The organism is Bradyrhizobium sp. 23AC (assembly GCF_054863025.1).
In genome coordinates this window covers 337,640-393,112 of the sequence record NZ_JAVAYN010000001.1, presented here as the reverse complement: position 1 = coordinate 393,112, position 55,473 = coordinate 337,640, and the positions used below count along the sequence as shown (strand labels likewise).

At 65.4% G+C, this 55,473-nt stretch carries 56 protein-coding genes, 1 tRNA gene and 1 riboswitch (2 of these 58 only partly in view); of the genes, 33 read left to right on the top strand and 24 right to left on the bottom strand.

What is annotated here, in order from left to right; all coding sequences use genetic code 11:
* On the top strand, window positions 1-79 hold the end of the coding sequence (locus RAD10_RS01895; RefSeq protein WP_461616099.1) for an SGNH/GDSL hydrolase family protein. The gene continues 914 nt to the left of window position 1, outside the view; the window shows 79 of its 993 coding nt (coding positions 915-993); the start codon falls outside the window, past its left edge; its stop codon occupies window positions 77-79.
* Between the two features lie 71 nt (window positions 80-150).
* Here the strand turns inward: RAD10_RS01895 and RAD10_RS01890 are convergent, their stop codons facing one another.
* Window positions 151-1,338: an O-succinylhomoserine sulfhydrylase gene (locus RAD10_RS01890; RefSeq protein ID WP_461616569.1), complete on the bottom strand. Its 1,188-nt coding sequence runs from the start codon at window positions 1,336-1,338 to the stop codon at window positions 151-153.
* 74 nt (window positions 1,339-1,412) lie between these two features.
* Window positions 1,413-1,492, bottom strand: a riboswitch (SAM riboswitch).
* 80 nt (window positions 1,493-1,572) lie between these two features.
* Between RAD10_RS01890 and RAD10_RS01885 the strand changes: the two genes are divergently transcribed.
* The 5 genes from RAD10_RS01885 to RAD10_RS01865 all read left to right on the top strand — a co-directional run bounded on the left by RAD10_RS01885 (window position 1,573) and on the right by RAD10_RS01865 (window position 6,132).
* A complete protein-coding gene (locus RAD10_RS01885; RefSeq protein ID WP_461616098.1) occupies window positions 1,573-2,709 on the top strand; it encodes a 2'-deoxycytidine 5'-triphosphate deaminase in 1,137 nt (378 codons plus the stop codon).
* 63 nt (window positions 2,710-2,772) lie between these two features.
* Window positions 2,773-3,105, top strand: coding sequence for a PAS domain S-box protein (locus tag RAD10_RS01880; protein ID WP_461616097.1), 333 nt, complete (start codon window positions 2,773-2,775; stop codon window positions 3,103-3,105).
* Window positions 3,102-3,293 (top strand): PAS domain S-box protein, encoded by a 192-nt coding sequence (locus RAD10_RS01875; protein WP_461616096.1) that lies wholly within the window; start codon window positions 3,102-3,104, stop codon window positions 3,291-3,293. Before RAD10_RS01880 ends, RAD10_RS01875 begins: the two co-directional genes overlap by 4 nt.
* 107 nt (window positions 3,294-3,400) lie before the next feature.
* Window positions 3,401-4,453, top strand: coding sequence for a hypothetical protein (locus RAD10_RS01870; protein WP_461616095.1), 1,053 nt, complete (start codon window positions 3,401-3,403; stop codon window positions 4,451-4,453).
* 233 nt (window positions 4,454-4,686) lie between these two features.
* Window positions 4,687-6,132, top strand: coding sequence for an MATE family efflux transporter (locus RAD10_RS01865; RefSeq protein ID WP_461616094.1), 1,446 nt, complete (start codon window positions 4,687-4,689; stop codon window positions 6,130-6,132).
* On the opposite strand, the gene RAD10_RS01860 is transcribed toward RAD10_RS01865, so the two are convergent.
* The 6 genes from RAD10_RS01860 to RAD10_RS01835 all read right to left on the bottom strand — a co-directional run bounded on the left by RAD10_RS01860 (window position 6,129) and on the right by RAD10_RS01835 (window position 9,764).
* On the bottom strand, window positions 6,129-6,608 hold the full coding sequence (locus RAD10_RS01860; protein ID WP_461616093.1) for a hypothetical protein: 480 nt from the start codon (window positions 6,606-6,608) through the stop codon (window positions 6,129-6,131). The two genes, RAD10_RS01865 and RAD10_RS01860, sit on opposite strands and share 4 nt — an antisense overlap.
* A 129-nt stretch (window positions 6,609-6,737) precedes the next feature.
* Window positions 6,738-7,139 carry an SRPBCC family protein gene (locus RAD10_RS01855; protein ID WP_461616092.1) on the bottom strand — a complete coding sequence of 134 codons (402 nt, stop codon included), beginning with the start codon at window positions 7,137-7,139 and terminating at the stop codon, window positions 6,738-6,740.
* A gap of 160 nt (window positions 7,140-7,299) precedes the next feature.
* A complete protein-coding gene (locus RAD10_RS01850) occupies window positions 7,300-7,659 on the bottom strand; it encodes a VOC family protein (protein ID WP_461616091.1) in 360 nt (119 codons plus the stop codon).
* A 104-nt stretch (window positions 7,660-7,763) separates the two neighbouring features.
* Window positions 7,764-8,123, bottom strand: a complete 360-nt coding sequence (locus RAD10_RS01845; protein WP_461616090.1) for an SdpI family protein — start codon at window positions 8,121-8,123, stop codon at window positions 7,764-7,766.
* A gap of 130 nt (window positions 8,124-8,253) precedes the next feature.
* Entirely contained in the window at window positions 8,254-9,093 is an 840-nt protein-coding gene (locus RAD10_RS01840; RefSeq protein ID WP_461616089.1) for a helix-turn-helix transcriptional regulator, read from the bottom strand.
* Window positions 9,094-9,185: 92 nt separating this feature from the next.
* Window positions 9,186-9,764 (bottom strand): methylated-DNA--[protein]-cysteine S-methyltransferase, encoded by a 579-nt coding sequence (locus tag RAD10_RS01835; RefSeq protein ID WP_461616088.1) that lies wholly within the window; start codon window positions 9,762-9,764, stop codon window positions 9,186-9,188.
* Between the two features lie 175 nt (window positions 9,765-9,939).
* On the opposite strand from RAD10_RS01835, the gene RAD10_RS01830 reads away from it, so the two are divergent.
* From RAD10_RS01830 to RAD10_RS01785, 10 genes are all read left to right on the top strand, one after another.
* Window positions 9,940-10,013, top strand: a tRNA-Gly gene (locus tag RAD10_RS01830).
* A 186-nt stretch (window positions 10,014-10,199) separates the two neighbouring features.
* The gene (locus RAD10_RS01825; RefSeq protein WP_271609651.1) at window positions 10,200-10,781 is read left to right on the top strand and encodes a helix-turn-helix domain-containing protein; all 582 of its coding nucleotides are present in this window, start codon (window positions 10,200-10,202) and stop codon (window positions 10,779-10,781) included.
* 147 nt (window positions 10,782-10,928) lie between these two features.
* Window positions 10,929-12,017 carry a LacI family DNA-binding transcriptional regulator gene (locus RAD10_RS01820; RefSeq protein WP_461616087.1) on the top strand — a complete coding sequence of 363 codons (1,089 nt, stop codon included), beginning with the start codon at window positions 10,929-10,931 and terminating at the stop codon, window positions 12,015-12,017.
* 81 nt (window positions 12,018-12,098) lie between these two features.
* The gene (xylB, locus tag RAD10_RS01815; RefSeq protein WP_461616086.1) at window positions 12,099-13,553 is read left to right on the top strand and encodes a xylulokinase; all 1,455 of its coding nucleotides are present in this window, start codon (window positions 12,099-12,101) and stop codon (window positions 13,551-13,553) included.
* Window positions 13,554-14,876 carry a xylose isomerase gene (gene xylA, locus RAD10_RS01810; RefSeq protein ID WP_461616085.1) on the top strand — a complete coding sequence of 441 codons (1,323 nt, stop codon included), beginning with the start codon at window positions 13,554-13,556 and terminating at the stop codon, window positions 14,874-14,876.
* Between the two features lie 12 nt (window positions 14,877-14,888).
* Window positions 14,889-15,647, top strand: coding sequence for an ATP-binding cassette domain-containing protein (locus tag RAD10_RS01805; RefSeq protein WP_271592814.1), 759 nt, complete (start codon window positions 14,889-14,891; stop codon window positions 15,645-15,647).
* Window positions 15,647-16,729 (top strand): ABC transporter permease, encoded by a 1,083-nt coding sequence (locus RAD10_RS01800; protein WP_461616084.1) that lies wholly within the window; start codon window positions 15,647-15,649, stop codon window positions 16,727-16,729. The genes RAD10_RS01805 and RAD10_RS01800 overlap by 1 nt, the downstream gene beginning before the upstream one ends.
* Window positions 16,730-16,824: 95 nt before the next feature.
* A complete protein-coding gene (locus tag RAD10_RS01795; protein WP_038973213.1) occupies window positions 16,825-17,757 on the top strand; it encodes a sugar-binding protein in 933 nt (310 codons plus the stop codon).
* A 102-nt stretch (window positions 17,758-17,859) separates the two neighbouring features.
* On the top strand, window positions 17,860-18,837 hold the full coding sequence (locus RAD10_RS01790) for an aldo/keto reductase (RefSeq protein WP_461616568.1): 978 nt from the start codon (window positions 17,860-17,862) through the stop codon (window positions 18,835-18,837).
* 3 nt (window positions 18,838-18,840) lie between these two features.
* Complete coding sequence (locus RAD10_RS01785) at window positions 18,841-19,692, top strand: amidohydrolase family protein (protein WP_461616083.1); 852 nt, start codon at window positions 18,841-18,843, stop codon at window positions 19,690-19,692.
* Between the two features lie 74 nt (window positions 19,693-19,766).
* On the opposite strand, the gene RAD10_RS01780 is transcribed toward RAD10_RS01785, so the two are convergent.
* A complete protein-coding gene (locus tag RAD10_RS01780; RefSeq protein WP_165637778.1) occupies window positions 19,767-20,996 on the bottom strand; it encodes an ABC transporter substrate-binding protein in 1,230 nt (409 codons plus the stop codon).
* A 115-nt stretch (window positions 20,997-21,111) separates the two neighbouring features.
* Entirely contained in the window at window positions 21,112-22,038 is a 927-nt protein-coding gene (locus tag RAD10_RS01775) for a class I SAM-dependent DNA methyltransferase (protein ID WP_461616082.1), read from the bottom strand.
* Between the two features lie 172 nt (window positions 22,039-22,210).
* On the opposite strand from RAD10_RS01775, the gene RAD10_RS01770 reads away from it, so the two are divergent.
* From RAD10_RS01770 to RAD10_RS01750, 5 genes are all read left to right on the top strand, one after another.
* Window positions 22,211-23,248 carry a ligase-associated DNA damage response exonuclease gene (locus tag RAD10_RS01770; protein ID WP_461616567.1) on the top strand — a complete coding sequence of 346 codons (1,038 nt, stop codon included), beginning with the start codon at window positions 22,211-22,213 and terminating at the stop codon, window positions 23,246-23,248.
* Window positions 23,245-25,122 (top strand): ATP-dependent DNA ligase, encoded by a 1,878-nt coding sequence (locus RAD10_RS01765; protein WP_461616081.1) that lies wholly within the window; start codon window positions 23,245-23,247, stop codon window positions 25,120-25,122. The genes RAD10_RS01770 and RAD10_RS01765 overlap by 4 nt, the downstream gene beginning before the upstream one ends.
* A gap of 186 nt (window positions 25,123-25,308) precedes the next feature.
* Window positions 25,309-25,614 carry a DUF6460 domain-containing protein gene (locus RAD10_RS01760; protein WP_018320831.1) on the top strand — a complete coding sequence of 102 codons (306 nt, stop codon included), beginning with the start codon at window positions 25,309-25,311 and terminating at the stop codon, window positions 25,612-25,614.
* A gap of 21 nt (window positions 25,615-25,635) precedes the next feature.
* Complete coding sequence (locus RAD10_RS01755) at window positions 25,636-26,370, top strand: MBL fold metallo-hydrolase (RefSeq protein ID WP_461616080.1); 735 nt, start codon at window positions 25,636-25,638, stop codon at window positions 26,368-26,370.
* A 2-nt stretch (window positions 26,371-26,372) separates the two neighbouring features.
* The gene (locus tag RAD10_RS01750) at window positions 26,373-27,698 is read left to right on the top strand and encodes an MATE family efflux transporter (protein ID WP_461616079.1); all 1,326 of its coding nucleotides are present in this window, start codon (window positions 26,373-26,375) and stop codon (window positions 27,696-27,698) included.
* 47 nt (window positions 27,699-27,745) lie between these two features.
* On the opposite strand, the gene RAD10_RS01745 is transcribed toward RAD10_RS01750, so the two are convergent.
* Both RAD10_RS01745 and RAD10_RS01740 read right to left on the bottom strand, forming a co-directional pair.
* Window positions 27,746-28,843, bottom strand: a complete 1,098-nt coding sequence (locus tag RAD10_RS01745; protein ID WP_091965816.1) for a quinone-dependent dihydroorotate dehydrogenase — start codon at window positions 28,841-28,843, stop codon at window positions 27,746-27,748.
* Window positions 28,840-29,184, bottom strand: coding sequence for a DUF952 domain-containing protein (locus RAD10_RS01740; protein WP_018320827.1), 345 nt, complete (start codon window positions 29,182-29,184; stop codon window positions 28,840-28,842). The genes RAD10_RS01745 and RAD10_RS01740 overlap by 4 nt, the downstream gene beginning before the upstream one ends.
* Window positions 29,185-29,492: 308 nt before the next feature.
* Between RAD10_RS01740 and RAD10_RS01735 the strand changes: the two genes are divergently transcribed.
* Window positions 29,493-30,143, top strand: coding sequence for a S24 family peptidase (locus RAD10_RS01735; RefSeq protein WP_461616078.1), 651 nt, complete (start codon window positions 29,493-29,495; stop codon window positions 30,141-30,143).
* A gap of 12 nt (window positions 30,144-30,155) precedes the next feature.
* Here RAD10_RS01735 and RAD10_RS01730 read toward each other — a convergent pair whose 3' ends face one another.
* From RAD10_RS01730 to RAD10_RS01720, 3 genes are read right to left on the bottom strand one after another with little or no spacing between them, the layout of a single operon-like run.
* Entirely contained in the window at window positions 30,156-30,860 is a 705-nt protein-coding gene (locus RAD10_RS01730; protein ID WP_461616077.1) for an aquaporin, read from the bottom strand.
* Window positions 30,861-30,868: 8 nt separating this feature from the next.
* A complete protein-coding gene (locus tag RAD10_RS01725; protein ID WP_461616076.1) occupies window positions 30,869-31,360 on the bottom strand; it encodes a DUF3237 domain-containing protein in 492 nt (163 codons plus the stop codon).
* Window positions 31,361-31,402: 42 nt separating this feature from the next.
* On the bottom strand, window positions 31,403-31,861 hold the full coding sequence (locus tag RAD10_RS01720; RefSeq protein WP_461616075.1) for an ester cyclase: 459 nt from the start codon (window positions 31,859-31,861) through the stop codon (window positions 31,403-31,405).
* A 106-nt stretch (window positions 31,862-31,967) separates the two neighbouring features.
* Here RAD10_RS01720 and RAD10_RS01715 point away from each other — a divergent pair, with 106 nt between their 5' ends.
* Both RAD10_RS01715 and RAD10_RS01710 read left to right on the top strand, forming a co-directional pair.
* Entirely contained in the window at window positions 31,968-32,579 is a 612-nt protein-coding gene (locus RAD10_RS01715) for a TetR/AcrR family transcriptional regulator (RefSeq protein WP_461616074.1), read from the top strand.
* Window positions 32,580-32,685: 106 nt separating this feature from the next.
* The gene (locus tag RAD10_RS01710) at window positions 32,686-33,438 is read left to right on the top strand and encodes a carbonic anhydrase (protein ID WP_461616073.1); all 753 of its coding nucleotides are present in this window, start codon (window positions 32,686-32,688) and stop codon (window positions 33,436-33,438) included.
* A 176-nt stretch (window positions 33,439-33,614) separates the two neighbouring features.
* On the opposite strand, the gene RAD10_RS01705 is transcribed toward RAD10_RS01710, so the two are convergent.
* From RAD10_RS01705 to RAD10_RS01685, 5 genes are all read right to left on the bottom strand, one after another.
* Window positions 33,615-35,258, bottom strand: a complete 1,644-nt coding sequence (locus RAD10_RS01705) for a lysine--tRNA ligase (protein WP_461616566.1) — start codon at window positions 35,256-35,258, stop codon at window positions 33,615-33,617.
* A 183-nt stretch (window positions 35,259-35,441) separates the two neighbouring features.
* The gene (locus RAD10_RS01700; RefSeq protein WP_461616565.1) at window positions 35,442-36,386 is read right to left on the bottom strand and encodes a transporter substrate-binding domain-containing protein; all 945 of its coding nucleotides are present in this window, start codon (window positions 36,384-36,386) and stop codon (window positions 35,442-35,444) included.
* Window positions 36,387-36,639: 253 nt separating this feature from the next.
* Window positions 36,640-37,230, bottom strand: coding sequence for an SCO family protein (locus RAD10_RS01695; RefSeq protein ID WP_461616072.1), 591 nt, complete (start codon window positions 37,228-37,230; stop codon window positions 36,640-36,642).
* A gap of 24 nt (window positions 37,231-37,254) precedes the next feature.
* Complete coding sequence (locus tag RAD10_RS01690; protein ID WP_028140870.1) at window positions 37,255-37,449, bottom strand: hypothetical protein; 195 nt, start codon at window positions 37,447-37,449, stop codon at window positions 37,255-37,257.
* Window positions 37,450-37,723: 274 nt separating this feature from the next.
* The gene (locus RAD10_RS01685) at window positions 37,724-38,194 is read right to left on the bottom strand and encodes a hypothetical protein (protein ID WP_461616071.1); all 471 of its coding nucleotides are present in this window, start codon (window positions 38,192-38,194) and stop codon (window positions 37,724-37,726) included.
* Between the two features lie 279 nt (window positions 38,195-38,473).
* Between RAD10_RS01685 and RAD10_RS01680 the strand changes: the two genes are divergently transcribed.
* From RAD10_RS01680 to RAD10_RS01650, 7 genes are all read left to right on the top strand, one after another.
* On the top strand, window positions 38,474-40,132 hold the full coding sequence (locus tag RAD10_RS01680) for an FAD-binding dehydrogenase (RefSeq protein ID WP_461616070.1): 1,659 nt from the start codon (window positions 38,474-38,476) through the stop codon (window positions 40,130-40,132).
* A 15-nt stretch (window positions 40,133-40,147) separates the two neighbouring features.
* Window positions 40,148-41,053 carry a CE1 family esterase gene (locus RAD10_RS01675; protein ID WP_461616564.1) on the top strand — a complete coding sequence of 302 codons (906 nt, stop codon included), beginning with the start codon at window positions 40,148-40,150 and terminating at the stop codon, window positions 41,051-41,053.
* A gap of 134 nt (window positions 41,054-41,187) precedes the next feature.
* Window positions 41,188-41,538 (top strand): RidA family protein, encoded by a 351-nt coding sequence (locus RAD10_RS01670; RefSeq protein ID WP_018320814.1) that lies wholly within the window; start codon window positions 41,188-41,190, stop codon window positions 41,536-41,538.
* Window positions 41,539-41,694: 156 nt separating this feature from the next.
* Window positions 41,695-42,060 carry a nuclear transport factor 2 family protein gene (locus RAD10_RS01665; protein WP_461616069.1) on the top strand — a complete coding sequence of 122 codons (366 nt, stop codon included), beginning with the start codon at window positions 41,695-41,697 and terminating at the stop codon, window positions 42,058-42,060.
* A gap of 78 nt (window positions 42,061-42,138) precedes the next feature.
* Window positions 42,139-44,724, top strand: coding sequence for a ligase-associated DNA damage response DEXH box helicase (locus RAD10_RS01660; RefSeq protein WP_461616068.1), 2,586 nt, complete (start codon window positions 42,139-42,141; stop codon window positions 44,722-44,724).
* 42 nt (window positions 44,725-44,766) lie between these two features.
* Window positions 44,767-45,438 carry a ligase-associated DNA damage response endonuclease PdeM gene (gene pdeM, locus RAD10_RS01655; protein ID WP_461616067.1) on the top strand — a complete coding sequence of 224 codons (672 nt, stop codon included), beginning with the start codon at window positions 44,767-44,769 and terminating at the stop codon, window positions 45,436-45,438.
* 293 nt (window positions 45,439-45,731) lie between these two features.
* The gene (locus tag RAD10_RS01650) at window positions 45,732-46,163 is read left to right on the top strand and encodes a hypothetical protein (protein WP_038973194.1); all 432 of its coding nucleotides are present in this window, start codon (window positions 45,732-45,734) and stop codon (window positions 46,161-46,163) included.
* Between the two features lie 138 nt (window positions 46,164-46,301).
* Here the strand turns inward: RAD10_RS01650 and RAD10_RS01645 are convergent, their stop codons facing one another.
* Window positions 46,302-47,075: a DUF2865 domain-containing protein gene (locus RAD10_RS01645; protein ID WP_461616066.1), complete on the bottom strand. Its 774-nt coding sequence runs from the start codon at window positions 47,073-47,075 to the stop codon at window positions 46,302-46,304.
* A gap of 251 nt (window positions 47,076-47,326) precedes the next feature.
* Window positions 47,327-47,890, bottom strand: coding sequence for an orotate phosphoribosyltransferase (gene pyrE / locus RAD10_RS01640; protein WP_008136514.1), 564 nt, complete (start codon window positions 47,888-47,890; stop codon window positions 47,327-47,329).
* A 173-nt stretch (window positions 47,891-48,063) separates the two neighbouring features.
* On the opposite strand from pyrE, the gene RAD10_RS01635 reads away from it, so the two are divergent.
* On the top strand, window positions 48,064-48,690 hold the full coding sequence (locus tag RAD10_RS01635; RefSeq protein WP_461616065.1) for a glutathione S-transferase family protein: 627 nt from the start codon (window positions 48,064-48,066) through the stop codon (window positions 48,688-48,690).
* A gap of 120 nt (window positions 48,691-48,810) precedes the next feature.
* On the opposite strand, the gene RAD10_RS01630 is transcribed toward RAD10_RS01635, so the two are convergent.
* The 3 genes from RAD10_RS01630 to RAD10_RS01620 all read right to left on the bottom strand — a co-directional run bounded on the left by RAD10_RS01630 (window position 48,811) and on the right by RAD10_RS01620 (window position 53,995).
* Window positions 48,811-49,446 (bottom strand): LysE family translocator, encoded by a 636-nt coding sequence (locus RAD10_RS01630; RefSeq protein ID WP_461616064.1) that lies wholly within the window; start codon window positions 49,444-49,446, stop codon window positions 48,811-48,813.
* 223 nt (window positions 49,447-49,669) lie between these two features.
* Window positions 49,670-52,732, bottom strand: coding sequence for a DNA polymerase I (polA, locus tag RAD10_RS01625; protein ID WP_461616063.1), 3,063 nt, complete (start codon window positions 52,730-52,732; stop codon window positions 49,670-49,672).
* Window positions 52,733-52,927: 195 nt separating this feature from the next.
* Window positions 52,928-53,995: an acyltransferase family protein gene (locus RAD10_RS01620; RefSeq protein WP_461616062.1), complete on the bottom strand. Its 1,068-nt coding sequence runs from the start codon at window positions 53,993-53,995 to the stop codon at window positions 52,928-52,930.
* A 195-nt stretch (window positions 53,996-54,190) separates the two neighbouring features.
* Here RAD10_RS01620 and RAD10_RS01615 point away from each other — a divergent pair, with 195 nt between their 5' ends.
* Window positions 54,191-55,473: the 5' portion of a UDP-glucose dehydrogenase family protein gene (locus tag RAD10_RS01615; RefSeq protein WP_461616061.1), read on the top strand. Its footprint extends 34 nt past the window's final position; the window shows 1,283 of its 1,317 coding nt (coding positions 1-1,283); it begins with the start codon at window positions 54,191-54,193; its stop codon lies beyond the right edge, outside the window.

Below are 55,473 nucleotides of genomic sequence, written 5' to 3'. Positions count from 1 at the left end.
CGACATCATCCGCTCGGTGGGGCAGATCAAGTTGGGCGTGAACGTGCCGGGAGATGTGCGGACGTATCGGCCGATGTAAAGGCGAATAGGGAATGGCGAGTAGCGAATAGGGATTGATCTATTCGCCACTCACTACTCGCCATTCACCCCTCACGCCTTCTCCAGCGCCGCGGTCAGATCCTCGATCAGATCATCGGCATGCTCCAGCCCAGCCGAGAAGCGAATAAAACCTTCGCTGATGCCGAGCGCGGCGCGGTCCTCCGGCCTCAGGCGCTGATGCGTCGTGGTCGCCGGATGCGTGACGAGGCTCTTGGCGTCGCCGAGATTGTTCGAGATCTTCGCCAGCTTCAATTCGTTGAGCACGCGGAACGCAGCCGCCTTGCCGCCCTTGACCTCGAAGCCGACCAGCGTCGAGCCGCCGCGCATCTGCTTTTTCACCAGCGCTGCCTGCGGATGATCGGCGCGGCCCGGGAAAACCAGCCGCGAGATCTTCGGATGGCTCGCCAGCACGTCGGCGATGCGCGCGGCCGTTTCGGTCTGCGCGCGCACGCGCACGCCCAGCGTCTCCAGGCCCTTGAGCAGGACCCAGGCGTTGAACGGCGAGATCGACGGGCCGGTCTGGCGCATGAAATTGTGGATGTGCTCGGCGATGAAGGCTTCCGACGACAGGATGATGCCGCCGAGGCAGCGGCCCTGGCCGTCGATATGCTTGGTCGCAGAATAGACCACGACGTCGGCCCCGAGCGCGAGCGGGCTCTGCCAGATCGGCGTTGCGAACACGTTGTCGACGACGAGCCGCGCGCCGCCCTTGTGCGCGATCTCGGCAATCCCGGGGATGTCGAGCACGTCGAGCGTCGGGTTGGTCGGGCTCTCCAGGAAGAACGTCTTGGTGTTCGGCCGCACGGCGCGCTGCCATTCATCGAGATTGGCTCCGTCGACCAGCGTGGCCTCGATGCCGTAGCGCGGCAGCAGGTCCTGGACGACGTAGAGGCACGAGCCGAACAGGGCGCGGGAAGCCACCACGTGGTCGCCGGCCCTAAGCGGCGCCAGGATCGCGGTCGTCACCGCGGCCATGCCGGTCGCCGCCGAGCGGGCGGCTTCGGCGCCTTCGAGCTCGATCATGCGGCGCTCGAACATCGCGATGGTGGGATTGGAGTAGCGCGAATAGATGAAGCCCGGATCCTCGCCCTTGAACCGCGCCTCGCATTGCTCCGCGGTGTCGTAGACATAGCCCTGGGTCAGGAACAGCGCCTCCGATGTCTCGCCATATTGCGAGCGCAGGGTGCCGGAATGGACCAGGCGGGTTTCGGGACGGTAGTTGGTGGTCGACTTCGACATAGGTACCTCCGACATGACCGTCTCGTCGAAAACGGTCACAAAAAAACCGGCCTGGATATCTCCACGGGCCGGGATCACAGAGGTCCCCGGCCTGTTTAGCGACTTATTTAACGTGGCTGCAAGCCGGCCGGCTCAAATCACCACGGGATAAGTGATGCTCATATTCCGCAATGCCCTTTCCGTCAAGGCGTCCATCGGATAGCCGTAAAAGACTTGTATTTCCGGCATGTCCGGATGCATCTGACCCCTGACGAGGACCCCCGGTTGACGTTCACGGTTGCGCCCGACGCCAATGGTATCCTGCCCGACCGCATGATCGCGGCGATGGCGAAGGCCGGGCTCATCCTGCCCGCCTATGACTTCGTCGAGAGCCAGATCCAGCCGGCGAGCCTTGATCTGCGTCTCGGCGACATCGCCTATCGCGTCCGCGCCAGCTTCCTGCCGGGTCCCGGCGCCACCGTCGCCGAGCGCATCGACGAATTGAAGCTGCACGAATTCAGCCTCGCCGACGGCGCGGTGCTGGAGACCAACTGCGTCTACATCGTGCCGCTGCTTGAGAGCCTCGCGCTGCCGCCGGAGATCGTCGCGGCGGCGAACCCGAAAAGCTCGACCGGCCGGCTCGACGTCTTCACCCGCGTCATCGCCGACGGCACCCGCCGCTTCGACATGATCGGCGCCGGCTATCACGGCCCGCTCTATGCCGAGATCAGCCCGAAGACGTTTCCGGTGCTGGTCAGCGAGGGCTCGCGTCTCAGCCAGGTGCGCTTCCGCACCGGTGACGCGATCCTCAATGCCGATGAGCTCGATGGCTTGCATGCCGCCGAGCGCCTCGTCGATATCGACGATGCTGATCTCTCCGGCGGCGTCGCCGTCTCCGTCGATCTCTCCGGCGAGAAGGCAAACGGCTTCGTCGGCTACCGCGCCAAGCGCCACACCGGCGTCGTCGACGTCGATCGCCGCTCCGGCTACGCGGTGGAGGATTTCTGGGAGCCGATCTCGGCCCGCCCCGACGGCAGCCTGATCCTCGATCCCGGCGAGTTCTACATCCTGGCGTCGAAGGAAGCCGTGCAGGTGCCACCCGACTACGCCGCGGAGATGGTGCCGTTCGATCCGCTGGTCGGCGAATTCCGCGTGCACTATGCCGGATTCTTCGATCCCGGCTTCGGTTATGCCGGCGCGGGCGGAAAAGGCGCGCGCGCCGTGCTGGAAGTGCGTTCGCGCGAAGTGCCGTTCATCCTCGAGCACGGCCAGATCGTCGGCCGCCTCGTCTACGAGAAGATGCTGGCCCGTCCCGACGCGATGTACGGCCAGCGCATCGGCTCGAACTATCAGGCCCAGGGCCTCAAACTATCGAAGCATTTTCGGGTGTAGCTGCCCATTTTACTGTCATGCCCCGGCTTGACCGGGGCATCCAGTACGCCGCGGCCTGTCGATTTGATCACTGCCGTCTCGGAGTACTGGATCGCCCGATCAAGTCGGGCGATGACACCGAATGTGTGTCGGGATGTGCAATCATTCGGAGTGATGCAAGGTGGTGACATGACCAACGAATCCGAACTCGACGCAAAGATTGTCGAAGACGTCGCGGATGCGCTGATCTATTCGGATCGCTCCGGCACGATCATGCGGTGGAACCGCGCAGCGGCGGCGCTGTTCGGCTTCTCCGCTCCGGAAGCGCTCGGCCAGAATCTCGATCTGATCATTCCCGAACACCTGCGCGCCGCGCACTGGAAGGGCTTGAAGCTGCGCTGGCCAGCGGCCGTATGAAGCTTGCGGGCAGGCCGACACTGACCCGCGCGCTGCACAAGAGCGGGCGCAAGCTCTACATCGAGATGACCTTCGCGCTGGTGCGGGATTCCGGCGGCAATGTTCTGGGATCGGTCGCGATGGCGCGCGATGTCACCGAACGGGTCGAGCGAGAGCGCGCGGCCAAGACGCCACCGCAAACTTCGTGATGCGGAATTGGCGAGCGCCCGCGCAGGGCGCTCTGCACGGGCGTCATGTTGCTTGCCGAAAGCTGCGATGACACACTCGATCGCAACAACGATCGGGAGCGAAACGAATGACCGCCGCAGCTGACGCCGCGCAGGAAGCCCAATGGAAGCGCTGGCGTGCGGTCGCCGACCTCTACCACGCCTATTTCACCGGCCTCATCCTCACCGTCGTCACGCGGCGCGGCACCGCGGATGCCGCCGAGTTCGTCTTCCGCGTGTTCCGGCGTCAGCAGCAGGAGCGCTTCCTGCCCGGGCTTGGGAAGCTGGGAATCGATCATCTGCCGCCGGCGGTGGCGGCCGCGCAATATCACTATCTCTCGAACTGGATCGGCGGCGTGCATGTCGAATACATGTATGAGAGCGACGCCAAGGCCTGGATCCGCTATCCGCCGCCGCGCTGGATCTGGAAGGGCACCGCGATCTGCGGCGTGCCGGGCGAGGTCTCGCGCGCGATGCTGCGGGGATGGCACGCCAACAACGGCGTCGCGCTCGGCGATCTCAGGCTCGGCTTCGTCTGCACCAAGCAGAGCGTCGACGGCCAGGATGGGCTGGAAGGCTATTATTGCCAATACGATCATCCGCTAGAACTCGATCAGCGCCTGGTGTTCGCGCGGCATCTGGAAGCGCCGCTGTTCGACGCGAAGGCTGCGCCGGCTCTGCCGGTCGCGAGCTGGCCAAAGCCGCGACTGGAAAAGGCCTATCGCAACTATGCGATGGAGTATGTGCGCACGGCGGCGCCCGTGATGGTGCAGCTGTTTGGCCCGGAAGACGCCGGCTATCTGCTGCACCTCACCGGCAAGCTGATCGGGATGCAATATTTCGACGAGGTCGCGGCCGCGCTGGCGATGAGCCGCGGCGGCGCGAGCGAATTCGCATCGTTCCTGAGCGCGCTGTTCGCGGCGCAGGATGACGCCGCCGAAATGAAGCAATCCGAAGGCACGTTCGAACTCCGCCAGCAGAGCTGGAAGCTGATGGACGACGTTGCCGATTATCACCCCGCCTGCGCCAGGGTGCTGGAGGGATTGTTCGAAGGCCTGGCTGCGGGATGCGGGCGGCATATCGGCGTGCGCATGCGCGCTGCTGCTGGCGGCCGTCCGCCGCTGGTTTGGGCCGTGGAATAGGCGATGGCGCCGCCGCGCACTTCGCCTCTCCCCGCATGCGGGGAGAGGGAGAACAACAGCCGCAATTTCACGGGCTGAAATGCGCTGCCGCAGGGCACGCCTGCAGCTAGCGCAGGAGCAATCGCTGCGGGCCGTGCTAACAAACCTCTCGCCGCGCCTTCTGCGCGAAGAAAATAATTGGCACACCAACGCATTGCCGCGCCGCAAATGGCGCCCCGTGCCCCGGAGAGGACATGTCCGACATCGCCGAAATCCCGGTCGATGAGCAAGAGCGTCCGCTGCCGCCGCCCCCGCCGCCGGTGCGAAGCGCGCTTGTAGACGGGCCGATCCTGCGCACGCTGCTCTCCCTCGCCTGGCCCAACGTGATCGCGCTCTCGGCCGGCACCTGTACGGTGATCGCGGAGACCTCCTATATCGGCCGGCTCGGCGTCGAGGCGCTGGCGGCGATGGCGCTGGTGTTTCCGACGATCATTCTGACCATGACGATGTCGGGCGGCGCCATGGGTGGTGCGGTGGCTTCCGCCATTGCCCGCGCGCTCGGTGCCGGCGATCGCGAACGCGCCGCCACGCTCGCCGCGCATGCGATCCTGATCGGCATCAGCTTCGGCCTCGTCTTCATGCTGGGCATGCTGATCTTCGGGCCGCGGGTGCTGGAAATGCTCGGCGGCCGCGGCGACGTGCTGACCCACGCTGTCGCCTACACGCAGGTTTTTTTCGGCGGCGCCGTGCTGCCCTGGCTGCTCAACACCATGGCCGGCGTGCTGCGTGGCACCGGCAACATGAAGCTGCCGTCGTTCCTCATCCTCAACTCGGCGGCCTGGCAGATCGTGCTCGGCGGCACGCTCGGCCTCGGGCTCGGGCCGGTGCCGCAGCTCGGCATGCGCGGCGTCGCGGCCGGCGCGCTGATCGCCTATTCCATGAATATCTGCATCATGGGCTGGTACCTGTTCTCCGGCCGCGCCCGGGTTACACCGAAGCTGCGCGGCCTGCGGATTCAGTGGGCGATGTTTTTCGACATCCTGAAGGTCGGCGCCATCGCCTGCTTCTCGCCGCTGCAATCGGTGCTGACGATCTCGATCTTCACCCACATGCTGGCGAAGTTCGGCACCACGATCCTCGCCGGCTACGGCATCGGCGCGCGGCTCGAATTTTTGCTGACCTCGATCGCGTTCTCGTTCGGCATCGCCTGCGTGCCGATGGTGGGGATGGCGATCGGCGCAGGCAACATCGCGCGTGCACGGCGCGTCGCCTGGATCGCCAGTGCTGCCGCCTTCATGGCCGTCGGCGCGCCGGCCTGCGTCGTTGCGATGTTTCCCGATCTCTGGATCAACATCTTCACCGACAGCGCGGCCGTGCGCGCGGCGAGCCATCAATATCTCTCGACGGTCGGACCGTTCTACGCCTTTTTCGGCATTGCCACGACGATGTACTTCTCGTCGCAAGGCGCGGCCAAGGTGATCGGGCCGGTGCTGGCGCAGACGGCGCGGCTGATCTACATCTCGACGGCCGGCTGGTGGCTGTCGACGCACGATGCGACCGCGCAGAGCTTTTTCTGGCTGGCCGCAAGCTCGATGGTCGTGCTCGGCCTGCTCTCATTCTCCAGCGTGGTGCTGACGCGCTGGGGACCGCGCGCGAGCAAGGCTGCGATCAGGCCGGCTCTCTCGGGCGTCGCCGATTAGCGATGCCTGTGGCGGCGATGGCCACCGCCGCCGACATTGGCGAGCCGCATCAGTTGCGGGATCATCGCCATCATGTCGCCGCCTCCGGCGCCGCCGATCATGCCCATGATGTCGCCGCCACCAACGCCGCCATAACCGGCCGGCATGGTGCCGCCGCCCATCGGAGTGTAGCCGCCGTAATTGGGTGCGCCGAAGCCGCCGCCGAGATTGCCGCCGCCCATCATGCCACCAAGCCCTCCGCCGCCATTCTCCATCATGCGGCTCATCATCGGGCCCATGGTCTGCATCATCATGGCGAAGCGGCGCTTGCCCATCTTCGCCTTCATCATCTCCAGCATCGGCGCCATCTGGGTCATCATGTCCTCGCCGCCGGCACCTCCGCCGCCGAAGAACTGCGCCTTCGCCGGCGAGCTCGCGACTGAAAACAGCAGCAGCACGGCGGCCGCCTGGCAAATCACCTTGTCCGCACCTCGCATGGCATGCTCCTCGCGTCTCGTGGCGCCGCCGGGAGAGCGGAGCCAACCGGACGCACGCCGCGATGGTTACGGCTGGCGAGGGCGGAGCTCTGTGAGAAAACTCACAGAGCCGCAGCGCGTGGACCGCCGCTAGGCTGCAGCGGGCGGAAACGCCTTATGTATCGCAACGACGGCGTCCTTGGTCTGGCCCTGGACGTAGGCTTCGAGCTCGTTCGGCAGCATGTCGATGATCCACACCAAGCGGCTTCTCCGCTCGCCGTCGGCGATCACCTGCACCGAGGCGCTGTAATGCTGCAGCCGCTCGTTGTTGATGGCATAGACGAGGCGCTGCCGCGCGTCGTTGCAATCGACCAGCACCTCGCGCGCCACCGAGCCGTTGGCGAAGGTGACGATACGCGCATCGCCGTCGAGCGTGCAGGCAGTGACGAAGCCGGGTGCCAGCCGTTCATGCAGCGCGCCGAAATCGCGCACCGCATCCCAGACGTCGCGCGCCGGGGCGTTGATGGAGATGTCGTTGTGGATGGAGGCCATGGTGTTTCCTCAAAAACAGTTTTGTAGGGTGGGCAAAGGCGCGTAGCGCCGTGCCCACCATTTGGATTGACGGGGACAGTTGGTGGGCACGCTTCCGCCTTCGCTCTTCGAGCTACGTCGGACAAGTCGCTTTGCCCACCCTACGAGATCTCGCTAGCGCTCAGGCACAAACCGCCTCGACATTGTTGCCATCAGGATCGATCAGGAACGCCGCGTAATAGGTCGGGCTGTAATCCTTGCGCGGCCCGGCGCCGCCATTGTCGCGGCCGCCGCTCTTCAGACCTTCGCTGTGGAACGCCTTGACCGCGTCATGATTTCCGGCGCGGAACGCGATGTGCGCGCCGTCGGCCTTACGGCCCTTGTTCAGGTGCAGCCACAGGGCAGGCTCGCCCTTCGGCCCGAAACCCGCATAGCCGTCGCCGCTGGAGCACAGGACGTAACCGAGCGGCGCCAGCACCGCGGTGTAGAAGCGCGTCGCGGCGTCGAGATCGGCAACGCGAAGCCCGATGTGGTCGTACATGGTCGTCTCCATTTGCAAAGCGCGCCGAAGATGGCGCGCGCCGGAGACAACCCTAGTCGGGGTGAGGCGGGCGGCTCTTGGAGAATCTTGCGCTTGGCAGCCGGCTAATTCGCCGGCACCTCCGACTGCCACCGGATCACCCGTTTCAGGTGATAGACGTGAACCCACATGTTCGTTCCGATCACGCTGACTGTTGCGACGATCAGGGCCGTGAGCTTCTGCGGGTCATGAAGGGCGAGGACGAGCAGGAACGCGGACAGGGCGGCCGTGACGCCGAAGCTGAACCAGAGCCCGATGAGGCGTGGTGCAAACCAGGCCGGTTCCCCGTCGGTGCCCCACTGCATCGGAATCCTGCGCGAGGTGATCTGGCGGCCATAATAGACGGCACAGCCGGCGATGAAGGCAAGACCAACGGCAAGCGCGATCAGTGTGGCCGCAATCACATCACTCGGGGCACTGTTCATCTGCCGGGTCGCCGCACTCAAAGAGCGTTGATTCGCTCTTTGGTTGTAATATCGCGCGGCGTGCCGCAAGCCCAGTACGACGCGCCCATCTGGTCAACAGACTATTACCCCACCATGCGGCCGACCTGTCTCAGTTGAGGACGAGGCGTTCGGCGAAGACGCTGCGCTCCCCGCGCGAGGCCTGGCGGAATTTGGTCGGCGATACGCCGGCAGCGCGGTGGAAGGTGCGGACGAAGTTGGAGAGATCGCCGAAGCCGACGTCATAGGCGACATCGGTGACCGCGATGTCGTCATCCGTGAGCAGCCGCGCTGCGTGCCGCAGCCGCGAGCGCACCAGATATTGATGCGGGGTGACGCCGAGCACGCTCGAGAACAGCCGCAGGAAATGGAACGGGCTGAGGCCCGCCTGCTTTGCGGCCTGTTCGAGATCGACCTCGGCATGCGAGTTGTCGTCGATCCAAAGTGCGGCCTCGACCGCGCGGCGGCGGTCGCGCGCGGTGGGGGTGGCCGGCTTGCGCGCCTTGCCCGAAACGACGTCGACAAAACGGCCGGCCAGGATCTGACCGACCTCGTCCAGGCCGATATCGCTGTTGCCATCTGCCGCCGTCTGGGCGAGCTCGCCCAGCACCATCAATTCGGGCAGCGGCGGCGTTGCGCCGACCTGCCAGACCTCGCCCCGCCCGCCGAGGGCATCGACCATATCCGCGCTGAGGAAGAACGACAGGCAGACATCGCCGCTGACATGCTCATGCGTGCAGGTGTATTCCTCGCCGGGCGCGCCGACCAGCATCGAGCCCGCCACCAGTTCGAAGAAACCGGCCCGGCAATGGCAGCCAAAGCTGCCCGAGCGGACATAGGCGATGGAATGCCCGGTGCGGCATTCGGCAAATGGCGTATCGCCCGGTCCCGCGTCGCAGCGAAACTCGGAAACGATCATCGATTGTGACGTCAGCAGTGTGGTGGCATCCATGCCGCCTTATCTAGGCATGAACCGGACAAGTGTGTAGCGGTTGTCCGAGAAGATCATGCCCAAAAAAGCTGAGGTGCGACCATGATCGCGCCTTAGCTAGGCGGGCGGGGCGGAGCAACGGGCAGCAGCACCTCGAACAGCGTCTTGCTGGCGACGGGATGGGCGCCCTCCAGCGCCAGCAGCCGCCGTTTGGAGATCACCCCGCCGTAAGGCGAGAGCCGATCGGTGTAATTGCCGGCCTCCAGCATGCGGTGGCAGGGCACGATCAGCATGTAGGGATTCTTGGCGATCGCCTGTGCCACCGAATGTGCCGCGCCCGAGGCGCCCAGCGCCTTGGCGACCTCGTGATAGGTGCGTGTCTCCCCGCGCGGAATGGAGCAGGCGAACTCATAGACTCGGCGGTTGAAGCCGGGCACGCCGCCGGCATCCAGGCTGACCTCGGAAAAATCGGGATCGTTGCCCTGCAGCAGGCTCACGATGCCGTCGATCGCAAGCTCGGCATTGTCGGAGGGGCGCTGCTCGCGCGCCTCGGGATGGATCGCAAAGATGCGGCGGCGGGTGTCGATCTCCCGCGCCTCCGGCAATTGCACGGCCATCACGCCGGTGTCGCTCCAGATGATGCCGCAGCGCCCGATCGCCGTGTCGAATATCGTATAGCCACGCCCCACCATGCACACGCCCCACTCAGTGCACGTCTCTCCCCAGACACGAGATCATAACACTGCCACAATCCGGCGCACGTGGAATCTTATCAGGACGTTAATAACCGGCCGGCTGGCTGCGCCAAACCGCTTGGCGGGAGGCGCCGTCTCGGCTAATCAGGACGGGCGCGCAAGCCGCGCATAAGCGGGCGTAGTTCAATGGTAGAACGGCAGCTTCCCAAGCTGCATACGAGGGTTCGATTCCCTTCGCCCGCTCCAAGCTCCCCGATTGAATGTCCATTGCGACCGGACTTGCAGGCGCCAATGCATATTCGCGCGGGTCTGAGATTCCAATATATTAGCTGCTCTCGTCCGGTCTAAACTTTCCATTGGCCTAAGCTCCGCCCATCCCCGGGGCGGCCCTTGCGCCGGGCAGCGCTTGGATGAAGGCCAGGATCGCGAAAAATGGACCAGCAGAAACTCGACCGCGCGATCGGTCGCCGCCTGAAGACGCTGAGGACTCAGGCGGGCATGACGTTGAACGAGCTCGCGGCGCGGTCCGGCGTCAGCCGTGCCATGATCGGGCGAGTGGAGCGGGCGCAGAGCAGTGCGACGGCTGCGCTGCTCGGAAGACTCTGCGCGGCGCTCGACGTGTCGCTCAGCGATGTCGTCGCGCTCGCCGAGAAGCCGCCGGAGCGGTTGGTGCGGCTTGCCGACCAGCCGCACTGGCGCGATCCCGACAGCGGCTATCGCCGGCGGCACGCCTCGCCGACGGATGCGGCCAGCGGCATCGAGATCATTGTCGTCGATTTGCCGGCCGGCGCGCGGGTGCCATACAGCCCCTGGGGCCGTAACGCCTTTACCCAGCAGCTGCTGATGCTGGAAGGCGCGATCGCCGTGCACATCGACGCCAAGGCGGTGCGCCTGCGCGAAGGCGACTGCCTGGATTTCGACGTGATGCGCGCGGTGATCTTCGAGAACGAAACCAAGCAGGACGCACGCTACGTCATCATCACGCGGCGCGGCGCCTCCTACGGGAAGATGTGAGATCAGAGCAGGCCTGTCATGGCCTGTCGACAAGTCCATCAATGCTCAGGCCGGTTGCGGGAGCGCTTGGACCTGTTCGCCGACCCAGGAGCTCACCGGCCTCAAAATGAGTTGCGTACCTCAAAACACCTCTGCTAACCTTCAGCGATGGCCGATACCCTCACCGCGACCGCGCTGACGCTGAAGGACATCGCCCGCGAGGCGGGCGTCAGCCTCGCGACCGTGGACCGCGTGCTGCACAACCGCCCTGGGGTGCGGCCGGACACGGTGCGGCGCGTCCAGGCGGCGATCGAGCGCAACGCGTTCCAGCCGCACGTCGCCGCCGCGGAGCTCGCCCGCGGCCGCGCCCGCCGCTTTGCCTTCGTGATGCCGTCGGGGCCGAACCCGTTCATGCAGCAGATCGAGGCCTATCTCGGCGAGATGTCGGCCTGGCTCACGGTTCGCCGCCTCAATGTCGAGATGGTCGCGACCGACGTGTTTGATCCCTCGGTGCTCGCAGGCACGCTGGAGGCGCTGTCGGGCGATTACGACGGCGTCGCTGTAGTGGCGTTGGATCATCCGGGCGTCCGCGCCGCGATCAACGATCTCGTCGATGCCGGCACCAAGGTGGTGACGCTGGTTTCGGACGTGCCGTCCTCGCGCCGCCACCATTATGTCGGCATTGACAACATTGCCGCGGGGCGCACCGCCGGCGCGCTGGTCGGGCGGCTGGCCGGTCAAAAGTCCGGCAAGGTCGCGATCGTCGCGGGCTCGCAGGGCCTGCGCGACCATGCCGAGCGCATCTTCGGCTTCAACCAGGTGATGGCGTCGGAATTCCCAGGGCTCAGCGTGCTGCCGGTGCTGGAAGGGCGCGACGAGGACGATCGTTCGGAACAGGTGCTGGCACGGCTGCTCGGCAAGCATGCTGACATCGTCGGCCTTTATAACGTCGGCGCGGGCACGCAAGGCGTCGCCAAGGCCTTGAATGACAAGGCCTTGAATGACAAGGCCCTGAGTGACAAGGCGTTGAGCGATGCCGGCCGCGACAAGCAGGTCGTGTTCGTCGGTCATGACGTCACCGTGCTGACGCGCCGGCTGCTGCTGCAGGGCGTGATGGATGCCGCGATCTCGCAGAACCCCGGACACGAAGCGCGCGCCGCGGTGCGCGTGCTGCTCGCGCTCGCCCGCGGCGAGCCGATCCTGCGCGAACAGGAGAAGATCAGGATCGACATCGTGATGCGGGACAATCTGCCTTAGCGGCAGTGGATATCGAACGGGCCGTGGCGGAGAGCGTGACGTCAAGATCGCGCCTCGCAAAAGGGCAAAGAGGAGGACGATTTGTATCTCGGACTGGACATCGGCACATCCGGTGTGAAAGCGGTGCTCGTGAGCGAAGCCGGCGCGATCCTCGCGACGGCGGCGCGCGAGCTCGCGCTGTCGCATCCGGCGCCGCTGTGGTCCGAGCAGGATCCCGATTCCTGGGTCGACGCGGCCATCAGTGCGGTCGACGATCTCGCCGCCCGCCATCCACGCGAGGTCACGCGGGTCCGCGGCATCGGCCTGTCGGGCCAGATGCATGGCGCGACGCTGCTCGACGAGGACGGCCGGCCGCTGCGTCCGGCGATCCTCTGGAACGACGGCCGCTCGCAGGCCGAATGCGCCGTGCTGGAGCAGCGTTGCCCGTCGCTGCACGCGATTGCCGGCAATCTCGCGATGCCCGGTTTCACCGCCCCGAAGCTGTTGTGGGTCGCGCGGCATGAGCCAAAAATCTTCGCGCGCGTCGCAAAGGTGCTGCTGCCGAAGGCTTATGTGCGCTATCGCCTGACCGGCGAGATGATCGAGGATATGTCGGATGCGGCCGGCACGCTGTGGCTCGATGTCGGTCTGCGCCGCTGGTCGCCCCTGCTGCTGCATGCCACCGGGCTCGATCTCCACCACATGCCGCGCCTCGTCGAGGGCAGCGAGGCGAGCGCCATGCTCGCGCCGGAACTCGCGCAGCGCTGGGGCATGGCGAAAGATGTCGTTGTCGCCGGGGGCGCCGGCGATAACGCCGCGAGCGCGATCGGGCTCGGCGCGATCGCGCCGGGCGATGCGTTCCTGTCGCTGGGAACGTCCGGCGTGGTGTTCCGCGTCACCGATCGGTTCGCGCCGGCGCCAGCCTCGGCGGTGCATGCGTTCTGCCACGCGCTGCCCGGCCTCTGGCACCAGATGGGCGTGATGCTTTCGGCAGCGGCCTCGCTGGCCTGGCTCGCCGGTGTGATGGAGGCACCGGCCGCAGCGCTGCTGGCGCCGCTCGGCGAGCGCGTCGATGGGCCGAGCCCGATCCAATTCCTGCCCTATCTCGACGGCGAGCGCACGCCGCACAACGATGCCGCAGCCAGCGGCGCCTTCGTCGGCCTGCGCGGTGCGACCGGGCGGACGCAGATCGTGCAGGCCGTGCTCGAAGGCGTCGCCTTTGCCGCGCGCGACAATCTGGCGGCGCTGAGCGCGGCGAGCGGGCCTGTTGCCGAGCTCGATCTCGTCGGCGGCGGCTCGCGCTCGCCGCTGTGGGCGCAGATCTGCGCCGATGTGCTCGGCATTCCCGTCCATCGCATCGAGGAAGGCGAGGTGGGGGCGGCCCTCGGCGCCTCCAGGCTAGGCCGGCTCGCTGTGACCGGCGAGAGACCCGCAGCGGTCTGCACCCGCCCGCGGCGGCTCGCGAGCTTCACGCCCTGCGCATCCGTCACCGAGGCCTATGACGAGGCCTATCGGCGATGGCGCGAGCTTTATCCCGCATTGAAGGAGTGCTCTTAAGTGAACGCGTCAGCCAAATTCTTCGATGCGACTACACCTGTCGCTTTCGCCGGCAAGGATGCGGGACAGGCGCCCGCGTTCCGCTGGTACGACAAGGACCGCCTCGTGCACGGCCGCAGGCTGGAGGATCATCTGCGCTTTGCGGTCTGCTATTGGCATTCGCTGTGCTGGCCGGGCGGTGACCCCTTCGGCGGCGAGACGTTCCTGAGGCCGTGGCACCAGGGCGGTGACGCGATGGCGCAGGCGCGGGCCAAGGCCGACGTCGCCTTCGAGCTGTTCCGCCTGCTCGACGTGCCGTTCTTCACCTTCCACGACGTCGATGCAGCGCCGGAAGGTGGCTCGCTCGCGGAATCCGTCGCCAATCTCAATGCGATTGCCGATCTGTTCGAGGCGAAGATGGCCGCGAGCAAGGTGCGCCTGCTCTGGGGTACCGCCAATCTGTTCACGCACCGCCGCTACATGGCGGGCGCGGCGACCAATCCGGACCCGGACATCTTCACCTATGCCGCCGGCCAGGTCCGCGCCGCGCTGGAGGTGACGCACCGGCTCGGCGGCCAGAACTACGTGCTGTGGGGTGGGCGCGAGGGCTACGAGACGCTGCTCAACACCGATCTCAAGCGCGAGCTCGACCAGCTCGGCCGCTTCATCTCGCTGGTGGTCGAGCACAAGCACAGAATAGGCTTCAAGGGGCCGATCCTGATCGAGCCGAAGCCCAAGGAGCCGACCAAGCATCAATATGATTTCGATGTCGCCACCTGCTACGGCTTCCTTGCGCGCTATGACCTCTTGAAGGACGTCAAGCTCAACATCGAGCAGAACCACGCCATCCTCGCCGGTCACTCCTTCCACCATGAGGTCGCGCTCGCGGAGGCACTCGGCGTGTTCGGCTCGCTCGATATCAACCGCGGCGACGATCTGCTCGGTTGGGACACCGACCAGTTCGCGATGAACGTGCCGGAGCTCGCCCTGGTGTTTCACGAGATCCTGAACCGTGGCGGCTTCACCACGGGCGGGCTCAATTTCGACGCCAAGATCCGGCGGCAGTCGATCGACCCGGACGATCTGATCCACGCCCATGTCGGCTCGATGGATGCCTGCGCGCGCGCGTTCCTTGCCGCCGCCGACATGGTCGATGCCGGCGCCCTCACGGCGCCGCTCACCGAGCGTTACGAGGGATGGGCCGGCACCGAGGGCCGCGCCATTCTCGGTGGCCAACGTTCGCTTGCCGATCTCGCCGACCGCGCGCTCCGTCCCGGCTTCGACCCGCAGCCGCGCTCGGGCCGGCAGGAATATCTGGAATCCCTGGTCAACCGCTATGTCTGAGCGAGGCTGCTGATGGCAAACGCTGACGCGACACCGGTCCTCGAGCTGACCGGCATCGGCAAGGAGTTCGGCGCGATCCGCGCGCTGCATGGCGTCGACATGCAGGTCATGCCGGGCGAGGTGGTCGGCCTGATGGGCGACAACGGTGCCGGCAAGTCGACGCTGGTCAAGATCATCGCCGGCAATTTCCGCCCCAGCCACGGCGAGATCCGCTTCGCCGGCAACGCGGTCCATTTCAGCCGGCCGGTCGATGCCCGTGCCGTCGGCATCGAGGTCGTCTACCAGGACCTCGCGCTGTCGGACAATCTCACGGCGGCGGCCAACGTGTTCCTCGGCCGCGAGCTGAAGCGCAGGTTCGGGCCCATCGCATTGCTCGACCACAAGGCGATGGCGGCGCGCGCGCTGGAATTGTTCGGCGAGCTGCGCTCGGAGACGCGCCCCGACGATCTCGTCAAGCAGATGTCGGGCGGCCAGCGCCAGGCGGTCGCGATCGCGCGGACGCGGCTCTCCAATGCGCGGCTGGTGATGATGGACGAGCCGACCGCCGCGATCTCGGTGCGCCAGGTCGAGCAGGTGCTCGGCTTGATTCACCGGCTGAAGGAGCAGGGCGTCGCAGTGATGCTGATCTCGCACCGTATGCCGGATGTGTTCGCGGTCTGCGATCGCGTGATCGTCATGCGCCGCGGCGAGAAGCGCGCCGACAAGCCGATCCACCAGACCTCGCCAGAGGAAGTCACCGCGCTCATCACCGGCGCGAAGGAGGCGGCGTGATGGCCATGCCCATGGAATCCCCGATCAGCTTCACCAATGTCGGCCGGATCAGATGGTGGCAGCGCGGCATCTTCGCCTCCCAGACCGGCTATGTGCTGCTCGCGCTCGCGGTGCTGCTGGTGATCATGCATTTCGCCAGCCCGTATTTCTTCACCGAAGGCAACATGCAGAACGTGGCGAAGAATTTTTCCTTCATCGCCATCGCGACGCTCGGCGTCACCTTCGTGATCATCACCGGCGGTATCGATCTGTCGGTGGGATCGATGATGTGCTTCTCGGCCATGATCACCTCGATGGTGATGACCGAGCTGTCGGCGCCCGGCTCGCCGGCGGGCGCGCTGTTCGTGCATCTGGCGGCCGACGGCAAGACCGTAATTGCCAACGTGCCGGGCCTGATCCTGCTGGTCTCGATCCTCGCCGGCCTCGGCGTCGCGCTGATCGCGGGGCTCGTCAACGGTTTCTGCATCGCGGTGCTCGGCCTGTCGCCCTTCGTCACCACGCTCGGCATGCTCTCGATCGTGCGCGGGCTCGGCTATGTCGTCTCCAACGGCCGCGGCAGCTTTCCGGGCGGGCCCGATGCCGATCGTTTCTACGCGCTCACGTCGGGCGACGTGCTCGGCGTGCCCGTGCCTTTCATTTATCTCGTGATTCTCGCGCTGACGATGGCCGTGGTCCTGCATCACACCTCGTTCGGCCGCCACGTCTTCGCGCTCGGTGGCAACGAGAAAGCCGCTGAATTGACCGGCATTCCGGTCGTGCGGGTGAAGATCGAGGTCTATGTGATCTGCGCGCTCGCAGCCGGCCTCCAGGGCATAATCATCTCCGGCTGGCTCGGATCGGCGCCCGCCAACATGGCGACGTCCTACGAGCTCAACGTGATCGCGGCGGCCGTCATCGGCGGCGCAAACCTCGCCGGCGGCATCGGCGGTCCGCTCGGGGCCATCGTCGGCTGCGTGCTGCTGGAGGTGATCCGCAACGGCCTCGTGCTGGCGCAGGTCTCCTCCTACTGGCAGCAGACGCTGGTGGGCGTGATCATCATCCTGGCCGTGCTGGTCGACCGCATCCGCTCGCGGATGAGCTGAAGGTGACGTCGTTCCGGGAAAACAACGAAGATGCCGCCTGTCCGCTTCCCGGACGTTTCAAAGAGGACGGGCGCCAGAGAAGGGTGGAGGAGACAATGAGGAAACTTCTTCTTGCCGGCATCGCCGTCGCAATGATGGCGACGCCGGCGTTGGCCGCGAACTACCGCTTCGTCATCGTGCCCAAGGCGATGAACAATCCGTTCTTCGACTTCGCGCGCGACGGCTGCCTGAAGCGCGCCAAGGAGCTCGGCAATATCGAGTGCATCTACAAGGGACCGGTCGAGCATGAGCCGGCGACGCAAGCCCAGATCATCCAGGACTTCGTCACCCAGAAGGTCGACGGCCTCGCCATCTCGGTGGCCGACGTCGCCGCCATGACCAAGTCGATCGAGGCGGCGACGGCCGCCGGCATTCCCGTCATCACCTTCGATGCCGACGCGCCGGGCTCCAAGCGCATCGCCTATATCGGCACCAACAACAAGGAGTTCGGCGTCGCGCTCGGCAAGCAGCTCGTGAAGATGCGCCCCGACGGTGGCAAATACGCCATGGTCTCGGGCGGCCCCGGCGCCAAGAACCTCGCCGAGCGTGTCGACGGCGTGCGCGAGGCGCTGAAGGGCTCGAAGTGGACGGAGGTCGCGGGCTCCCCGACCTTCTGCAACGACGATCCGGCACTCGCGGTCCAGCAGATGACCGACATGCGCACCGCGACACCCGATCTCGCCGCCATCGTGCCCATCGGCGGCTGGCCGATGTTCGCGCCCGAAGGCTTCAAGGCCTTCGCCAGCAGGAACAAGAAGGACATCGATTCCGGCAAGTTCACGCTGGTCGTCGCCGATACGCTGAAGATGCAGCTCGAGCTGCTGCGTGACGGCTACGCCAACGCGCTGGTCGGCCAGCGTCCGTTCGAGATGGGCGAGAAGGCGATGGACACGCTGCTCGCCATCAAGAAGGGCGAGAAGGTGCCGGAGATCGTCTACACCGGCCTCGATCTCGTCACCAAGGACAACGTCGCGCAGATGTTGAAGTAGGAGCGTCCGCCAGCCCCGCGCTCCTGCGTGCCTCCCCCGCTTGCGATTTTTGCAAGCGGGGGAGATGATCTGGACTGTTGGAATGAAGACAAGGCAATGGGAATGAAACGGTCGCGGCTAGGCTCGCTCGACGTCACTTCAATCGGTCTCGGTTCCGCCCCGCTCGGCGGATTGTTCAGCCCGGTCAGTGATGCCGATGCGGAAGCGACGATCGCGCGCGCCTGGTCGCTCGGGGTGCGATTCTTCGATACGGCGCCGCTCTACGGCTTCGGCCTCGCAGAACGGCGGCTTGGTGCTTTCCTGCGGCAACAGAAGCGCGAATCCTACGTGATCTCGACCAAGGTCGGTCGCCTGCTGCGCGCCCCTGATGGCGGCACCGCCGAGGACGAACACTACAAGGGCACGCCGCGCGAGCGGCCGGTGTTCGATTTCAGCCATGACGGCGTGCTGCGCTCGGTCGAGGAGAGCCTGGGGCGCCTTGGGCTGGACCGTGTCGATGTCCTCCTGGTGCATGATCCCGATGACCACTATGACGACGCCGTCGCTGGTGCCTTTCGCGCGCTCCAGCGCCTGCGCAGCGAGGGCACGGTGAAGGCGATCGGCGCCGGCATGAACCAGTCGGAGATGCCGGTGCGTTTCGCCGAGGCCGTACCGGTCGACTGTTTCCTGCTCGCCGGGCGCTACACGCTGCTCGATCAGGGGGCGCTGGATGCGCTGTTTCCGCTCTGCACGACAAAGAGCATCGGCATCCTGCTCGGCGGCATCTACAACAGCGGCATCCTGGCCAATCCGCACACCAGCGCGAAGTTCAACTATCAGGACGCCGATGCTTCACTGGTTGCGCGGGCACTCGAGCTCGACGCGCTCTGCCGCAAGCATGGCACCGAGCTGAAAGCCGCCGCGCTCCAGTTCTGCATGGCGCATCCGGCCGTCACGGTCGCCGTGATGGGCGCGCGCAACGCCGCGGAGGTTTCCGACAACATCGCGATGTCGGAGAGTGCGGTGCCGGCGGCCTTCTGGCAGGAACTGCTTGCACGAAACCTCGTCGATGCCCGCGCGCCGCTGCCGGGTGGGGCGTAGGACATGATCATCGACAGCCATCAGCACTTCTGGGACCCGGCGCGCGCCGACTATCCCTGGATGGCAGCGGATGAGCTGACGCCGATCCGCCGTGCCTTCGGTCCGGCCGATCTTGCACCGCTGCTAAAGGCGAACGGCATCGACGCCAGCATCGTGGTGCAATGCCGCTCTTCGCTAGAGGAGACCGAGGAATTCTTGCGCATTGCGCACGAAAATCCTTTCGTCGTTGGCGTGGTCGGCTGGGCTGATCTGACGGATGGTACGCTTGGCGAAACGCTTGATCGGCTTCGCGCTTCACGCGGCGGCGGCAAGCTGGTCGGCATTCGCCACCAGGTCCACGATGAAGCCGATCCCGATTGGCTGCTGCGCGAGGACGTCCAGCGCGGCCTCACCGCGGTGTTCGCCCACGATCTCGCCTATGATTGTCTCGTCCGCGCCCGCGAGCTGCCGTCGGCGATCGCCACCGCGCAGGCCTTTCCGCGAGCGCGCTTCGTGCTCGACCACGCCGCCAAGCCGCCGATCGCCGACGGCGGCAGCGACGAATGGGCCGATCGCATCAAGGCGATCGCGGCTTGCGAAAATGTCTGGTGCAAGATCTCCGGGCTGGCGACCGAAGCAGTCTGGAATGATTGGGATGCGGAGCGGCTGTTTCCGTTCGTCGCGCACGCCGCGAGGTGTTTCGGCGAGGACAGGCTGATCTTCGGCTCGGACTGGCCGGTGTGCCTGCTTGCGGGAAGCTATGGCGAGATCAAGAACGCGCTGGAGGCTTGTCTGGCGAAGCTTGGCCCGCAGCTGCGGGACAAGGCTTTTGGCGTGAATGCGACGCGGGCGTATCGGCTGGCGATGGCGCCTTAGCGCCTGAGCGCGCTCTTGCTTCCTGCCTCTCCTGGCAGAGCAGGAGAGGGGAAGCAGCGGCGGCGCGCCCCGGCCTATTCCGACATCGGCTTGTCGGAGATGTCCCAGTCCTTGCCGGTGAAGGTGGAGATGAAAAGCGTCTTCATCGGCGTGTAGTCTTCGGGCGTGTAGCTGTAGGTGACGCCGTCGAGGAAGTAGGGCGAATGGAAGCCTTTGAGGTTCGAGGCCTGCTTCAGCACGTTGGCGCGGGTGAGGTCGTCGCCACAGCGGCGCAGGATCTCGCCCATGGTCACGGCCTGGCCGTAGCCGGCGAAGGCGATGGTGTTGTCGGGGTCGATGGCCGGCGTGTACTTCTTGCGCAATTCCTCGAACGCCATCACGTCGGGGTCCTTCTCCCATTTGGGCAGGCCGACCTCCTTGTTGTAGCGGATGGCGACGATGCCGGTGGCGTTCTCGAGGCCCGCGGCAGTGAGGATCGAGCGGCCGGTTGAGCCGGCGGAAAGAAGCTGCAGCGGCTTCCAGCCGAGCTCGGCGACCTTCCGGATCGACTGCGACGACGCCTTGCCGGTCGAGATGTTGTAGAAGACGTCGGCGCCCGACTTCGAGAGGTTGATGAGCTGGGAATCGACGGTCGGCTCGGTGAGATCGTAGGTCTGCTCCATGATCACCTTTGCGGTGCCGCCGGCGTCCTCCAAAACTTTCTTGAAGGGACCGAGGAAGTCGCGGCCGAAATCGTCGTTCTGGTAGAGGATGCCGATCTTGGCGTTCGGCTTCACGCTGACGACGTGACGGGCCAGGATGCGCGCCTCGGTCGGATAGAGCGGCAGGCCCGCCATCGTCCATTTGAATTCTTTCGGATTATTCCACTTCGACGCGCCGGTGTTGAGCAGCAGCTGCGGCACGCCCTTGGAGTTCAGGTATTTATGCACGGCGGTCTGCGGCGCGGTGCCGAGCGAGCCGTACAGCGCAAGCACTTCCTCCTGCTCGACCAGGCGCCGCGTCGCCTCGACGCATTTCGGCGCGCTATAGGCATCGTCCATGGTGAGAAACTTGACCTTGCGTCCGTTGATGCCGCCCTTCTCGTTCAGCATCTGGAAATAGGCCTCGCCGATGCGCCCCAACACGCCGTAGAGCGAGCCGGGGCCGGAATGCGGCACGGTCTGCCCAATCTTGATCTCGGTGTCGCTGGCGCCGGCATCGTATTTCTTCTCCGCCGCCCAGACATACGGCGCGGGCAAGGTGGATGCGGCGATGGTGGCGAGCGCGGCGGCGCTGAAATCGCGCCGCGATGGATTCTTCGTCATTATTTGTTTCTCCCTGGCGAGGGCATTGTGCTGGCATCGCAGCTCGGCTCGCAAGTGGGAAGTCACGGCTTTGCGACGCAATGACGCTCAAATCACGGGGCGTTAGCGCCTAGACTCAAGTTTTCTCGGCCACGATCACGAGGCCGCTCACCGGCTCGTTGTTCTCGATCCGTGGAGAGGCGGGCTCCAGTGTCAAGAGCTTGAGGCCGGCCCTGGCGATCGCGCCGCGCACATATTCCGCCGAATGGGCATAGCGCAGGCCTTCGCCGAGAACGATGCCGCTGCCATCATGCGTCTCCAGCGTGAAAGCGAGCACGCCGCCGGATACAAGCACACGCCTGGCTTCGTTGAGCACCGGCGCGAGGTCGGAGAGATAGACGAACGCATCCGCGGCGACGACGAGGTTCGCGCATCCATCGCCTTTGCTGCGCAGCCCTTCCATCATGTCGGCGACTTCGAGCTCGGCGTAGAGGTTGGTGGCGCGCGCCTCCTTGATCATGCCGGGCGACAGATCAATGCCGATGAAATGGTCGACCTGCTTGGCGAAGGCGGCGGCTGCAAGCCCGGTGCCGCAGCCGAGATCGATGGTGCGCTTGAAGAAGGCCGGCTTCTTCGCGGCGACCCGCGCGGCCACCACCGCCTTGAAGATCAGCGCCGGGGCGCGATAGTCGAGATCGTTGACCAGTGTGTGCTCGAAGCGCGGCGCGTATTGATCGAACAGGGCCTGCACATAGGCCTTGGGCATTTCGGCCATCTGTGCGTCGCCGAGCCGCATCAGATGCAGGCCGGCCCCATGGTGGTCGTCGGGATCGGACCGCCGCGCTTCTCGAAACGCCGCGACGGCCTTGTCGCGCTCGCCGAGCCGCTGACGGATTTCGCCGAGCGTGAACCAGGCCGAGGTGAAGTCAGGCGCAAGCTCGATCGCCTGCTCTATGAGGTCAGCGGCGGCGGGCAGGTCGCCCTTGAGCTGGAGATCGCGCGCGAACTCGAAGCGGCGGTCGGCCATGAGATCGCCTGAGGACTGGAATAGGCGGAGGGGCATTGGAGGAACCGATTTTCATTGCCGGGCTTGACCCGCCTGCGGGGCCGAAGCCCCTCCGGCGCGGCGAAGGCCCGGCAATCCATCAAAAAAGGAACTCTTTAGGGGGATGGATGCGCGGGTCAAGCCCGCGCATGACCGGTGAATATCGGGGCCCCGTGACTATATGACCATCATGCGTCCGCAAGACATCCTGCTGCCAGTTGCTGCCGGCCTGTGCTGCAAGCCCGGCGGCTTCCATATCGACCCCGTCCGCCCGGTCGAGCGGGCCGTGATCACCCACGGCCATTCCGACCACGCCCGCGCCGGCCATGGTGCGGTGCTGGCGACGCAGGAAACGCTGGAGATGATGCGGCTGCGTTACGGCGAGAATTTTGCCGGCTCAACGCAAGTCATCCGCTATGGCGAGGAGATCCGGCTCGGCGACGTCTGCGTGAAATTCCACCCGGCCGGCCACGTGCTGGGCTCGGCGCAGATTGCTGTGACCTGCAAGGACACCTGCATCGTCGCCTCCGGCGACTACAAGGACGCGCCCGACCCGACCTGCACGCCGTTCGAGCTGGTGCCCTGCGATGTCTTTATCACCGAGGCGACGTTCGGGCTGCCGGTATTCCGGCATGGCGATGCGAGCGACGAGGTGAAGAAGCTGCTGGCCTCGGTCGCGCTGTTTCCGGAGCGCGCGCATCTCGCCGGGGCCTATTCGCTCGGCAAGGCGCAGCGCGTGATAGCGCTGCTGCGCGCGGCCGGCTATGACGCCCCGATCTATCTGCATGGCGCGATGGAGAAGATCACAGAGTACTATCAGAGCCGCGGAATCGATCTCGGCGAGCTCAGGCCGGTGAAGGGCGTGAAGAAGTCGGCGCTCGCCGGGACCATCACGCTGGCGCCGCCCTCGGCCACTTCCGATCTCTGGACGCGGCGGTTTCCCGATCCCGTCACCGCGTTCGCATCGGGCTGGATGCGCGTGCGCGCCCGGGCACGGCAGCGTGGCATCGAGCTGCCGCTGGTGATCTCCGACCACGCCGACTGGGACGGCCTCACCGCGACCATCGGCGCGACCGGTGCCGGCGAGATCTGGGTCACGCACGGCCAGGAAGATGCGCTGGTGCATTGGTGCCAGAGCAAAGGCCTGAAAGCGCAGCCGCTCGATCTCGTCGGCTATGGCGACGAGGAGGAAAGCGAGACGCCGGCCATTGACGAGGCCGAAGCATGAACCGCTTCGCCGAACTGCTGGACCGTCTCGCCTACGAGCCCGGCCGCAACAACAAGCTGCGGCTGCTCACCGGCTATTTCCGCGAGGTCGCAGACCCCGACCGCGGCTACGCGCTGGCTGCGCTCACCGGCGCGCTCAGCTTCAAGCACGCCAAGCCCGCCCTGATCCGCGAACTCATCGCATCGCGTACCGATCCGGTGCTGTTCGGCTTGAGTTACGACTATGTCGGCGATCTCTCGGAGACGGTGGCGCTGATGTGGCCGAGGCGCGGCGCAAATAGCGACGAGTCTTTTCCGGGCTACCCCTCTCCCCAACCCTCCACCACAAGGGGGGAGGGAGCGCAGCGCAGTGCGGCGTTGTCAGCGAGCACAATATCTCTCACCGATTTCCAAAGTGAGGGACGCACGAGCCTCTCCGTTCCTTCCCCCCTTGTGGGGGAGGGGCGGGGAGGGGGGTACTCCGGGCGAGATGCCAATGAGTCCTCTTACCCAAGCAACCACAACAACCCGCCACCCCCAACGCTCACCGAAGTCGTCACCACCCTCCGCACGCTCGGCAAGACCGAGCTGCCAAAACAGCTCGAGCGCTGGCTCGACGAGCTCGACGAGACCGGCCGCTGGGCGCTGCTGAAACTCGTCACCGGCGCGCTTCGCATCGGCATCTCGGCACGGCTGGCGAAGACTGCGGCCGCCGCGCTCGGCGACAAGGATCCGCATGAGGTCGAGCTGATCTGGCCTGGCCTTGCGCCACCCTATCTCGACCTGTTCGCCTGGCTGGAGGGCCGTGCCGAAAAGCCGGTCAATCGCGATCCCGCGCCGTTCCGCCCCGTGATGCTCGCGCATGCGATCGAGGACAGCGATTTCGCCGTGCTCGATCCCGCCGACTACATCGCCGAATGGAAATGGGATGGCATCCGCGTGCAGGCGGTGGCGGGCCGCGACGACCACGGCCACATCACGGCGCGGCTTTATTCGCGCACTGGCGAGGACATCACGGGGAGCTTTCCGGATCTCGTGCCGTCGCTGCGCCTGCCGGGCGCGATCGATGGCGAGCTGTTGATCCTGCGTGAGGGCCGTGTGCAGAGTTTCAACGTCCTGCAGCAGCGGCTCAACCGCAAGGTCGTCTCGCCCAAGCTGATCAAGGAGTTTCCGATTCAACTGCGCGCTTACGATCTGCTCGGCGACGACGAGAATGATCTGCGCGAGCTGCCGTTCGCGGAACGGCGCGAACGGTTGGAGACCTTCATCAAGGAGCTCGACGATCCCCGCATCGATCTGTCGCCCACCGTTGCCTTCGCCAACTGGGAAGCTTTGACTGCCGCACGCGCCGATCCCGCAAGTGCCGGTGCCGGCGAAGACGCGGACGCCGTCGAAGGCGTGATGCTGAAGCGACGCGATGCGCCTTATCTGCCCGGACGTCCCAAGGGCCAGTGGTGGAAGTGGAAACGCGATCCGCACATCATCGATGCCGTGCTGATGTATGCGCAGCGCGGCCACGGCAAGCGCTCGTCCTTTTATTCCGACTACACGTTCGGCGTCTGGACCGCAGGCGAGGGCGGTGACGAGCTGGTGCCGGTCGGAAAAGCCTATTTCGGCTTCACCGACGAAGAGCTGCTGCAGATCGACCGCTTCGTCCGCCGCAACACCACGGAAAAATTCGGCCCCGTCCGCCATGTCGTGCACGAGGGCGACAAGGGCTTGGTGCTGGAGGTGGCGTTCGAGGGGCTGCAGCGCTCGCCGCGACATAAATCCGGCGTCGCCATGCGCTTCCCCCGCATCAGCCGGCTGCGCTGGGACAAGCCGCCGCGCGAGGCCGATCGGCTGGAGACGCTGGAGAGGATGCTGAAGGCGGAGGCAGTGGAGATTGAGGCATGAGGAAGATGGCTCGATTGCGGCCACGAAGGCAGTGCACCCCCTCTCCCGCAAGCGGGAGAGGTTGGGAGCCCGCGGCACGCGCGTGCCCGAATTAAAACGCGGTAAGCTGATTGACGGTCGGGCCGGGGTTCCCCATCTGCCTCGCCGTGCCCTATAATGGGTCGAATCCGCCTACAGGAGTTTGAGATGGTCCAAGACGTCAGAGATTTGCCGGCCGGCCGCAACGACGGGCTGAACCGCTTTCTCGGCGGCTCGCCGCTGGCGGTCGCGTTTCGCCTGGTCCTGCTCTCGATCCTGGTCGGCGTCGTGCTCGCCGCGATCGGCTTCGATCCCTGGAACATCCTCACCAGCATTCGCCTCTTGTTCCAGCGGCTGTGGGATCTCGGCTTCGACACCATCAACTGGCTGTGGCGCTACTTCCTGCTCGGCGCGGTCATCGTGATCCCGATCTGGCTGCTCTCGCGCGTGTTCGGCACGCCGCGCGGCCGGTGAGATTTTGAAGGTCCGCAGCCGATGCAATTGCGCTTTGTCGGCTGCGGCGATGCTTTTGGCTCCGGCGGCAGACTCAATACCTGCTTCCACGTCTCGGGGCGCGAGGCCAACTTCCTGATCGACTGCGGTGCGTCGGCTCTGCCGGCGCTGAAGCGGCTCGAGATCGCGTGCGAGGACATCGATCTCATCCTGGTCACGCATTTCCACGGTGATCATTTTGCCGGGCTGCCGTTTGTCCTGCTCGACGCCCAATTCTCGCGGCGGACGCGGCCGCTGACGATCGCGGGCCCGCAAGGCATCGAGACGCGGCTGCGCGAGGTGATGGAGGCGCTGTTCGAGCACTCCTCGAAGACACAGCAGCGCTTCGAGCTTGATGTCGTCGAGCTCTCGCCCGAGCAAAGCCGGACATTCGGCACCGTGACGGTGACGCCCTACCCGGTCGTGCATGGCGAATCCGGTGGCCCCTTCCTCGCCTACCGCGTCGAGGCCGAGGACCGCACGCTCGCCTACAGCGCCGATACCGAATGGACGGAGACGCTCATTCCGCTGGCGCACGGCGCGGATCTTTTCATCGCTGAAGCCTATATGTACGAGAAGGTGGTCAAGAACCATCTCAGCCTGAAGACCTTGGAACAGCATCTGCCCGCGATCGGCGCCAAGCGGCTCGTCCTCACCCATATGAGCGATGACATGCTGTCGCGCCTCGAAGCTCTGCCCCATATGGCGGCCGAGGACGGCATGGTCGTCGTGTTCTGACCATGCACGCGCCCGGCCATCCCAAAGTCGGCACACGTGAAGTGTTCGCCATCGCCGGTCCGGCGATGGTCGCGAACCTGACCACGCCGCTGATCGGCATTGTCTCGACCACGGCGATCGGCCGTCTCGACGATGCCGCGCTGCTCGGCGGCGTGGCGATGGCCTCGGTGATCTTCGACTGCCTGTTCTGGCTGTTCGGCTTCCTGCGGATGAGCACGCTCGCCTTCACCGCGCAATCGCTGGGCGCGGGTGACACGCGCGAGCCGACCGCGATCCTGGCGCGCGGCTTCATCGTTGCCGGCCTGATCGGCGCCGCGCTGATCGTGGTGCAACTGCCGCTGGCCGCAGTGCTGTTCGACCTCATGGGCGGCAGCGAGGGTGTGACGGGGGCCGCGAAGACCTACTTCAAGATCCGGATCTGGTCATCGCCGTTCGCGCTCGCCAATTACGTCATCCTCGGCTGGTTGATCGGACAGGCCCGCGCCAATTCGGCTTTGTTGCTTCAGGTCGTCATCAACCTCGTCAACATGGCGGCGACGATCGTGCTGGTGCTGATCTACGACACCGGCATCACCGGTGCCGCGATCGCCGCGCTGTTGTCGGAAGCGGTCGGGTTCGCCCTCGGCGTGATGGTCTGCCGCCATTATGCCGACGGCGGCTTCGCCGTGCCGTACGCGACCCTGCTCGACCGCGACAAGCTGTTGCGGATGCTGGCGGTGAACACCGACATCCTGATCCGCACTGCGGCGCTGATCGCCGTATTCCTGTTCTTCACCGCCAAGGGCGCGCAGGCCGGCGACGTCACGCTGGCCGCCAACTCCGTGCTCAACAATTTCCTGCTGGTCAGCGCCTTCTTCCTCGACGGTCTCGCCAATGCAGCGCAGCAGCTCTGCGGCCGCGCCGTTGGCGCGCGCGATGCAAAGGGCTTTGCGGATTCGACCCGGCTGGTGCTGCTATGGGGCCTCGGCTTCGCGCTGGTGGTGTCGGGACTGTTCGCGCTGTTCGGGCCCGCCTTGATCGATTTCATGACGGCGAGTGACGACGTCCGCCATGCCGCGCGCGAATTCCTGCCGTTCGTCGTGCTCGTGCCCATCCCGGGCGTGTTCGCCTTCGGCTTCGACGGCATCTATATCGGCGCGACCTGGGCGCGCGAGATGCGCAATCTGATGCTGGCTTCGCTGCTGATCTTCCTCGCCGCCTGGTGGGCGCTGCAATCGCTCGGCAATGCCGGACTGTGGTGTGCGCTGATGGCCTCCTACCTCTCGCGCGGCGGCTTGCAGGCCGCACGCTATCCGGCGCAGTTCCGGGCGACGTTTTCGAAATCGTAGAAGAACCGTAGCCCGGACGATGACTGCGTCCGGGGCACGAGACCGCCTTACATCCCCGGCCAATCTTCCGCTGTGAGCGTCGCGGCATCGGCGCCGACGATCTCGGACAGCGAATCCCGGCCGGTGCGGAGCAGCGTCGAGGTGAGGTCGCGCTTGATCTCGTCGACGAGGCCGAGGCCCTTGTAGATCAGCGACGAATAGAGCTGGATCAGGCTCGCACCGGCGCGGATCTTCGTCAGCGCGGCACCGCCCGAATCCACGCCGCCGACCCCGATCAGCGGGAACGCGCCCTCGACGCGCACATAGGTCTCCGCGACCATGCGCGTCGACAGGCGGAACAGCGGCCGGCCGGACAGGCCGCCTTGCTCCTTGGCGCGCATCTCCTCGCGCAGCGTGCTCGGCCGCGCGATCGTCGTGTTCGACACGATCATGCCGTCGACACGGCGCGAGCGCGCCACCTGCACGACATCGTCGAGCTGGGCGAGGCTCAGATCCGGCGCGATCTTGAGCAGCACCGGCGTGTCGCCGGCCTTCTGCCTGACACGCTCGCGCGCGTCGATCACCCTGGCGAGGAGATCGTCGAGCAGGGCGCCTTCCTGCAAATTGCGCAGGCCCGGCGTGTTCGGCGAGGAGACGTTGACGGTGAAATAGCTCGCCACCGGCGCAAAGGTCTCGATCAGCTTGACGTAGTCGGCGACGCGGTCCGGCGAATCCTTGTTGGCGCCGACATTGACGCCGACGATGCCGCCGTGTTGCGCGCGCGCGGCAAGCCGGCGCAAGGCGACGTCGGCGCCGTCATTGTTGAACCCCATGCGGTTGATGACGGCCTCGTCGCGCTCCAAACGAAACAGCCGCGGCCGCGGATTGCCAACTTGCGGCTTCGGTGTCACCGAGCCGATCTCGACGAAGCCGAAGCCGAGCCGCAGCAATGCGTCCGGCACCTCGGCGCTCTTGTCGAAGCCCGCGGCCATGCCGATTGGATTGGGAAAGTTGAGCCCGAAGGCGCGCATCGCGAGCTTGGGATCGTCAGCGCGCGGCTTGACCGGCGGCAGGAAACGCAGGCCCTGGATCGCGAGGCGATGGGCGTCTTCCGGATCGAGCCAGCGCAGCACCGGCAGCGAAAAGGCGTCGAAAGCGCGGATCACGGCAGCAGCTCCGGAGTGTCGTGGCCGCCGTCCGAGCGGATGTTGAGGTTCATCACCGACAGCACCGCGCCGAGGTCGAGCTCGCCATAGAGATGTGGAAACAGCTCGTCATTGCGCGAGCGCTCCCAGCGCAGCTCGCTGCCGAGTGCGTCGCCATCGACCTCGACCAGGAACAGCGCGCGCTGTCCGACATAGTGCTTGCGCAAGGTCTCGGGAACCTGGGCAGCGGTGGAGAAATGGATGAAGCCGTCGCGCGCATCGTCCGCGCTGCCCCGGTAGACACCCTGCCGTTCCGCCTCACGCCAGGCCGAGGCCGGACAGATTTTGTAGATCTTGACCACCGCTTGCGCAGCCCTGTTTGCTCTTTGAGTCAGCTCTTTGAGTTTCTTGGGTTTTTTCGCCGCGTGCGGGTCCCCGAAACCCGGGCGCGACCGTAAAGGCCGCCCCTTCCGAACTCAAGGCTTAGAGCCTATTCCGTTCCGATGAAATCGGAACGGGGCTCTAGATTCCTGTTTTGGCGCGTTTTTCTTGAGGCGTACCGCTATCCACATCGCTTGAAGGCGCGCCTGCCCGCCGCCTCTTGCGCGGAAAACGGAAAACCGGTTGATTTGAGGATAGTTTTCCTGAGTTGCGACAGGCTGGACCTTGCATGGTCAGACAGGCCAAAGCGCAGAGGATACTGACACACGACCAGATCTGGGTTGCCCTGGATCGGCTGGCGGCGCGCGCCGGCCTGTCGCCGTCCGGCCTCGCCAAGCGCGCCGGGCTTGATCCCACCACCTTCAACAGGTCCAAGCGCGTTACCTCGGACGGCCGCGAGCGCTGGCCCTCGACCGAATCGATCGCAAAGGCGCTGGCCGCGGCCGACTCCTCGATCGAGAGCTTTGCGCGGCTGATCGATGATGACGCAGGCGACGGTCGCTCGGTACCGCTGCTCGGCTTCGCGCTGGCCGGCGCGAGCGGCGCTTTCGATGAGGCCGGCCTTCCATCCGGCAAGGGCTGGACCGAAATCGCGCTTCCCACCGAGGACAGCCACACATTTGCGCTGGAGATTTCAGGCGATGCGCTGCTACCCGCCTATCGCGACGGCGACCTCATCCTGGTCTCCCCCGGCGCGCCGATCCGCAAAGGCGATCGCGTGGTGGTGAAGACCAAAGGGGGCGAGGTGATGGTCGCGACGCTGGGGCGCCGCACCGCGAAGGCGCTGGAGCTTCAGTCGTTCGATGCGCCACAGGCCGGGCGCACGATGGCGGCGAGCGATGTGGCGTGGATCGCGCGCATCATATGGGCGAGGCAGTGACTTCGCTCTTCGTCAGCGCAAGTTCGGCACCAGCCAGCGAAACAACGCCACGGACGCCAGAGCGCCCAGCGTTTCCGCGACGAGGAAGCCGGGTACGTCGATCGGGCGAATTCCGGAGAACGTATCGGTGAATGCGCGCGCCAGGGCGACGGCGGGATTGGCAAAATCCGTGGCCGTGAACCAGAAGCCGGCCCCAATATAGGCGGCGACCGCGCCCGCAAGAGCAGACGGCCGCATGCGCGAGCAGGTCCACACCATTCCGATCAGGCCGAACGTGACCAGGAATTCGCTCAGCCATTGCGAGGGACCGCTGCGAAGATGGGATGACAGCGAGTAGGGCGGCACGTCGAACATCGCGTCAGCGATGGCAACACCAGCGACGGCGCCGACCAGCTGGGTTGGCACGTAGAATACGGCGACGCGAAGCGCGATGTCGCCGCGAAATGCCAGCACCAGCGAGACGAGCGGATTGAAATGGGCGCCCGACAACGGCGCGAGCCAGACGATCAGGGCATAGAGTGCGGCACCCGTCGAGAGCGCATTGGCGAGCAAGGCAAGAGCGACATTGCCGGCTGCAAGCCTCTCGCCGAGAATACCAGAGCCCACGATCGCGACCAGCAGGTAGGCGGTGCCCAGTCCCTCCGCGACCAGTGACCGCGCGAGCGAGGGTTTGGCATTGCGGTCGCCGGCACAACGCAGCTCGCTCAACGCATCCACGGAGGCTCTCACAGCACTTCGAAGATCTTGTAGGCGACGGCACCTTCGACGAGGTAGCCCTTGCCGACGCAAACGACGTCGTTGAGCCAGGCATAGGTCTGCGAGCCGGTCTCGAACAGCGGATTGGTGCGGAAGTAATATCCGGCGGGATCGACCTTGGTACGTTGCGCGGGATCCGCCATCTCGGCGCGCAAAGCCTGCGGCGTCACCCAGCGGCCGCCATAGGTCATGTAGATCAGCTCGCCATCATGCGTCCCCAGCGACAGGCGGACATCGAGCGTCATGGTGCCATCGGCGCGGAACAAGGCCCAGTCGCCGCCGCCCCGCAGCACCTCGCCGCGCAGGCGCGGGCCTTCGAACGAGCCCTTGGCCGCCCCGAACAGCACGCGCTGCCCGACCGGCCCGGCGCCGAAATTAAGGCGCGGATCGAGGTCGACAACGATGTCGAAGAGAAGTCTGGTCGCGAGGTCACCGACGGGCTTGATGCGGGGATCGGCCATGGTCTGACGCTCCTGTTTCGTGGATGTAGTTGCGTCGGCGAGCTACGCTGCCTGCGTGGCTTCGCCGAACAGCTTGCGCCTGACCGCGTCGGTCGAGACCCCGGATTGGGCGCAGAGCTCGGAGAGATCGAAGACGAAGCGCTCATACGCGATCTTGTCGTCGCGAAAGGCGAAGGCGATGAACACCGGCAGCTCGGCGCGACGGCCGTTCGGCACGGCCCCGAAGCGATCCCCCGTCATCGTCATCCGCGCGGTGCCCCAGCAGACCAGCGTGTCGGCGGAATTGGCGTGGCCATCGAGCGTGACGTGATAGTCCGGGAACGACTTGAAGAAGCGCGTCAGGATGCGCTCGTTTTCGGCAAGACCCTGCGCCCTGGTGCCGAAGGCCGGCGTCTCCAGCACCATGTCCGGATGCAGGACTTCCAGCGCCGCTGGGACATCCTGCCGGCTCTTCGCGATCGCCAGACTTTCCGCCAGCTCAAACATGCGTCTGCCGTCCATGGCCTGCCTCGCCAAATTCGTTATAGACATTCTACGTGTCTAATACATACATCGTGTATGTTATAAGCGGTTTGATACCGACGCGTCAAGCATTAGGTTGCGCGCGATGCGGGCGAAGGATCCTCCGAGAAGTCGTCGGGAAGAGTACAGCGAAGCCACACGGCAAGCGCTGCTCGATGCCGGCCGCGAAGCGTTTGCGGCCCACGGGTTTCAGGCCGCCGGCATGGAGGCGATCTCACGGGCGGCGCGGGTCACGCGCGGCGCGTTCTACCATCACTTCGAGGACAAGAAGGCGCTGTTCGACGCCGTGGTGGTTGCCATGCAGCGCGACGCGGCCGCCAGAATCGAGATCGCGGCACGGAATGAGCGCAAGATCTGGGATCGTCTCACCGCCGGCATCGACGCCTATCTCGACGCCTGCGAAGAGCCGGACTATGCACGCATCGTCATCCAGGAAGCGCAAGCCGTGCTCGGCGAGCCGCGTTATCGCGAGATCGAGGAGACCTATCCGACCGCGCTCCTGATCGCGACCCTGCGGGCCCTGAAGCGCGATGGCGAGTTGCACGCGGACGATGTCGATCTGCTCAGCCGGATGATCGACGCCATGATCTGCAAGATCGGACTGCTGCTGCCCCACGCCGACGATTCCAGGAAGCTGCGCAGAAACGGGCAGAAGATCGTCGCGGCCGTGCTGGAGACCTTTCGCCAGAAGGTCTGAATCCGCTCCCGGCTCGCGTCACTCCTGCATCGCCATTGCGACTCACCGCCGCTCTCGCATAGGTTGCGGCCGATATTGCCAATCAAGTTCATCTTAGGGGGATATGATGAATCGCCGTCACGCATTGAAGGCTCTCGCGGGTCTTGCGCTTTGTCCGCTCTGCAAGCCAGCCTTCGCAGCCGAAGGCGCGCATTGGAGCTATGAGGGCGTCGGCGGCCCGGCCAAATGGGGCGATCTCGACGCGGCCAACAAGGCCTGCGCGGTCGGCCTGCAGCAGTCGCCGATCGACATCGAGGGGACGATCAAGTCGCAATTGCCGGTTCTGAAGCTGAACTGGGGCAAGAGCGCCGACACCATCGTCAACAACGGACACACGATCCAGCTCAACTTCGCCGAGGGCAGCACGTTGATGCTCGGCGACGTCAAGTACAAGCTGCTTCAGGTGCACTTCCACCGGCCGAGCGAGCACATGATCGGCGGCAAGAATTTTCCGATGGAGGCGCATTTCGTCCATCGCAACGAAGCCGGCGGCCTCGCCGTGGTCGGCGTGCTGATGGCCGAGGGCAGGCCGAACCCGGCCTTCGGCAAGATCGTCAAGTCCATGCCGGCGGCGGAAGGCCCGGCGGTGAAGGCGGATGCGGGCATCGACCCGCACGCCATGCTGCCGCAAAAACTGAGTTACTTCCGCTATCCCGGCTCGCTGACGACCCCGCCCTGTTCGGAAGTGGTCGAATGGCTGCTGCTGACCACCCCGATTCAGGTGTCCGCCGCTGACGTCGCCGCGTTCGCAAAACTCTATCCGATGAACGCGCGCCCGGTGCAGAAGGACAACCGGCGTTACGTGCTAAGGTCGATCTGAGCTGGCGCTCCACACACCACTGTCGTCCCGGCGAACGCCGGGACCCATACCGCGTGATCTATCGGACGGTGGCGGTCGTCATACCGGAGTGAGCGCGACTAAGAGTCTTCGCCTAACTGCTCCCTGGGGTTATGGGTCCCGGCTTTCGCCGGGACGACGTCGGGAGAGAGCTGGTCTCACGCGCTCCGCGCCAGCGCGCCGTCGATCATGTTGACGGCGTTCTGCACGCCGTACACCGCGACGAAGGAGCCGAAGCGCGGGCCCTTCTCCTGGCCGAGCAGCACCTGATAGAGCATGTTGAACCAGTCCAGCGTGACGCCGGGACGGCCGTCCTTGCCCTTCTTGACCTGGTCGAGGAAGGGCTCGCGGCGGCCGATCTCGTAGACGACGTTCTGGATGTCCTCGGCAGATGCGTTCTGCGCAAGCTGTGACAGCGCATCGCGCAGGTCCTGCAGCGCGCTGCGCTCGTTGTCCGAGGGCACGCGGAACTGCTTCGTCGGCGCGACGAAGTCGCGGTAGTAATTGATGGCGTAGCCGACCATCGCATCGAGCTTCGGATGTGTCTGCGGCGAGACGCCCGGACGATAGCGGCCAATAAAACCCCACAGCGTCTCGGCATTCTCCGCGTTTGACGACGACACCAGCGTCAGCAGGAGCTGGAAGGTGACGGGCATGTCGCCCCGCGGTGGCTTGCCGTTGTGGATGTGCCAGACCGGATTGCCGAGCTGCTGCTTGTCATCCTGCCGGGCAAAGCCGTCGATGAACTGCTGATAATCGTCGACGTTGCGCGGGATGACGTCGAAATACAGCCGCTTGGCCGCCTTGGGCTCGCGATACATGAACAGCGACAGCGATTCCGGCGAGGCGTAGCGCAGCCACTCGTCGATGGTCAGGCCGTTGCCCTTCGACTTCGAGATCTTCTGGCCCTGCTCGTCGAGGAAGAGTTCGTAATTGAAGCCCTCGGGCGGCGTGGCGCCGAGCGCCCTGGCGATCGCGCCGGAGAGCTTCACGGAGTCGATCAAATCCTTGCCGGCCATCTCGTAGTCGACGCCGAGCGCGACCCAGCGCATCGCCCAGTCGGCCTTCCACTGACACTTGACGTTGCCGCCGGTGACGGGCGTTTCGACTTCCTGGTTCGTGTCGGGGTCGACATAGGTCACGGTGCCGGCCGCAACGTCGCGGCGGATCATCGGCACCTGCAGCACGACACCGGTGGTCTTGCTGATGGGCAGGAACGGCGAATAGGTCGCGCGGCGATCGGGCCCTAGCGTCGGCAGGATGATCGCCATCACCTTGTCGTAGGCAGCTAACATCTTGAGAAGCGTCGCGTCGAAGCGGCCTGAGGTGTAGTAGTCCGTCGAGCTCGCGAACTCGTAGTCGAAGCCGAAATGATCCAGAAACGCGCGCAGGCGCGCGTTGTTGTGCGCACCGAACGAGGGGTACTCGTTGGAGAACGGATCTGGCACCCGCGTCAGCGGCTTGCCGAGATGCGCGGCCAGCATCTCCTTGTTGGGAACGTTGTCCGGCACTTTCCGAAACCCGTCCATGTCGTCGGAGAACGCCAGGAGGCGCGTCTTGACCTTGTCCTCGGTCAGCACGCGGAAGGCATGGCGCACCATCGAGGTGCGCGCGACCTCGCCGAACGTGCCGATATGCGGCAGGCCGGATGGTCCGTAGCCGGTCTCGAACAGCACCTCGTCCTTCGGGCTTTTCTTCAGCCGCGCGACAATGGCCTTCGCCTGCTCGAACGGCCAGGCGTTGGATTGTTCGGCGAGCGCACGCAAATCGCTCGGGCTCATGTTGGGATCGATAACGGACATCAAGAAGGGCCTCCGGGCCGCGGAAAATAGCGATTTCCGGGCAGAATGCAAAAGTTGCGGAGCAACTATCGCGGGGATCGTAGGGTGGGCAAAGCGAAGCGTGCCCACCACCTCAAAGACGTGGGCACGGCGCTGACGCGCCTTTGCCCACCCTACGGCAGTTTGCTCGTCGCGAGCGCAGGGCTAGAACGGGCTCACCGAGAAATACCGCAGCCACAGGTCGGTGTAGCGGCCTTTTTCCCAGACGCGGAACAGGGCCCAGTTCAGGGCCTGGCGCAGCACGTCATTGCCCTTGCGGACGGCGATGCCGATGCCTTCGCCGAAGAAACGGCTCTCGACGAAAGGGCCGCCGGAGAAGGCGCAGCAATCGCCGGAATCGGTGCCGTTGATCCAGAACGCCAGCGAGATGGCGTCGCCGAAGATGAAATCGACCTCGCCCTTGCGCAAAGCGCTGCGGAGCGCGTCGTCATTGGGATAGCCGTGCAGCTCGGCGTCGGTGAACATCGCCTTGAGATAGGCCTCGTGCGCGGAGCCGGCGACGACGCCAACCTTCTTGCCCTCGAGATATTCGGGCCGGATCTCCGGCATCACCGCGTCCTTGCGCGAGGCGAAGCGGGCCGGCACGCGGTAATAGGGATCGGTGAAGTCGACGCGGGCGCGCAGCTGCGGGCTGACCGCCATCGAGGCGATGATGGCATCGCCGCGGTTGGAGGAGAGCGCGTCGACCAGCGTCTCGAAGCGGCGCATCTGCACCGTGCAGGTGACCTTGATCTCCTCGCACAGCGCGCGGGCCAGATCGACGTTGAAGCCGGCCGGGTTGCCGTCGGCGCCCGTGAAATTGAACGGCGGATAGTCGGTCTCGGTCAGGAAGCGGATCACGGTAAGGCGCGACAGGTCCGGCCGCTCCGGTCGCCGCCGCGGGTCCCAGAAGCCGGGCACGGCCTGCGGGGCGGCCTGCGCGACCCGAGGTGGGGCTTGCTGCGTCCCCTGGGGCGGCGGGGGAGGCTGCTTGGCCGGGGCCTGCGCCTCGGCGCCGGGAAGGCCTGCGAGCAGGCAGGCGCCGACGGCTAGCCCCGCCAGCAAGCTACGAGCAGATTTGGACGATTTCGCCTGTTGCGATGGAGCCATCGGCCGGAAATGAACGAATTTCATTGGGATCGGAGGGCGTTATAGACCATCCCGACGGGAACGCGAGCATGGAATGCAGCCAAGTCGAGGTGCGCTCCCTCTCCCGCTTGCGGGGGGAGGGCCGGGGTGGGGGTATCTCCGCGGGCGAGAGCCCCAATGTGGAGAGAGCCCCCACCCGGCGCGCTGTGCGCGCCGACCTCCCCCGCAAGCGGGAGAGGTTGCACCGAGAATGCCGCTCGATCCTGCGCTCTTCTCAGAGATACTTCTTCAAATCCGCCGCCGCCTCGTCCGGCGTCCGCTTCAGGTTGAACGGCGACACGAACCGGCCGTCGCGGTCCATCAGATAGATCAGCGCGGTGTGGTCCATGGTGTAGTCGCCGTCCTTGGTCGGGACCTTCTTGGCGTAGACCCGGTAGGAGGTGATGACCTTGGCGGTCTCGGCGGGATCGCCGGATAGACCTTCGAGATGCGGATCGAAGCTCGACAGATACTCCTTCATGGTCGCCGGCGTATCGCGCTCGGGATCGACCGAGATGAAGACGGCATTGACCTTGTCGGCATCCTTGCCCAGCGCGCGCAGCACCTCCGAGATCTCGAACAGCGAGGTCGGGCAGACATCGGGGCAGTGGGTGTAGCCGAAGAAGATGAGGGTCGGCTTGCCCTTCAGGCTCTTGTCGGTGATAGCCTTGCCGTTCTGGTCGGTGAGCTGGAACGGGCCGCCGATCGCGGCCGGCTGCGCCACCTTGCTGACCCCGCCCATGGCCCAGAACATGATCAGGAGGCCGACAACGAGGCTTGCGGCAAAGGCGGTCGCGATCACCAGCGGACGGGCGGCGGAACTCATGAGCGGAAAACTTCCTGTGGCGGATCAGAAGCAGGCGGCGAAACCGGTCCTGATCATCTCGAAGAACATCTGCGTGCCGTAGTGGAACCACAGCGCCAGCGCGCCGAGCACCAGCAATCCGCCGATCCCCGCGCCCGCCAACAGCAGCACGAACGGCGTCCGGCCGGCAGTGGGCGAATTGTCCTGTAGCGGATGCGACGGGTGCAGCGGTTGAGCCATGACAACGATCGGGGCGAAGGTCGGGGTTCCCTGCCTTCCAAATAGGCGCTGGGGCGTGGCCGGGCAAGCGCGGCGGAAGGGGGCGGGGATCACGAGGGCGGAAGTGCGTCCCATCCTCGTCATGCCCGTGCTTGTCCCGCCTGCGCGGCCGAAGCCGCTTCGGCGCGGCGAAGGCCCGGGCATCCACGCGCTTTTCACCGAGCCCAAAAACGTGGATGGCCGGGACAAGCCCGGCCATGACGAAAGAGCAGCGCTAGAAGTGACGAACGTGCCCCTACCGCGGCGCCGGCCTATTGGCCGAGGCTTGCGCGTCCAGGTAGCAGGGCTTGTACATGGCCTGGAGCTGCTTGCCCTTCAGGAACAGCATGTGCGGGGTGAGGCCGCCGCGCTGGGTGATCCAGCGTTTCACCTGCGACGGATACATCGCGTAGAGCATCTGGGTGGCTTCGGCATTGGTGACGGCGCGGCCGTTGGTGCCGAAATCCCAGGCGGCGTGGAAGCCCAGCGTCGCGTGCGAGGTCACGCAGATGCGGTCGTGCGGGATGGCGCCGAGGACGATGGTGCAGGCCGAGGCGCAGAGGCCGTCGATGATGACGGTGTCACCTGATTGCCGCAGGTCCTGGTATTTGTCGACATAAGTTCCGATCCGGCCACCGCGGTCATCCGCGATCCGAACCACCGCGTGAGAAGCCCCCATGCAAGCGATCAGGAGAACCGCCGCAAGCAACCCCGTCAGAAACTTCATTGTCCCCCGCCCCAGTCGAATTCGAATCTGCGTGTTCGGTGGTGATGCGCGACTAGCGTCTGTCGTAACCGCGGTTTTGTCTAGGCAGACCGGCTCGCTCAAAACAAATTCAAATCCAGTGTTGCGTCCGCGCTGCACCCGATGGGTCTCTATCCCAAAGTGGAACAAGTTAATGATGTCTTATGCGTCACACCCTTGATCTCAGTTACAACCGCTGGCTTCAATCCGGGCGACTACAGGGAGGAACCTGTGGAGGGGGAATCATGGAGGGGGAAATACATGGCTGAAGAGACTGACGTCATCGTTGTCGGCGCGGGACTATCGGGACTGGTTGCCGCAACCGAGATCGCGGACGCGGGCAAGCGCGTGATCGTGGTCGACCAGGAAGGCGAGCAGTCGCTTGGCGGCCAGGCGTTCTGGTCGTTCGGCGGATTGTTCCTGGTCGATTCGCCCGAGCAGCGCCGGCTCGGCATCAAGGATTCCTTCGACCTGGCCATGCAGGACTGGATCGGTGCCGCCGGCTTCGACCGCGACGAGGACTTCTGGCCGCGGCAATGGGCCGAGGCCTATGTGGCATTCGCGGCCGGCGAGAAGCGCGCCTGGCTGCGGGCGATGGGCCATCGCATCTTCCCCGTGGTCGGCTGGGCCGAGCGCGGCGGCTATGACGCGATGGGTCACGGCAATTCGGTGCCGCGTTTTCACGTCACCTGGGGCACCGGGCCCGGTATCGTCGAACCGTTCGAGCGCCGCGCGCGCGAGGCGATGAAAAGCGGCCGGCTGAGCTTCAGGTTCCGCCACCGCGTCGATGCGCTCTCGATCACCAACGGCGCGGTGGACGGCGTCAGCGGTGCCGTTCTCGCCCCCGATACGGTCGAGCGCGGCAAGAGCTCCTCGCGCAGCGTCGTCGGCGAGTTTGCGCTGAAGGCGCAGGCCGTGATCGTGGCGTCCGGCGGCATCGGCGGCAATCACGAGCTGGTGCGGCAGAACTGGCCGAAGCGGCTGGGCGATCCCCCGAAATTCATGATCTCCGGCGTGCCCGAACATGTCGACGGCCGCATGATCGGCATCACCGAGAAATCAGGCGCGCGGCTGATCAACCGCGACCGCATGTGGCATTATGTCGAGGGCATCCAGAACTGGAATCCCATCTGGCCGCGCCACGGCATCCGCATCCTGCCCGGCCCCTCCTCGATGTGGTTCGACGCAACAGGCACGCGGCTGCCGGCGCCGCTGTTCCCCGGCTCCGACACGCTTGGCCAGCTCAAATACATCATGTCGACCGGCTATGATTATTCCTGGTTCATTCTGACTCAGAGCATCATCAAGAAGGAGTTCGCGCTGTCGGGCTCGGAGCAGAATCCCGACCTCACCGGCAAGAGCTGGCGCATGACCTTGCGCCGCGCCACCAACAAGGGCGCCCCCGCGCCGGTCGAGGCATTCAAAAGCCACGGTGTCGACTTCATCGTACGCGACAAGATCGAGGACCTTGTCGCGGAGATGAACAAGCTTGCCGGCAGCGACCTCCTCAAGCTCGAGCACATCAGGATGCAGATCGAGGCGCGCGACCGCGAGATCGCCAATCCCTACGTCAAGGACGCGCAGGTGATGAACATCCACAATGCGCGCCGCTATATCGGCGACAGGCTCATCCGCACCGCTTCCCCGCACAGGATCCTGGATCCCGCGCAGGGGCCGCTGATCGCGGTCAAGCTCAACATCCTCACCCGCAAGACGCTGGGCGGCTTCGAGACCGATCTCGACTCGCGTGTGTTCGGCAGCGAGGGCAGTGTCATTCCCGGCCTCTATGCGGTCGGCGAAGCCGCCGGCTTCGGCGGCGGCGGCGTGCACGGCTATCGCTCGCTGGAAGGCACCTTCCTCGGCGGCTGCCTGTTCTCGGGCCGCAATGCGGGCCGGGCCGCGGCGAAAGCGGTAGGCTAGATCGTGCGGCGGTGGATGTGCATCGGGGCGGTGGTTGCTGCATTGGCCGCCGCATCAGTCGCATCCGCCGAGACGATCGACGTCAACGGCGCAAAGCGCTCCTACAGTGCGCAATTGCCGGCCAGGAAGCCAGCACCGCTCGTCATCGTGCTGCACGGCAAGACCCAGCGCGGCGCCGACATGATCGCGCGGACGGCGTGGCCGCAGGTCGCCAAGCGCGAGGGCCTGGCCGTGGTCTTTCCTGATGGCCTCAACCATGCATGGGCGGATGCGCGAACGAAGGCGGGGCCGGCGCTGCGCGGCCCGCCGGTGGGCACCGACGACGTCACCTTCCTCGCAAAGCTCGTCGAGAAACTGGTGGCCGACGGCACCGCAGATGCAAAGCGCGTCTTCATCGCGGGCGTCTCCAATGGCGGCGCCATGGCGATGACCATGGCCTGCGCCCGCGCCGATCTGTTTGCGGCCGGTGCGAGCGTGATCATGAATCTCACCGACGAGGCCGCCGTCACCTGCCATCCGTCACGGCCGCTGCCGATGCTGCTCATGAACGGCACGGCCGACCCGCTGGTCCCTTACGCGGGAGGACGCGGGTCGAGCTATTTTGCCGCAGACGGGTTCTGGTCGACCGAGGAGACGCTGGCGTTCTGGCGCAAGCTCAATGGCTGCGAGACCGACGATGCCAGCGTGACCGACTTGCCCGACAAGGCGTCTGCAGACCAATCGACAGTGACCCGGATCTCATCGCGCTGCCCGAGGGGACACGACGTCGTGCTCTATCGCATCAACCATGGCGGCCACCGCATGCCTGGATTTTCTCCGGATGCCCGCTTCCCGAGGGTCGCAGCCGGCCTGCTCGGGCCGCAGAACGGCGACATCGATGGCGCCGAGACAATCTGGGCTTTTTTCAGTCAGTTTCCGTGAGGCGCACATGCTCGGCGCTGACGGCATGCGTGCCTAGCAGCGCATGCGTGCCCGGCAACGCATGCGTGCCGGGGGTGGCAGAGCGCGAGGTGCTGGGCTAGACAGGGCCGCCATTCCAGTGAGGAGATCCGTAAATGAGCATTCAGCGTTTCGAAACCGGCCCGCGCATGAGCCAGGTCGTCGTGCATGGCAACACCGTCTATCTCGCCGGTGTCGTCGCCAACAAGGCCGCCGGCGAAAGCGTGACGAAGCAGACCCAGGACATCCTGGCAACCATCGACGGCCATCTCGCCAAGGCCGGCACCGACAAGTCGAAGCTGCTCTCGGCCACGATCTACATCACCGACATGAAGACGTTCGGCGAGATGAATGCTGTGTGGGACGCCTGGGTCTCGGCCGGTAATACCCCCGCCCGCGCCACCGTCGAAGCCAAGCTGGCGGCGCCGCAATACACCGTCGAGATCATGGTCACGGCCGCGAAGTAATCTTCACGACCAATTCGCATGCGAATGGAGCGCGATGACGACATCATCGCGCTCCATTTTTTTCGCGCAACGATGACCTGCGAGGTAATCGATAAGCGCGCGTGAACCTTCGATAGTCAGGGACAGCCGAATACGGCGTCATCGAAGGAGAGCACCATGACCGACCCCATCACCATCGCCGGCCGCTACATCGAGCTCTGGAACGAGCGCACGGCCGGCCGGCGCCGCGAGCTGCTCAGCGACAACTGGACGACGGATGCGAGCTATGTTGATCCCTTGATGAAGGGCGACGGCCGCGACGGCATCGAGGCGCTGATCGCAGGCGTGCAGCAGCGCTTTCCCGATTTCAAGTTCAAGCTGATCGGCGAGCCCAACGGCTACGGCGATCACATCCGCTTTTCGTGGGGACTTGGTCCCGACGGCACCGACAGCCCGATCAAGGGCACCGATTTCGCCGTGCTAAAGGACGGCCGCATCAGAAGCGTGACCGGATTTCTGGATCAGGTGCCGGCCGGGGCGTGAGAGCGCTGGCCCTCCTCGCGCAGGCGGGGAGGGTCGCACCCCTCGACGAAGCCGTCCCTACGGCTTACCTGTCATGCTGTGCCGCCTCGTATCCTCCAAACATCGGCCGAGACGCCTGCGCTGCTGCCCGACCGCTTCAAGGCGTGGTTCGCAGCCCGTGGCTGGTCGCCGCGCGCGCATCAATTGGCGCTGCTGGAGAAGGCGCGCGAGGACGCTAGCGCGCTGCTGATCGCACCGACCGGCGCCGGCAAAACGTTGGCGGGATTCCTGCCGACGCTGGTGGAGCTTTCGACCGAGGCAGCCGAACGGAAGGCGGGTGAGAAACAGAGCCTCGTATCCACCGGCCGCAGCGTGCAGCGGACCGGCGGCCTGCACACCCTCTACATCTCGCCGCTGAAGGCGCTTGCCGTCGACATCGCGCGCAATCTGGAGCGGCCGATTGCGGAGATGGCGCTGCCGATCAAGGTCGAGACCCGCACCGGCGACACGCCGGTGTCGCGGCGGCAGCGGCAACGGCGTTATCCGCCTGATGTGTTGCTGACGACGCCCGAGCAGCTCGCCCTGCTGCTGTCCTCGGATGATGCCCCGTTCCTGTTCTCCTCGCTGAAGCGGATCGTGCTCGACGAGCTGCACGCGCTGGTGACGTCCAAGCGCGGCGATCTGCTCTCGCTCGGGCTCGCGCGGCTGTGGCGGCTGGCGCCGCAGATGCGCGCGATCGGGCTGTCGGCGACGGTGGCCGAGCCGGATCAGCTCGCGCGCTTCCTGGTGCCGCAGCCCGACGGCAGGGAGCGAGCAGCCGACATCGTCATCGCCGGCGGCGCGGCGCCGCCGCTGGTCGAGATGCTGGATACGCGCGAGCGCCTGCCCTGGGCGGGCCACAGCGCGCGCCATGCGCTTCCTGAGATCTACGAGCTGATCAAGGCGAACAAGACCACGCTGGTCTTCGTCAACACCCGCAACCAGGCCGAGATGCTATTCCAGAATCTCTGGAGCATGAATGACGACGGGCTCGCGATCGCGCTGCATCACGGCTCGCTCGACGTCGCGCAGCGCCGCAAGGTCGAGGACGCCATGTCGGCGGGACGCCTGCGCGGTGTGGTCTGCACCTCCTCGCTCGATCTCGGCGTCGACTGGGGAGATGTCGATCTCGTCGTCAATATCGGTGCGCCCAAGGGCTCCTCGCGCCTGATGCAGCGGATCGGCCGCGCCAACCACCGCCTCGACGAGGCCTCGCGCGCGGTGCTGGTGCCGGCCAACCGGTTTGAAGTGCTGGAGTGCCGGGTCGCCATCGATGCCATTGCCGAGAACGCGCAGGACACGCCACCCTTGCGCACCGGCGCGCTCGACGTGCTGGCTCAGCACGTGCTCGGCTGTGCCTGCGGCGAGCCGTTCCTTTCTGATGATCTGTATGCCGAAGTGCGCACCGCCGCGCCTTACGCAGACTTGTCGCGGACGGATTTCGATGACGTCGTCGATTTCGTCGCCTCCGGCGGCTATGCGCTGAAGACCTATGAACGCTTCGCCCGCATCAAGCAGGACAAGGAGGGGCGCTGGCGCGTCGCCAATCCCAAGGTGCGGCAGAGCTACCGGATGAATGTCGGCACCATCGTCGAGGACGACATGCTGAAGGTGCGACTGGTGCGTTCGCGCGGCGGCGGAGCGGGGTCGACCGGCGTGATCGCGCGCGGGGGTCGGTTGCTCGGCGAGATCGAGGAAGCCTTCATCGAGGGCTTGAGCCCCGGTGACACCTTCGTGTTCTCAGGCGAGGTGGTGCGCTATGAAACCCTTGTCGAAGACCAAGTCTATGTCTCCCGCGCCAACGACAAGGACCCGAAAGTGCCGTCCTACATGGGCGGCAAGTTTCCGCTTTCGACCTATCTCGCCGAGCGCGTGCGCCGGCTGCTCGATGACGGCCGCGCCTGGGGCGGCTTGCCGGAGCAGGTGCGCGACTGGCTGTCCCTGCAAAGAGACGTCTCGCGCGTGCCGGCGGTCTGCGAGCTCCTGGTCGAGAGCTTTCCGCGCGCCAACAAGCACTACATCGTTTGCTATCCCTTCGAGGGCCGTCTCGCGCATCAGACCCTCGGCATGCTGCTGACGCGCCGGCTGGAGCGCGCCCGCGCGCGGCCGCTCGGCTTCGTCGCCAACGAATATGCGGTGGCGATCTGGGCGCTCGGTGATCTCTCCTTCATGATCCGTGATGGCCGGATCGACCTCAACGCGCTGTTCGACCCCGATATGCTCGGCGATGATCTCGAGGCCTGGCTCGCCGAATCCGCCCTGATGAAGCGCACCTTCCGGAACTGCGCGATCATCTCCGGTCTGATCGCCCGCCGCCACACCGGCGAAGAGAAGAGCCGCCGTCAGGTGCTGTTCTCGACCGATCTGGTCTACGATGTCTTGCGAAAACACCAGGCCGATCACGTGCTGTTGCGCGCGGCGCGCGCCGATGCCGCCACCGGCCTGCTCGATCTGCGCCGCCTCGGCGACATGCTCGCCCGCATCCACGGCCGCATCACGCACCGGGAACTCGACCGCGTCTCCCCGCTCGCCGTCCCCGTGATGCTGGAAATCGGCCGCGAGTCAGTCTATGGCGAAGCTGCAGACGAGCTTTTGGCAGAAGCCGCCGATGAGCTCGTCAAAGAGGCGATGGATAGAAGTGGGTAAGACGTGACGACAGGCGCGCAGGTTTCAGGAGATGTCGACGACATGCGCGTGTCCACAGTCACCATCAGCGATGTGACCTTCGCCGCCGATCTCTCCGGCGCCCTGTTCTGGGAAGAGCAGCGCCTGCTCGTCGTCTCCGACCTGCATCTGGAAAAAGGCTCCAGCTTCGCCACCCGCGGCGTGCTGCTGCCGCCTTACGATACGCTCGCGACCCTGAGCCGTCTCGCTGCTGTCATCTCCCGCCATGATCCGCGTACCGTGATCGCACTCGGCGATAGCTTTCACGACCGCACGGCGCATGAGCGGTTGTCGGCCGACGATCGCGATGCCGTCGCCGCGCTCCAGACCGGCCGCGACTGGATCTGGATTTCCGGCAATCACGATCCCATGCTGCCGCGCGATCTCGGCGGCACGGTCGCCGACGAGGTCGCGATCGGCCCGATCACCTTCCGCCACGAGCCGACCGGCGCGCGCGGCGAGATCGCCGGCCATCTCCATCCCAAGGCGCGCGTCTCCGCGCGCGGCCGCTCGATGGAGCGCCGCTGCTTCGCCTCCGACGGGATGCGTGCGGTGATGCCGGCGTTCGGCGCCTATGCCGGCGGCCTCAGCATCCGCGACGCCGCCTTCGCAAAGATCTTTCCGGCCAATGGTTTTGTCGCCCATCTGCTCGGCGACCGCCGCGTCCACGCCATTGCGGCTTCACGCTGCTCCTGAGGCCAAAAATTGGGACAGCACTACGTTCAGTAGTTTTCCGGAATCGCCCAAGCGCGTTGCCGGCTCTAACTTTGCGCTTGCCGGGGCTGGAATTTCTCATCCCGAACAAGAATTGTAACCGGCAAGGGGCCGCTGCGAGGCGGCCCCTTTCATTTCGGGCGATCAAAACTGACGGGGACAATCGCCGAGTTCGGAACAAATTAAGAACACTTTAGCAAGTCTTTGATATATCATTGTGATTCGGCGCGTTGCCGATACAATATCTAGCGTCTGTCAGACTTTGCGAGGACTACATGTCCACCATCGCCTTCGATCAATTTGCCCTCACCCGGATCGCCGATTTCGCGCGCTCGCTGTCGCGGCTGCATCAGGCGGCCCGGCGCCAGAGGATCGATGACGATCAGTTCGACCGCGAGTTCAACGCGGTGTGCCAGTCGATCTGGGGCTACACCATCGACGATGTCAGCGACGACCTGTTCTCGACCGAGGATCATCTGTTCCTGGACACGCTGGACGAAGCGCATGCGCGCATCTTCGCGGCCGAGCAGGGCTACGACCTCGTCGGCGATCAGGGCATGCTGACGGATTGGTGGGGCTTCTGCTGGATGATCCTGGCCGAGAAGCGCGGCCTCTTGACGCCGGACAACCGCGCCGCCGCGCGCGCAGCGATCGAGGAGAAATATCTGGCGGCGCCGAACGTGATTGGGGTGATCATCGGACGATAGTCTCGTGCCCCGGACGCGGCGCAGCGCTCCTTAAGCGGTGCGCTGCAGAGCCGGGGCCCATGCTCGCGGCATTCTGGGTCCCGGCTCCGCGCAGCAACGCCAAAGAGCGTTGCGCCGCGTCCGGGACACGAGAGTGACTTAATCCAACCCCGCCCGCTTCGCCGGCTTTGCCGTCTTCGGCACCGTCACATCGGGCAGCGTTTCACGCACGATCTCCGCAGCCGGCGCATCTGCTGACACCGTCTCTGCCCGCACCGGGGCCACCTTCATCTCGCCGAGGCGGGCGCGGACTTGCGCGGTGAGGCCGGGATAGGAGGCAACCGGAGTGAAGTCGGCGGCCTGGTCGTTGCCGACGCGGATGCCGGTATAGGCGACGAGGCCGTCAGTGGTGGCGATCACGTCGCCGGCTTTCAGCGAGGAGTCCAGCGCGAGATCGACCGGGGCAAGGCCGACCGGCTCGCGGCCGTTGCAGGTGCAATCGGCGCGTAGCGCCTTGCGGTAGGCGAACGCGTTCTCGCTGTCGGCGTAGCGCTCGCCGATCTGCGACGCGGCGCCGTCGATCGAGGAGCCGAAATAGACCTTGGTCGCGCTGGCAGGACAGAACGCCTGACACATCTGCGTCGGTGAGGCGAGGCCGCGCATCAGCGGAAAATATTTGCCGTCGCAGCTGCGCACGCAGAACGCAGGGCCCGAGCCGCCAGCCGCCGCCGAGCGGGTCGGCGGCACATATTGCGGGGTTGCGGCATTTTGCTGCCCGGTGAAGGGATCGGCGTAGGAGTTCGCCTGTTGCGGCACCTCGCGCTGCGGCCGCTGCTGCTGCATGCCGCCGAAGAAGAAATCGAACAGGCCTTCGGCCGAAACCGGGGCGGGAGCCGCAAGCAGCGGTGCTCCAAGGGTGGCGGCCACAAGCATCGCGCGACGCCGCCGGCGCGCATGGGACAGGACTGTACGCAAACGCTTACTCCACCCGACGCTACCGAACCGGCTGGGACCTCAAGGGGGTCTCAGCACATGATTCACCATAAGGCGCGATGGTAAATGAGCAGTTGAGCAGAGGCGGTTTCAAGACGAGGCGGTGGCCTCTTTAGGGCCGGGCGCAGCTTTGGACGGATGGTTGCTTCCGGGGCACACTGACGCATGACGGCGAGGGATGTTTCGCCGCGTCAGGCCTTCAAGAATTCCGACGCCTTGTACAGCGAACGGAACGGCAGGCCGGCCGCACCGAACGTGTCGGTGGCGCCTTCCTCGCGGTCGACCATGGTCAGCACCAGCACCACTTCGGCGCCGGTCTCGCGCACCGATTCCACCGCCTTCATCGCCGAGCCGCCTGTCGTGGTGACGTCCTCGACGATCACGACGCGCTTGCCCTCGAGCGTCTCGCCTCTTGGCAGGCCCTCGATCGCGAGCTTGGCGCCGTGCTCCTTCGGCTTCTTGCGCACGAAGAACGCCGCGATCGGATGGCCCTTGATCCATGAGATCTGCGCCAGCGCGCCGGCGAGCGGCACCGCGCCCATCTCGAGGCCGCCGATGAAATCGAGATTGTCGTCCTTCAGCGCCTCATAAGTCAGCTCTGCGAGCAGGGTCGCCCCCTCGGGGTCGAGCATGGTCGGCTTGAGGTTGAAGTAGAAATCGCTCTTGCGGCCCGACGCGAGCGTCACCTCGCCGCGACCGAATGAGCGCCGGCGGATGATTTCGAACAGGCGGGCGCGGGAGGCTGATTTCGACACGGCGGTCCCTCGGGAGCGTTTTTGGAGGAGGCGGAATTTATCCGCGACAGCCGCGACATTCCAGAGGGGGCGTCCCTCGTCAACAGGGATCGGCCATCCCGGTCCGCCGGTTGTGGGGGCGCGACGTTCTGGAGTAGGTGGGATGCCGAACCTGTTGGGGAAGGAAGCAAGGCATGACCATCGAGCTGCACACCTGGAACACGCCGAACGGCCGCAAGATCTCGGTCGCGCTGGAGGAGATGGGGCTGCCCTACAAGGTGATCCCGGTGAACATCACCAAGGGCGAGCAGATGGCGCCAGGGTTCCTCAAGCTCTCCCCGAACAACAAGATCCCTGCGATTGTCGATCGCGAGGGCCCGGACGGCAAGCCGGTCAGCATCTTCGAATCAGGCGCGATCTTGCTCTATCTCGGTGAAAAGACCGGCAAATTCCTCCCGAAATCGCTGGGCGCCCGCATCCCGGTCTATGAATGGCTGATGTGGCAGATGGGCGGCTTCGGCCCGATGCCGGGCCAGGTGCATCATTTCATCGCGCTCGAGAACGAGCAGGACCGTGCCTACGGCCTGAAGCGCTACATGGCTGAGACCCGCCGGCTCTACGGCGTGCTCGACCGCCAGCTGGACGGCCGCGACTTCGTCGCTGGCGACCTCTCGGTTGCCGATTTTGCCATCCTGGGCTGGGCCTGGCGCCACCCTCGCCACAAGGTTGAGCTGGCCGACTTCCCCAACGTCAAGCGCTGGTACGAGGCCTTGATGGCGCGCCCGGCGGTGAAGCGGGGCATGGACGCGAAGCTGGATTGATTTGACGCTGTCGTCGCCCGGCTTGACCGGGCGACCCAGTATTCCAGAGACGGCGGTGATTGAGCCGAGCGGCCGCGGCGTACTGGATGCTCCGGTCAAGCCGGGGCATGACAGTGTGCCTCACACCTTCTTCGCTTCGACCGCCATCCGCACCGCGAGCCCGGCCAGCACCGTGCCCATCAGCCAGCGCTGCACCCGCATCCAGCTTGGCCGGTTCGCCAGGAATTGCGCGATCGATCCCGCCGCGAGCGCGATCATCGCGTTGACGCTGACGCTGATCGCGATCTGGATTGCCCCCAGCATGACCGACTGCGTCAGCACGCTGCCGGCGGTGGGATCGATGAACTGCGGCAGCAGCGCCAGATAAAGCATCGCGATCTTTGGGTTGAGCAGGTTGGTGACAAAACCCATCGCGAACAATTTGCGCGGACTGTCGATGGCGAGCTGCTTCACCTGGAACGGCGAGCGTCCGCCCGGTTTCACCGCCTGCCAGGCAAGCCAGAGCAGATAGCCGGCACCCGCAAAGCGCAGCGCGTCATAGGCAAAGGGAATGGCGAGCAGCAGCGCGGTGATGCCGAACGCCGCGCACAGCATGTAGAACACGAAGCCGAGCGCGACGCCGCCGAGCGAGACGATGCCCGCCGCCGGCCCCTGCGTGATCGAGCGCGAGATCAGGTAGATCATGTTCGGCCCCGGCGTGAGCACGAGGCCAAGGCAGACGAGGGCGAAGCCGAGCAGGGCGGAGGTGTGGGGCATGGGTGAACCGGTGCGGGAGATGGCACGGTTCTAATATGCGAGGCCTTCCCGGGCCATCGCGCAATTGCTCGGAGGACAATTCAACTCTCGTGTCCCGGACGCGGCGCAGCGTGAAACGGTGCGCCGCAGAGCCGGGACCCAGTTGGCGCGGCGTGGGCCCCGGATCAGCAGCGCACCACGCCGCGAAGGGCGGCGCGCTGCGCAGCATCCGGGGAAAGCAGCCTCAATGCGCTTCGTCCCAATTGTTCGCCGCGCGCGCATCGACGTGCAACGGCACCGACAGCAGCACGGCCGGGAAGGGCGCGTCCTGCATCACGTGCTGTACGACGGGCAGCGTCGCCTCGACCTCGGCGTCGGGCACCTCGAAGATCAATTCGTCGTGCACCTGCAGCAGCATCTGCGCCGACAGCTTCTTCTCGGCGAGGGCATCCTCCACCCGTGTCATGGCGCGGCGAATGATGTCGGCAGCGGTGCCCTGCAGCCGCGCGTTGATCGCGGCGCGCTCGTTGAAGGCACGCACCGAGGCGTTGGAGGCCTTGATGTCGGGATAGTGGCATTTGCGGCCGAACAGCGTGGTGACATAGCCGTTCTGCCGGCAGAAATCGCGCGTCTCGTCCATGTAGGCGCGGATGCCGGGGAAGCGCTCGAAATATTTCTTGATGTAGGCCGAGGCCTCCTCGCGGGCGATGCCGAGCTGGTTGGCGAGGCCGAACGCGGAGATGCCGTAGATGATGCCGAAATTGATCGCCTTGGCGCGGCGGCGGATCTCGCTCGGCATGCCCTTGATCGGCACACCGAACATTTCCGATGCTGTCATGGCGTGAATGTCGAGACCGTCGCGGAACGCCTGCTTCAGCACGGGAATGTCGGCGATCTCCGCCAGCAGCCGCAGCTCGATCTGCGAATAGTCCGCGGAGACCAGCTTGTGCCCGGGTGTTGCGATGAAGGCGCGTCGGATTTTGCGGCCGTCCTCGGTGCGCACCGGGATGTTTTGCAAATTCGGCTCGTTCGACGACAGCCGGCCCGTCGTGGTCGCGGCCAGCGCGTAGGTGGTGTGCACGCGATGGGTCTGCGGATTGACGTAGGTCGGCAGCGCGTCGGTGTAGGTCGATTTCAGCTTGGAGACCTGGCGCCACTCGAGGATCTTCTTCGGGAAGTCGTGGCCCTGCTCGGCGAGCTCGTCCAGCACCTGCGCGGTGGTCGACCAGGCCCCGGTCTTGGTCTTGGTGCCACCGGACAATCCCATCTTGCCGAACAGGATGTCGCCGATCTGCTTGGGACTGCCGACATTGACCGGCTCGCCCGCGATCTCCTGGATCTCGGCCTCGACGCGGGCCGCGGTCTGGGCGAAGTCGCCGGACAGCCGCGACAGCACCTGGCGGTCGATCGAGATGCCGCGCCGCTCCATGCGCGCAAGCACCGCGACCAGCGGCCGCTCCAGCGTCTCGTAGACCGCGGTCATGTGCTCGGCGACGAGGCGTGGCTTCAGCACGCGCCAGACGCGCAAGGCGACGTCGGCGCCTTCGGCCGACAGCGCCGCGGCCTTGTCGATCGGCACCTGGTCGAAGGTGATCTTGCCCTTGCCGCTGCCGAGCAGCTCGCTCTCCTTCAGCATGGCGTGACCGAACCAGCGCTCGGACAGCGATTCGATCGCGTGCGAGCCGCGGCCGGCATCGAGCACGTAGGAGATCAACTGCGCATCGTCGGTGTTGCGCAAGGTGATGCCGTGCTGCGCCAGCATCACGGCGGTGAATTTGAGATCGAAGCCGATCTTGAGAATGCCCGCCGATTCCAGCACCGGCCGCAGCGCCTCGATCGCATCGGCATGCTTGACCTGATCGGGTGCAAGGCCGGCGTCGAACAGGCCGGCCCCGCCGCCAGCTTGCTTGTGCGCCAGCGGCACATAGCAGGCCTCGTTCGGCGCCAGCGCCAGCGCGATGCCGCAGAAATCGGCCTGCATCGGATCGATCGAGTTTCCGCGGATCTCGACCGCGACATGACCGGTATCGTGGATGCGCGCGATGAAGGCGTCGAGCTCCTTGAGCGACTTGATCGTTTGATATTTGGCGCGATCAACTGGAAGCTTGCGCAACGCCTCTTCGCGCGCGGCGGCCAGCGAGATCGGCGCGCCCTTCGGGCTCGCAGCCTTGTCCTCCTTGCCCGCTGACTTGTTGGGCTCTTTCGCCCGGGCTTGCGCCGACGTATCGCCGCCCGGCGCAGGCACGACATCCGAGGGCGGCAGCGTCGTGAACACGCTGGCGCCGCTGGCATAGCCAGGGTCGGCATCGACATTGGCGGGATCGATTTGCGAATAGTCGGCGACGCGCCGTGTCAGCGTCGTGAATTCCATGGCTTTCAGGAAGGCGATCAGCTTGCGCGCGTCGGGCTCGTGGACGGCGAGGTCGTCGAGCGGCACGTCGAGTGCGACCTTGTCATCGAGCAGCACCAGCTTGCGTGAGATTCGCGCCTTCTCGGCATTCTCGATCAGCGCCTCGCGCCGCTTCGGCTGCTTGATCTCGGTGGCGCGGAACAGCAGTTGGTCGAGGTCGCCATATTCGGTGATCAGCTGCGCGGCAGTCTTGATGCCGATGCCGGGCACGCCGGGCACGTTGTCGGTGGAATCGCCGGCCAGCGCCTGCACTTCGACCACCTTCTCCGGCGGCACCCCGAATTTCTCGATCACCTCTGGGATGCCGATGCGGCGATCCTTCATGGTGTCGTACATGGTGACGCAATCGGTGACGAGCTGCATCAAATCCTTGTCGGAGGACACGATGGTCGCGCTGGCGCCGCGCTCGCAGGCCTGCCGCACATAGGTTGCGATCAGGTCGTCGGCCTCGAAGCCCACTTGTTCCAGGCAGGGCAGGTCGAAGGCGCGGACCGCCTCGCGGATCAGAGCAAATTGCGGGATGAGATCGTCAGGCGCCGGCGCCCGGTGGGCCTTGTACTCGGGGTAGATCTTGTTGCGGAACGTGACCTCCGACTTGTCGAAGATGATCGCGAGGTGCGTCGGCCGGTTGTCTTCCGGCATGTCGCGGAGCAGCTTCCACAGCATGTTGCAGAAACCGAGCACGGCGTTGACCTGCAGGCCGTCGGACTTGCGGTTCAGCGGCGGCAGCGCGTGATAGGCGCGAAAGATGTAGCCGGAACCGTCGACCAGGAAGATGTGGTCGCCCTTGCCGGCCGGCTTTGCTGCAACCGGTTTGGCCGCAACCGGTTTGGCAGCAGCTGGCGCGGCAGTGGGGGTATCGGCTTTGGCGGAGGTCTTCGGGGAGGTCTTTGGCATGGCCGCAATGTATGAATTTTTGCGGGCTTTGACAGCCTTGGGAGGGGGATTTTTGGCTTGCTGGCGCCGCTATCCCCCGCTGTCATTCCCCGCGGAAGCGGGGAATCCAGTACGCCGCGGACTATCGGTCGACAACGACTGTCTCTGGAATACTGGGTCGCCCGGTCAAGCCGGGCGACGACAGCGAGAGCGTGACTACTCCGCCGCCTGCAACACCGGCCCAGCCTTCTTCGGCGCAATCCAGAACGCATCCGGCCGTTCGAACAGGAAGTGCGCATTGAACAGCAAGGCGCCCCGCCAGATCGCGAGCGCTCCGAGCACGCCGGCGACGGTGACGATCAGCGAAACCGTGCCGATGTCGGGAATGATGCCGGTGCGCAGCAGCAGCGTTCGCGTCGCCGCCATCGGCAGGAAGAAGGCGAGATAGATCACGATCGAATGCTCGCCGCAGAAGCGGAAGAAGTTCAGCCACTGCGCGCGTGCGAGCAGCGTGCCCATCGTGATGATGGCGCAGGCACCGGCAAAGCCGAGCACGAGCGAGACGATCTTCCATTCGCTGGCCCCCGACGCGACCAGGCCGGCATTGACCAGCACCCAGGTCGCGAGCGCTGCAAGCGCAAGGGCGGGATGTTTCCTCGCGCGATCCGACAATGCGAACACGTGAGGCGCGAACAGATAGCCCGAATAGAAATAGACGAAGCGTGAGCAGAACTCGTCGATCGCGGTCCAGCCGGTCGAGATCCGGGCTGTCTCCAGGGCAGCGGCGACCAGCCAGATCGCGAGCGGCGGGAATTTGCGTGTCAGTTTTGTGACGATGAAGAAGACCGGCAGCAGATAGATGAACCACAGCGTGCCGAACGGCTCGACGAAGGATTCGAGATACAAGAGACCAACGTGGTGCCAGCTCGTCTCCGCCGCGAAAGCCGGCGCCTTGAAGCCGAACTGGATTGTCACCCAGACGACATAGAAATAGGCGAAATGCACCACCTTGCGGTCGAGATAGGTTCGCCAGTCCCGATCGATCACCAGCGGCAGGAACAGGCCCGAGATCAGGAAGAAATCCGGCATCCGGAACGGCTTTGCGAAGGCCACGGCGACATGCATGAAACCGGTCTCGCCGGCGGCGAGCTCGACCCCCAGCACCGAATGCATCATCACGACCATGATGATGCAAATGCCCTTGGCGTAGTCGATCCAGTCGACACGCGCGGCAGAGGGGGATTGGCTGCCTCCGCTCCCTGCAATTGTGCCAGATGGTGCCATGGTGTCTCTTTTCGAGGCGCGTTCCGCCCCGTCCTGTTCGGGTGCGGGGCAGTGTGGGGCCTGCACGGTTTCCGACTTCTTTACCGGTTCAATTCCCATGCCGCTTTTTTGCCTGCGGACTGTTCCCTCCCCTCGGGAAAATGCTAAACCGCCCCGTGTCGGGGTTTCGTTAACCAATCTAAAACAGGGATTTTCATGCGCATCGCGATGATCGGCACGGGTTATGTGGGACTGGTGTCCGGAGCCTGCTTTGCTGATTTCGGTCACGACGTCACCTGCGTCGACAAGGACGAGAAGAAGATCGCGGCGCTTCATCGCGGCGAGATCCCGATCTACGAGCCCGGCCTCGACGAGCTGGTCGCGACCAACGTCAAGGCCAAGCGGCTCGACTTCACCACCGATTTGTCCAAGCCGGTCGCCGATGCCGACGCCGTGTTCATCGCGGTCGGCACGCCGTCGCGCCGCGGCGACGGCCACGCCGACCTCTCCTATGTCTACGCCGCAGCGAAAGAGATCGCGCGGTCGCTCACCGGTTTCACCGTCGTGGTGACGAAGTCGACCGTGCCGGTCGGTACCGGCGACGAGGTCGAGCGCATCATCCGCGAGACCAATCCCAACGCCGACGTCGTGGTCGCATCCAATCCAGAGTTTCTGCGCGAGGGCGCGGCGATCCGTGACTTCAAATTTCCCGATCGCGTTGTGGTCGGCACCTCCGACGAGCGCGGCCGCAAGGTGATGGGCGACATCTACCGTCCTCTGTCGTTGAACCAGGCGCCGCTGATGTTCACGGAGCGTCGCACCGCCGAAATGATCAAATACGCCGCCAACGCATTCCTCGCGACCAAGATCACCTTCATCAACGAGATCGCCGATCTCTCCGAAAAAGCCGGCGCCAACGTCCAGGAGGTCGCGCGCGGCATTGGCCTGGACAACCGCATCGGCACCAAATTCCTGCATGCCGGTCCCGGGTTCGGCGGCTCGTGCTTCCCGAAGGACACCAAGGCGCTGATCAAGATCGCGCAGGATTACGACGTCTCCTTGCGCATCGTCGAATCCGTGCTGGCCGTGAACGAAAATCGCAAGCGCGCGATGGCGCGCAAGGTCAGCCAGGCGCTCGGCGGCTCGCTGCGCGGCAAGACCATTGCGGTGCTCGGCCTCACCTTCAAGCCCGACACCGACGACATGCGCGATGCGCCGTCGATCCCGCTGGTGACGGGCCTGATCGACATGGGCGCGACGGTCAAGGCGTTCGATCCCGTCGGCATGGAGCAGGCCAAGGGCGAGTTGCCCGATATCACCTATTGCGAGAACGCCTATTCCTGCGCGCAAGGTGCCGACGCGCTCGTCATCGTCACCGAATGGGTGCAGTTCCGTGCGCTCGATCTCGACCGGCTGAAGAGCGTCATGGCGCAGCCCGTGGTCGTCGACCTGCGCAACATCTACCGCCCCGAAGACATGGAAGCCGCCGGCTTCACCTA

Excerpts from the sequence above, each read along its gene's own strand:
- RAD10_RS01635 (WP_461616065.1), top strand. The coding sequence starts at position 48,064 with ATGACCATCGAGCTGCACACCTGGAACACGCCGAACGGCCGCAAGATC.
- RAD10_RS01770 (WP_461616567.1), top strand. The coding sequence starts at position 22,211 with ATGCGTCCGCAAGACATCCTGCTGCCAGTTGCTGCCGGCCTGTGCTGC.
- RAD10_RS01725 (WP_461616076.1), bottom strand. The coding sequence starts at position 31,360 with ATGGCCGATCCCCGCATCAAGCCCGTCGGTGACCTCGCGACCAGACTT.
- RAD10_RS01775 (WP_461616082.1), bottom strand. The coding sequence starts at position 22,038 with ATGCCCCTCCGCCTATTCCAGTCCTCAGGCGATCTCATGGCCGACCGC.
- RAD10_RS01785 (WP_461616083.1), top strand. The coding sequence starts at position 18,841 with ATGATCATCGACAGCCATCAGCACTTCTGGGACCCGGCGCGCGCCGAC.
- RAD10_RS01750 (WP_461616079.1), top strand. The coding sequence starts at position 26,373 with ATGCACGCGCCCGGCCATCCCAAAGTCGGCACACGTGAAGTGTTCGCC.
- RAD10_RS01670 (WP_018320814.1), top strand. The coding sequence starts at position 41,188 with ATGAGCATTCAGCGTTTCGAAACCGGCCCGCGCATGAGCCAGGTCGTC.
- polA (WP_461616063.1), bottom strand. The coding sequence starts at position 52,732 with ATGCCAAAGACCTCCCCGAAGACCTCCGCCAAAGCCGATACCCCCACT.
- RAD10_RS01790 (WP_461616568.1), top strand. The coding sequence starts at position 17,860 with ATGAAACGGTCGCGGCTAGGCTCGCTCGACGTCACTTCAATCGGTCTC.
- pdeM (WP_461616067.1), top strand. The coding sequence starts at position 44,767 with ATGCGCGTGTCCACAGTCACCATCAGCGATGTGACCTTCGCCGCCGAT.
- RAD10_RS01760 (WP_018320831.1), top strand. The coding sequence starts at position 25,309 with ATGGTCCAAGACGTCAGAGATTTGCCGGCCGGCCGCAACGACGGGCTG.
- RAD10_RS01860 (WP_461616093.1), bottom strand. The coding sequence starts at position 6,608 with ATGCGAGGTGCGGACAAGGTGATTTGCCAGGCGGCCGCCGTGCTGCTG.
- RAD10_RS01710 (WP_461616073.1), top strand. The coding sequence starts at position 32,686 with ATGAATCGCCGTCACGCATTGAAGGCTCTCGCGGGTCTTGCGCTTTGT.
- RAD10_RS01840 (WP_461616089.1), bottom strand. The coding sequence starts at position 9,093 with ATGGATGCCACCACACTGCTGACGTCACAATCGATGATCGTTTCCGAG.
- RAD10_RS01755 (WP_461616080.1), top strand. The coding sequence starts at position 25,636 with ATGCAATTGCGCTTTGTCGGCTGCGGCGATGCTTTTGGCTCCGGCGGC.
- RAD10_RS01705 (WP_461616566.1), bottom strand. The coding sequence starts at position 35,258 with ATGTCCGTTATCGATCCCAACATGAGCCCGAGCGATTTGCGTGCGCTC.
- RAD10_RS01890 (WP_461616569.1), bottom strand. The coding sequence starts at position 1,338 with ATGTCGAAGTCGACCACCAACTACCGTCCCGAAACCCGCCTGGTCCAT.
- RAD10_RS01650 (WP_038973194.1), top strand. The coding sequence starts at position 45,732 with ATGTCCACCATCGCCTTCGATCAATTTGCCCTCACCCGGATCGCCGAT.
- RAD10_RS01855 (WP_461616092.1), bottom strand. The coding sequence starts at position 7,139 with ATGGCCTCCATCCACAACGACATCTCCATCAACGCCCCGGCGCGCGAC.
- RAD10_RS01665 (WP_461616069.1), top strand. The coding sequence starts at position 41,695 with ATGACCGACCCCATCACCATCGCCGGCCGCTACATCGAGCTCTGGAAC.
- RAD10_RS01620 (WP_461616062.1), bottom strand. The coding sequence starts at position 53,995 with ATGGCACCATCTGGCACAATTGCAGGGAGCGGAGGCAGCCAATCCCCC.
- RAD10_RS01645 (WP_461616066.1), bottom strand. The coding sequence starts at position 47,075 with ATGCTTGTGGCCGCCACCCTTGGAGCACCGCTGCTTGCGGCTCCCGCC.
- RAD10_RS01795 (WP_038973213.1), top strand. The coding sequence starts at position 16,825 with ATGAGGAAACTTCTTCTTGCCGGCATCGCCGTCGCAATGATGGCGACG.
- RAD10_RS01680 (WP_461616070.1), top strand. The coding sequence starts at position 38,474 with ATGGCTGAAGAGACTGACGTCATCGTTGTCGGCGCGGGACTATCGGGA.
- RAD10_RS01845 (WP_461616090.1), bottom strand. The coding sequence starts at position 8,123 with ATGAACAGTGCCCCGAGTGATGTGATTGCGGCCACACTGATCGCGCTT.
- RAD10_RS01780 (WP_165637778.1), bottom strand. The coding sequence starts at position 20,996 with ATGACGAAGAATCCATCGCGGCGCGATTTCAGCGCCGCCGCGCTCGCC.
- RAD10_RS01765 (WP_461616081.1), top strand. The coding sequence starts at position 23,245 with ATGAACCGCTTCGCCGAACTGCTGGACCGTCTCGCCTACGAGCCCGGC.
- RAD10_RS01885 (WP_461616098.1), top strand. The coding sequence starts at position 1,573 with ATGCATCTGACCCCTGACGAGGACCCCCGGTTGACGTTCACGGTTGCG.
- RAD10_RS01675 (WP_461616564.1), top strand. The coding sequence starts at position 40,148 with ATGTGCATCGGGGCGGTGGTTGCTGCATTGGCCGCCGCATCAGTCGCA.
- RAD10_RS01835 (WP_461616088.1), bottom strand. The coding sequence starts at position 9,764 with ATGGTGGGGCGTGGCTATACGATATTCGACACGGCGATCGGGCGCTGC.
- RAD10_RS01630 (WP_461616064.1), bottom strand. The coding sequence starts at position 49,446 with ATGCCCCACACCTCCGCCCTGCTCGGCTTCGCCCTCGTCTGCCTTGGC.
- RAD10_RS01865 (WP_461616094.1), top strand. The coding sequence starts at position 4,687 with ATGTCCGACATCGCCGAAATCCCGGTCGATGAGCAAGAGCGTCCGCTG.
- RAD10_RS01700 (WP_461616565.1), bottom strand. The coding sequence starts at position 36,386 with ATGGCTCCATCGCAACAGGCGAAATCGTCCAAATCTGCTCGTAGCTTG.
- RAD10_RS01715 (WP_461616074.1), top strand. The coding sequence starts at position 31,968 with ATGCGGGCGAAGGATCCTCCGAGAAGTCGTCGGGAAGAGTACAGCGAA.
- RAD10_RS01825 (WP_271609651.1), top strand. The coding sequence starts at position 10,200 with ATGGACCAGCAGAAACTCGACCGCGCGATCGGTCGCCGCCTGAAGACG.
- RAD10_RS01690 (WP_028140870.1), bottom strand. The coding sequence starts at position 37,449 with ATGGCTCAACCGCTGCACCCGTCGCATCCGCTACAGGACAATTCGCCC.
- RAD10_RS01735 (WP_461616078.1), top strand. The coding sequence starts at position 29,493 with ATGGTCAGACAGGCCAAAGCGCAGAGGATACTGACACACGACCAGATC.
- RAD10_RS01720 (WP_461616075.1), bottom strand. The coding sequence starts at position 31,861 with ATGGACGGCAGACGCATGTTTGAGCTGGCGGAAAGTCTGGCGATCGCG.
- RAD10_RS01800 (WP_461616084.1), top strand. The coding sequence starts at position 15,647 with ATGGCCATGCCCATGGAATCCCCGATCAGCTTCACCAATGTCGGCCGG.
- RAD10_RS01805 (WP_271592814.1), top strand. The coding sequence starts at position 14,889 with ATGGCAAACGCTGACGCGACACCGGTCCTCGAGCTGACCGGCATCGGC.
- RAD10_RS01875 (WP_461616096.1), top strand. The coding sequence starts at position 3,102 with ATGAAGCTTGCGGGCAGGCCGACACTGACCCGCGCGCTGCACAAGAGC.
- RAD10_RS01695 (WP_461616072.1), bottom strand. The coding sequence starts at position 37,230 with ATGAGTTCCGCCGCCCGTCCGCTGGTGATCGCGACCGCCTTTGCCGCA.
- RAD10_RS01685 (WP_461616071.1), bottom strand. The coding sequence starts at position 38,194 with ATGAAGTTTCTGACGGGGTTGCTTGCGGCGGTTCTCCTGATCGCTTGC.
- RAD10_RS01850 (WP_461616091.1), bottom strand. The coding sequence starts at position 7,659 with ATGTACGACCACATCGGGCTTCGCGTTGCCGATCTCGACGCCGCGACG.
- RAD10_RS01820 (WP_461616087.1), top strand. The coding sequence starts at position 10,929 with ATGGCCGATACCCTCACCGCGACCGCGCTGACGCTGAAGGACATCGCC.
- RAD10_RS01870 (WP_461616095.1), top strand. The coding sequence starts at position 3,401 with ATGACCGCCGCAGCTGACGCCGCGCAGGAAGCCCAATGGAAGCGCTGG.